This window comes from Proteus sp. MB838 (assembly GCF_054767435.1).
In genome coordinates, this window is the sequence record NZ_BAABMO010000003.1 from 57,672 (window position 1) to 115,342 (window position 57,671).

Sequence of the window (57,671 nt, forward strand, 5' to 3'; positions counted from 1 at the left end):
GAAACGTTTTACACCTAGACGTTTTGCTTCGGAATCGCGACCGTTACGAGTCGAGCCGCCAGCCTTTTTGTGTGCCATTAATCTGCTCTCCTAAACCTTAAGCGATACCAGTGATTTTAACATCAGTAAACCACTGACGGTGGCCCTGTTGTTTACGGCTGTGTTTACGACGACGGAACTTAACAATTTTAACTTTCTCGCCGCGACCGTGAGCAACCACTTCCGCTTTAACTTTAACGCCCTCAAGGATTGGAGCGCCAATTTGAATGTTGTCGCCATCAGCGACCATCATGACGGTGTCAAACTCAATAGTTTCGCCAGTTGCTACTTCAAGCTTTTCTAAGCGAATTGTTTGACCTTCGCTGACTCGGTGTTGTTTACCACCACTTTGGAAAACCGCGTACATATAAACTCCGCTTTCCGCACACTCCCAATATGTATAATTTGAGTGCACAATTAAAATATTCACATAGGGCGCGAATTCTACGCAAATTTAGTCGCGATGACAAGTATAGATCGCAAACAACCAGCAAAAAAAAGAGTTTTTTACACAATATTTATTTCAGCCATTTTTAAAGTACAATCTAAATTATAAGAGAGTAAAATCTATGGCATGATCATTTTTTATTAATTATAACGCGCTCATTGGCGAGCCAAAGTCGAAAAACATGAATTTAGAATCTATTATAAAACTCACATCCGCTGATATGGCTGCGGTAAATGACGCAATTCTTTACCAGCTTAATTCAGATGTTTCTTTGATAAACCAGCTTGGTTACTACATCATTAGCGGTGGTGGTAAAAGGATCCGCCCAATGATCGCTGTTCTGACCGGCCGAGCTTTGGATTATCAAGGGGACAAACATATCTCTGTCGCCGCTTTAATTGAATTTATTCATACCGCAACATTATTGCACGACGATGTTGTTGATGAATCCGATATGCGTAGAGGCAAACAAACAGCTAATGCTGTGTTTGGTAATGCTGCAAGCGTGCTGGTAGGTGACTTTATTTATACACGATCTTTTCAGATGATGACGGATCTTGATTCCATGCGCGTGCTAAAGCTGATGTCTAGCGCAACCAATGTGATCGCTGAAGGTGAAGTATTACAATTAATGAATTGTAACGATCCTGACATTACTGAAGATGACTATATGCAAGTTATCTACAGTAAAACCGCTCGTTTATTTGAAGCTGCCTCTCATGCGTCAGCCATCCTCTGCGGAGCCACTCCAGAGCAAGAGAAAGCTTTCCAAGATTATGGTCGTTATCTTGGTACCGCATTCCAGCTGATTGACGATTTACTGGATTATGATGCAGATAATACCCAATTAGGTAAAAATACCGGTGACGATCTGGATGAAGGTAAACCTACTTTGCCTTTACTTCATGCCATGCACCATGGTAACGAAACAGAATCACAACTCATTCGTCAAGCCATTGAAAAAGGTAACGGCCGTCATTTACTCGACACTGTGTTAAAAACGATGAAACAGTGTGGCTCACTGGAATATACCCGCCAAAAAGCGGAAGAAGAAGCCGATAAAGCCATTGAGGCGTTAGCGATTATTCCTGATTCATCTTACAAAGATGCATTAATTGGCCTTGCGCACGTTGCTGTGCAACGACAATCGTAATTTTCATACCTAAACCCCATAAAGTATGAGAAGCCCGTCAGAGCGACTATGTCGACTCTGGGGGGCTTTTTAATTTTTGAACCACTTCTTCATTTTCTCGTTCGATCTCTTCTTGATTGTCAGCATCAATATAGCTAATTAACTTAGCGAGACCTTCTCGTAAAACAAATTTTACGATTTTTTCACGCTCTGATTTTGTTAGCTGATAATAAGCTTCCACCCAGATAAGAAAGGCATCCTGACGCTTAGATAAATATTCTGCAGGAGGCTCATGCGCCGCTAACACACTCACCACCTCTTCAGGGAGGCTTTTAACCGAGTACTCAACGGCTTTACCTTGTACTCCACGCTTACGGCGATTTTCCCATCCTTCACGGCGTGCCATTAAATTGACCCCTTGTGGAGAATTAGGTAACCCTGCAAGCCCTACTAATTCTTTTGCTGTATACCATTCTTTTTTCATGATCTCATCTCACATTCAACTAAGAGGTTAGTCAGATATCGGTTGCGGATAACGCAATAGCGCGTTCTTTAAAGTCGCTTAATCTTTGACGATCTTTTCTAAAAAACTTCTAATACCATCCCGCAAGATCAGCTCTGTTACTGTTTTTTGTTCACCATCATTAAGTTGTTGGAATGCTTTCACCCAGATAACGAGTGGCTCCTCTTTATTTAGTTTGTAATGTGCTAATGGTTCATAAAGCTCCAGAGCAATTAAAGTTTCTTCTGGTAAACAAGAGTAATGATATTCAACGCCATTTCCTTGTTTATTAGTTCTCTCTTGTTTTAACCAAGATTCACGTTTAGCTTTTGCATTTACACCTTGTGGTGATTTAGGTAATCCACCTATACCCGTCAATTCCATTGCCGTATACCACTCTTTTTTCATTACGTTTCTCTAAAATTGTTATCAACTTCAAAAAAGAAATTATTAAGAATAAAATCAGAAATATTTTTAGAAAAATAATGTTATTTTATTTTCTAAATAATCAGTTTAATGCTTTTAAGCATTTCTAATAAACTGTTATTTATACCACTAACACAGCATTTAATTTTATAGAAAAAGGATTAAAAATGATTTCAAGGAAATCTGATTGGCATCCTGCCGATATTATTGCCGCACTCAGAAAATGAGGCACAACACTGGCAGCCATCTCTCGCCAAGCTGGTTTAAGCTCTTCAACACTGGCTAACGCACTGTCACGCCCTTGGCCAAAAGGTGAGAAAATCATTGCTGACTTTCTAGGTGTAGCGCCTTCGGAAATTTGGCCCAGTCGTTATTTTCATCCTGAAACAGGAGAATTACTTGAACGGAAGATACGCGACAAAACCAATAATTAACTAATAATTACATATATTATAATTAATAAAAAAAACCGCTGATACACTATCAGCGGTTTTTATTTAAATTTACATTATTTTAAAGCAAAAAGGTTATTTTTTATTTATTAATAAATTCTTCGCCAAGAATTATATCTTTTTTCAATACATCCAACATGCCATTAAGAGATTGTTTTTCAAAATCACTTAATTGACCGATTGGTAGATATTCTTCAACACCATTCTTACCTAAACGAACAGGTTGTGCAAAGAAACGGGCATGTTCACCATCGCCTTCGGTATAGGTGCACTCAATAACATCTTTTTCGCCATTTAAAGCACGGATCAATGAAAGACCAAAGCGCGCAGCTGCTTGTCCCATTGATAATGTGGCTGATCCGCCACCCGCTTTAGCTTCAACAACCTCAGTTCCCGCATTTTGAATACGTTTTGTTAATGCAGCAACTTCTTCATCAGTAAATGACACACCGGCTACTTGAGATAGCAAAGGAAGAATAGTGACACCTGAGTGTCCACCAATGACCGGAACATTCGTTGTTTGTGGATCTTTGCCTTTTAATTCAGCAACAAAAGTATTCGCACGGATAATATCCAGTGTTGTCACACCAAATAGGCGTTTTTTATCATAAACACCGGCTTTTTTCAGTACTTCAGCAGCGATAGCAACCGTAGTATTGACTGGATTAGTAATGATACCAATAAGCGCCTTAGGGCAGTTTTGTGCAACTTTTTCAATAAGATTACGCACGATCCCTGCATTTACATTGAAAAGATCAGAGCGATCCATACCCGGTTTACGGGCAACACCGGCAGAAATTAAAACAACATCTGCATCTTTTAATGCAGGAGAAGGATCTTCGCCAGCAAAACCTTTTACCCTTACTTGAGTAGGTATATGACTTAAGTCCGCTGCAACACCCGGTGTAACCGGAGCGATATCATATAAAGAGAGTTCACTACCAGCTGGAAGCTGATTTTTAAGAAGAAGTGCCAGTGCCTGACCAATACCACCCGCTACACCGAGAACTGCTACTTTCATTCTGATACTCCTTAGTTTACGAGATAGTGGAACGCCTTTGATATACTCACTATTACGCAACACACCTAGTAAAGAAAACAATTATTTAACAGCTATATTGCATAATAAGGCATTTGTAGTAAAAAATAATACTTCGGTTATTCTAAACAAATTGCTTATCTGTTAATGAGATAGCGGGCACTCTTTTGAGAAATAATTCCAATAAATATCGCTAAGTGCTAAACGAACTATCTCATATTGCATAATCATTTAAGATTATCATTTAGTTAACAAATTATTTACCTAATCAAGATTATCGCATTCAATATCGAGAAATAAAACTTTTTTGAGTTAACACACAAAAACACACATCAACCAAGAAGAGAAACAAGATTAACGGAGCTAATGTTGCATAAAAATTCACTTCTCTGCATAATGTGCGAGTTATTGATAACTCACTAAAGGTGAACTATGCGCACTCCTTCTAAGCAAGAAGACTTGGTTAAAGCATTTAAAGCCCTGCTGAAAGAAGAAAAATTCAGTTCACAAGGCGAGATTGTAACCGCATTACAAGAAGCTGGTTTTGATAATATTAACCAGTCTAAAATCTCTCGTATGCTAACAAAATTTGGCGCAGTAAGAACGCGTAATGCCAAAATGGAAATGGTTTACTGCCTGCCAACAGAACTTGGTGTACCAACAGCAAGTAGCCCATTGAAAAATTTGGTACTTGATATTGACCATAACCACTCAGTAGTGGTTATTAGAACCAGCCCCGGTGCCGCACAGCTTATTGCACGTTTATTAGATTCTTTAGGTAAAGCAGAAGGGATCCTCGGAAGTATCGCTGGTGATGACACTATTTTTTCTACACCCGCGCCAGGATTCTCAACAGAAGAACTACGAGATGCGATTTTAAACCTATTTGATCAGGAATTATAAATAGCGACTTCAGGAAAATAGGTCATAAACAGTAAGCCACTGAAATTTCAGTGGCTTACTTATTTAAATTAATATTGATCCACAGATGATTTTGGTGTGGCTAATTTCGCCAGGAGTTTTTCATGTATACCACCAAAGCCACCATTGCTCATGATCAAAATATGATCACCCGGTTTAGCTTCTTTAGCAACCATCTCCACTAATGTATCAATATCCGTGCTCCAACGAGCAGGCTGTACACACTTCTCGGCAATATCACTGACTAACCATTGAATGTTAGGTGGCTGAAATAAGAAAACTTCATCAGCACGTCCCAATGCCGGGGCGATATCATCTTTACTGATCCCCATCTTCATCGTATTAGAGCGAGGTTCTAATACCGCAATAATACGTGCTGTTCCGCCAACTTTACTACGTAACGCTTCAAGGGTTGCTAAAATCGCCGTAGGATGATGGGCAAAGTCATCATAAACACTCACTTGATTTACTTCACCCCGTAACTCTAAACGACGACGGGCGTTAATAAATTTATTGAGTGCTGCGCATGCATCTACCGGTAATACACCAACGTGGTGAGCTGCCACAATGGCCATTAAGCCATTTTGCATATTGTGTTCACCCGAAAGTCCCCAACAAACCTCACCGACTTGCTCACCTTTATGGAACACTGCAAAGTGGCTACTGTCATTACTGATCTTTTTCGCCTGCCAATCACCCGTCTCACCGGTGTACTCTTCCTCACTCCAACATCCCATACCAATGGTCTGTTTTAAGTTCAGATCGTTATCAGGCATGATAATTTTGCCACTGCCCGGCACAATACGGACTAAATGATGAAACTGTTTTTGAATCGCCGTTAAATCATCAAAAATATCCGCATGATCGAATTCCAGATTATTTAAGATAAGCGTACGTGGCGAGTAATGAACAAATTTAGAACGTTTATCAAAGAAAGCACTGTCATACTCATCAGCTTCAATAACAAAAAACGGGCTTTCCCCCAATTGTGCTGAAACTTGAAAGTTACCCGGCACACCACCAATTAAAAAACCAGGTTGATAACCACAATCTTCTAAAATCCAAGCCAGCATACCTGCCGTAGTCGTTTTACCATGGGTACCCGCAACGGCCAAAACCCAACGCTCAGGCAAAATATAGTCATGTAACCATTGTGGCCCTGATGTGTAAGGCAATCCTTTTTCAAGTACCGCTTCAACACAAGGATTCCCTCGAGTCATCGCATTGCCAATAATCACCATGTCAGGAGCAGGTTCCAATTGTTGTGGAGCATAACCTTCGATTAGCTCAATGCCTTGATTTTCCAATAATGTGCTCATTGGAGGATAAACATTTGCATCAGAGCCAGTTACTTTATGCCCTTTCGCTCGAGCTAAGATGGCAAGACTTCCCATAAAGGTGCCACAAATACCAAGAATATGAATGTGCATGAATTTCTTTCCAATAGCATGAAGTTGGTCACTATTCTAACCATCAAAAAGCAGATTAGAAACGGATTAACCTTTGAATCATGCGATTCTTTGGATAAACTTGCCACTAATAAGGAAACTTTTTTCCTTTTTATATTTTATCCATTCACATTCAGGACCCACGTCATGAAAACATTAGGCGAATTTATCGTCGAGAAACAACAAGATTTTCCCCATGCAACTGGCGAATTAACGGCATTGCTGTCAGCCATTAAGCTTGGGGCTAAAATTATTCACCGTGATATTAATAAAGCTGGGTTAGTCGATATTCTTGGCACTAACGGTGTTTCTAATGTTCAAGGTGAAGCCCAGATGAAACTGGATCTTTACGCGAATGAGAAACTAAAAGCAGCACTTAAAGCTCGTGGTGAAGTTGCGGGGATCGGTTCGGAAGAAGAAGACGATATCGTTATCTTTGAAGGTGATCGCGCGGAAAATGCCAAGTATGTGGTATTAATGGATCCATTGGATGGTTCTTCTAATATCGATGTAAACGTTTCCGTTGGTACTATTTTCTCTATTTACCACCGTATTACGCCTATTGGCCAACCAGTGACACTAGATGATTTCCTGCAACCCGGTAATCGCCAAGTTGCTGCGGGTTATGTCGTTTATGGCTCATCTACTATGTTGGTTTACACTACCGGTTGTGGTGTACATGCCTTTACTTACGATCCTTCTTTAGGGGTTTTCTGTTTATCTCACGAAAGTGTTCATTTTCCGCCTACCGGAAATATGTATTCAATCAATGAAGGTAACTACATTAAATTCCCATTAGGGGTAAAAAAATACATCAAGTATTGCCAAGAGCAGGATGCAGCAACTAACCGTCCTTATACAACTCGCTATATTGGCTCTTTGGTTGCGGATTTCCATCGTAACTTGCTCAAAGGGGGGATTTATATTTACCCAAGTACGGCAAGTCATCCAAATGGTAAATTACGCTTACTTTATGAATGCAACCCAATGGCATTCCTCGCGGAACAAGCGGGTGGTAAAGCCAGTAATGGTAAAGATCGTATTTTAGATATCAAACCAACAGAGTTGCACCAACGCATGCCATTCTTTGTGGGTACTAAAGCGATGGTCGAACAAGCAGAAGCATTTATGGCTCAATATCCAGACGAAGAATAAATTTTCTTTTTGTCAGGATATAGTTAAACCGGGCTTAATTAACGCGTCCGGTTTTTTCATCTCCCAAAATAGCTAATTCGTGTATTTGTTGCTTATTTTTACCTCAAAAGGCAACCTGTACGGCAAAAAACGGGTATTGTTAAAAACTTTTCGCTATACTACGAGCCACGTCAAATTAATTTTTCATAGGAAATTTTTTATGAGCCTGAATCATGTTCCTGCTGGTAAAGAACTACCAGAAGATATCTATGTTGTTATTGAAATTCCAGCCAATGCTGATCCAATCAAATACGAAGTTGATAAAGAAAGTGGTGCACTGTTCGTTGACCGTTTTATGTCAACAGCGATGTTCTACCCATGCAACTACGGTTACATCAACAACACATTATCTTTAGATGGTGATCCAGTAGACGTTCTGGTTCCAACTCCATACCCATTACAACCAGGTTCAGTCATTCGTTGCCGTCCTGTTGGCGTACTGAAAATGACTGATGAATCAGGTGAAGATGCAAAACTGGTTGCTGTACCACACACTAAACTAAGTAAAGAATACGATCACATTAAAGATGTGAACGATCTACCTGAATTATTAAAAGCTCAAATCAAACACTTCTTCGAACATTACAAAGATTTAGAATCTGGTAAATGGGTAAAAGTTGATGGTTGGGAAGGCGTAGAAGCGGCTAAAGCTGAAATTCTGTCTTCTTTTGAACGCGCAAAAAAATAATTCTGTGTCATTAGAATTAGCGTTGCTAAGTAATCCATTGGTTGCTTAGCAAAAATAAGCCCACTTCAAATGTGGGCTTATTTTATGATTATCTCTTTTTTATGGTTTAACCGCATAATAAGCATTACGCCACTCACCAAGGTGATCGCCATAGCGATTATCATCAATATATATACTGTCGAAATATTCCCTGTAGAGAAAAAGAGCAATCCCCCAACAATGGGCAAAATCAGTTGATTAAACAAAATAATCAGTGAGGAAATGCTAGCTAATTGTGTCACAGGAATAATTTCTATTCTTAACATCCGTAAAATATTCCCTGAAAAAACCTTACCAATAATGGATAGGGCATAAAAGAGAATAAAAGCCGTGATATCATGTTGAAAAATAACCAATAGAAAAGAACTTATTGTGATGATACAAATTGATAGAGACATTAATAATTTTCGATTTAAATAATGGGTTAGATAACCATATAAATAAGTTCCTATCACGCCACAGATCCCCGCAGAAATATCAATAAAGCCATAATATTTAATGGGTAAATTCATCGATTGGTCGATCAACGCCGCCCCACTCGACTCAATTAATCCATCAAACATATTATTGCCGATAGCAATTAAAATAGAAAAAACCAAAATAGGAGACGTAAAAATCACCACTATCCTTTTCGTCACCTGTAATGTCTCTGTTAGGCTATGTAACTGAGTGGCAGATTGGCGCTGTTTTGGCACTAAGTAAAAGAACAAAAAGAACACGGCGTTAATGAAATAAAATAGACAGGGAATAATCAGTAAATAATGGTAACCATAATCAATAAATAACATACCGATTAATGGGCCAATGATCATGCCCAAAAAATCCATTCGAGACATTATATTAATATGATGTTCTTTATGGCGACTCATCAAGGCAATAATTTTTTCATATGAAATCAGTGTCTGTGAATTACCAATAGAAATTAAGCTACCCACTAATCCAAAACTAATTGCAATAACTAAATCAGAGGAAAAATCTACTATTAATAAAAATAAACAACCGATAATTTTACAGCTATCGGAAATAACAGAAACAGGACGGACACCTAGACCATCAATATATTGACCAATAAGCGGTATTAAAAAAATACGTGGTAACCACCATAAAGCGTATGTCAATCCCGCATATTCAATGCTTGTTGTTAATTGATAAACAATAACAGGTGTCAAAAAAACCATTAGACCATCTGCACTTAATACCAAAAAAAGCATATAGAAAAAGACAATACGCATAATAGAGGTTACACCTTTTCTTTAATTAATACTTTAATAGGCTGATTATTTTCATCATAAACAATAATTGATTTTGGGGTATGATGGGTGGGCCTATGTTTCATTAACGCTTGTTGTTTAGAAACAAGAAATTGATAATAGGTTAAATCTGCTGCTATTTTATTAACACGATAAGCTTGATAATTTTTATTAGCGATTTTCCAATCAATCACGTCATGACCCGGAATATATTCTTTTTCTTCGTCCAAATAGATAACAGGTCGATTCACAGTAATGATATTCGCCATATTAAATAAGGCATGGGCAACACCACAGGGGATCACTAACTCAATATTGGGTGCCGGATCAAAAACCATTTCATCTTCATAAAATAGCGTAGGCGAATCTTCACGCATATCCACCAGCTTAATAGTGATTTTACCCGAGGTATTTCCTAAAAAAGTTAAATGATCTTCTTGCCCTAAATGTAATCCATAAGAGTCGAAATCATAAGCCTCCTGACCATGTTCAACTAGATACATAGGGGATTGTCGCGTTAATGGAACAATGCCACTCTCTTTGCCCGTATGCAGGGTCGCCATTTCACGAAATTCAACACCTAAAATAGTGGATGTAGGTAATGACTGTTTTTGAACATCGGCTATTTTCTCTCGCAACCTTACATTAATTTCATCGCCATTATCTAAGCGAATTTTACGAGTTTCAGAGTGTAAAAATCGATGTTGGCTTAACCACTGCTGTTGTATCTCAGCAACTCGATAGTAGACCAGCGCCGAAGCTTCTTCTGTCATCGGCTCATAGCCTTCAATCTCATTAATATCGATATCTTCCGGCAGATTTATCACATCATTATTAGGTGACCAATTTAATGTTTCACTTGCTAATTGCTCGATAGTAGGTAAAAAAAGAGAGTAGCTATTTAAGGTAAAAACATTTTCTAGATGGGAAAAAGTATGAGCAACTCCTGGGGGAATAATAAGTGTTCTTGCGGATGATGGGGTTATCTCCAAACTTAATTCTGATTTAAATGTCGGTGAGTTTTTACGACAATCAATAAATTTAGCCAGTATCTTTTGTTTTTTATCACCTAAAAAGGTGAGTGTATCTTGCTGGCCAAGATGAATGCCATACTGCCCATATTTAAATTCGCTTTTACCGTGATAAACAATATTAATAGGATAGGTTGTTGCGAAAGGAATAACATAAGACTGATGTTTTCCATTATTCACTCGCCAGCGTTCAATCCAATGTAATCCGACAATATTAATATCTTTATTAAGTTCATTAATATCCTTATTCACTATTGCCTCCTTTCATTTAAAAAGCAGCCTTACGGCTGCTTATTGATTAAAGACTGACGACTTCGATATCATAACCAAGTGACTTCGCACTTTTTAGTAACGCATCTAAGCTAGTGGTGTTTAATTTTAAATACTTATCATCAGCAGGTGCATTTTTAATACCTGCAAGATAAGCTAATTTATCTAATGCTTCTGTTGCAACAGTTTTAGTTTGTAGCATCATATCCGTAAAACGATGATTGACTATATTATGTTTTACATCTTTTGGTGGATTATTATAAAGTTGAGTAATATCGTTTAATTTGTCCATAAATTACCTTATTTCGCTATTTAATAATAAGTCGTTATCTCTTTCCTTCTTAAGCAAAACTGTTTTAACACTGAAGTTATTTTTCTGTCAATCAGCTCTACCATTAATTATTTTCATATCAATTTAGATAAAAAACGAAGTAATAATTATTTATTTAAATTTTAAAATATAAATACTACTTTTAGTAAAAATAAAAAAGCTCGATATATATCGAGCTTTTTTAATCATTATTGAGTCAGCTTTCGTAAGCCTATTACTCTTCTTCGTGGCGTTTTAGCCAATCTCCACTTTTGATTTCTCGCAACCCATCAACTGGCTTTTGATAAAGATAGATCCAAGCACTACCATAAGGTGTTGATATCAACTGGCGCTTGTAATCTTGATCATTTTTTTTCAGTTCATCAAGCTCCGTCAAAATGGAAGGCGTGATCCGATAAACTTCACATTCTATTTCACCATCACCTTCAACCACAGCAGGATAAAACCCTAAATCATAGAGTTTATACCCCGCTAATTTATACTCACCTAATAGCTGTGCGTAGGTCATCCAGTGATGGTTACCCTGATTTCGCCGTAAACTTCCATAAACAATAATTCGCATATAAATTAAAACTCAAATTGATAAAGCAGATCTATTGCCTGATTCATACCAGACACTGCTTGTAAATACAACCTGGGCATCAAGCGATAACGTAATGTTAACGTCGCTAGCGAATCAAATATACCCATCCCATACTTCACTTGTAAATCATCAGTTATCTTACCACTGACGACAACTTGTGAACTATCCCCTACACCTTGTGTATCTAACGCTAAATCAGAAATACCAAAGGTTTCGCCAATACGTCCTACGAGTTGTCCACTTTGTCCAACACCTAATCCTATTAGCATGGCTGTCATTTGTGCTGAATCAGAATCACCACTTGCTAATCCTTCCCCTCTTAACAAGTAGGATAATGCTTCTTGTTGTGTTTTGGCCGGCTCAGAGAATATTTCCACTTTCGGCTTATCCGCAAGCCCGGTAACTTTAACCCCAGCAATGACATTATCTGCCGTATTATCAGGGTTACGTATCGCTTCAATATTTAAGTATGGCTGATCAACCGGCCCTGAGAACAAGATTTGCCCTTTACGTACTTGTAAATCTTGTCCATAAGCTTTGAATTCCCCGCGAGGAATATCCACTTGACCATTTAATCCCAACCCTTGCTTACTTTGAGCAACTTTTAATGCCCCTGTTAATCTGGCTTTCAATCCAAAGGCATCTAATGTGACATCATCGCCAATATTAATCGCCAAATTACTTTGAATAGGTATAGAAGTCTGCTTTGGTGCTATAGGTTGTAATTCTTTATCCAACATCACTTCATCAGAGGAAGCCGACACCGCAGACTCGGGTAATTCCTGCACCACGATACGAGCCCAAGGGATATCAATACGACCATCTAATTTAAGCAAATGTGGATTAGCTTCAAAAACTAAGTCTGGGTTAACATCAATACGAACCATTGGTGGTAATGACACACGCAGTTTGTTGCCATTCGCAGCCACCACGGCACGCCACTCATCTAGTTTGCGCCAGTCCGCATTCCCCGTCAGATTTAAATAACCTTCCGGTGTTTCGATTCTACCGCTTAAATCAGAAGTCGCACCATTAAAGCGAATATCGACATTCCCTTTGGTGATGTCAAATGGGATCCAGTGACCAACTACTTTTAACTGGTTAATACCAAACTGCCCAAATAGCAATGGTGATTGTGCATTCCCCCCTAAACGTAGCTGTGCCCCTACACTACCTTGTGCTATTTCACCTTTACCCAAGAAAGGCTTAATCAGATCTAATGTCAGATTATCAATATCAACCGTACCTGATAATTGACGTGTTTTTTCTAGATCAGCAACATTGACATGGCCTTTAAAGTCACCATTACCGGCAATACTAATCAACCATTGCAAGGTCGCTTTACCATTATTGATACCCGCATTTAACGTAACTGCATCAAAATCAATAGGTAATACCGTACCATCGACATTTTGTTTTACACCAACGCCCTGACCTTTAAGGTTAACTGACGCTTTAGGTAATCCGCCTTTCGCATTCCAAGTTGCCGTAGCATCTCCCGTAAAGACACCGCGTAGCGCGGTTTCAGGAGGTAAGAATGGTTTTATCATGGCTAAATCAAAGCGTGTTAACGTGATTGCCGCACTACCACTCTCACCTACAGTGATCTCTTTAGGTACACACAGTTGTGCATTAGGATTTACCCAGCAATGTGAACCAATCGTCACTTGCTGTTTTTCCGCTAATAAATTTAGCGCCATCGCTTTATTTAAACGCCATTCGCCTACAGGCGTATCAAATGCGGTATTGTTAAGTGTGCCTTGCCACTGCTGTTTTTCTTTATCAAACGAGCCGGCTAATGTCAGGCCACCCGATATGGGTTCCCCATCCATTTTCAAGGTAAGCTTATGCTGTTTTTCTGTCCCTGCCGCATCTAGCGTTAATTGACGAATAATCAAATCAGCCTGTTTTAACTGACGTGCCGTAATTGCCAGTTTGCCACTGATCACGTCATCTGACTGAATGTCACCTTTAACGACAACTGACCCAACACTGAGCTGATCTTGCCATTTGATCCCTTGCGCATTGATATCAGCAATAATTTTCGGCTTATTAATATCACCGCGAACATTCACTTTCCCTTTAATAACGCCCGCTAACCCCGGCACTAAACCATTTAACCCCGGAGCATTGATGTTCGCATCAAGCGCCCACTGCTCACCTAAGTGCCCCGCAATATCGAGATTATTTTTTCCTAGAATTAAGGTTAATTGAGGAATATTCCATTGCCCCGAATCATTACCATAGGCGTTTCCTCGCGCCTTAATAAGATTATTTTTTAAATTACCATCTAAGGTAATTTCAGGCACTCGCAGTTGCCAACTTCCTCCATACAGGCTACCCGTTGTAGCAATACGTCCATCTAATTTCGCTGGCATATCGGGATATTGTTTAGCTGTATTAATACCAGAGATAGTCAATAATGCATTCCAGCTAATCGCCTTACTCCAATCTGCCACACCGGTAATATCCGCATGACCTTGTAATGCAGCTAAACGCAAACGAGTGAGTGCTATTTTCTCTTCATTCCCTTTAGCGTCTAGGGTCAATTTGGCTGGCGGGATCTCTTGTCCTTCAATATTAGAACGTAATGAAAGATCATAATTATCCGTCTGCCCATTAAGACGTAGTCGAGTATCATTAAGTTGATACTGCACATCTCCCGTTAAAGGCCAGCGCACTTTTTGGCTCTCTAAGGTTAATTTTAGTGGAAGATGTGCTTTAGCGAGCTCAGCTTGTGCATCAAGGCTTGCGGTAACAGTTCCTGTTAAAGAGAGTGCGAGTTTTAACTCATCAAGTATCGCACCTTGTAAGGACAGTGTCGCTTGCTGATCTTTAAACTCTTCCAATCCTGCCATCTCACGAAGCATCGCTTGCATATCTAGATTAACCGGCCACTGTTTATCCAGTGTAATTTGACCGTTTAAACTGACTTTGCCTTCTGGCGCATCAATACTGAGCCTAGTGAGATTAACCTGTTGACCTTGCGTATTGGCTTGAAAAGAGAGTTGATTAATAGTCACAGGCGTATCACCACTAACTTGTAACTGTTTACCTTCTATCCCCTCCACATTGATATCAACAGGAATAATAATTTCGGGTAACTGCGCTAATAAAGGCTTGGCGAAAATTGTCTTAATAGTGTCAGCTAGTGCCTGCTCTTGCTCTTGCGGTGTTTTAGGCTCCGCTTGAGGCGTCGTTGCTGCAACTTCTTTTACATCTTGCGCCATGGCGGCAACACTACCGTCTTCGGGGGTTTTCGGTAACGCCACCAACAAATCATTAATGACTGTCGGTTTTAAGGTAACTTGACGCCCTTCCCATTGTGCTGCCGTAGTAAACTCATTGAGTGATAGGGCCATATCATCAATTTGTACACGCGTATTGGCTAATGAGAGAGAGTTTAAATAGATAGGTAAAGGAGCATTAAGCTCAGTTAAAGGCTCAGAAGGTGGTGTTTCTTGTGCTGGAGGGAGTGCACTGGTATCTACATTGACGATAACATCACGTGTGCCTAAGGCCTCAACACACAGTTGTTTATCCTTCAAACAGCTTAAATTTAAGCCTAATGATAACTCCCCCACATTGACGTCTACACCCGGCATTTGATACTCAACACCCGTTAAACGTAAATCTTGCCAACCGCCATTAACACTATTAATGGTTAAACCTGGCACCCAACGAGCTGCACTATTAATGGCAAAATGTAGCCCTGATTGCGTCCCTAAAATCCATGCAAGAGCACCTAAAACCAGTAAAATGATGATAAGTAGCGTTAGTGTTATCCTTTTCAACCACTTCATCATAACTCAGCTCCTAACCCAATATAAAACTGTAATTTACGCTCTTCACCACTATTGACTGGAACGGCTAAATCAAACTTTACAGGCCCGACTGGAGATGCCCAACGAACCCCCGCACCCGCACCTGTTTTAAAATCACTTTTCGTAAAATCGTTAACGGCTTCACCACTATCAACAAATACGGCTCCCCACCAATTTCCAGTTACGTTATATTGGTATTCAACAGATCCCGTTAGCATTCTTGATGCCCCTGTTAATTTACCTTTGCTATCTTCCGGTGAAATACTTTGGTATTTATAACCCCTAATACTTCTATCGCCACCGGCAAAGAAACGTAATTCGGGTGGCACTTTCTCAAATTGATTCGTTTCAATCCAGCCAAACGTCCCTCTGACCACAAAACGGTGGCCTTCCCAAGGCGTGCGTATCCACACTTGCTGAGCTTGTAGGGCGAGAAATTCAACATCAGATCCCCATATTTTATTGGAATAATCGACTGAATAACGTTGGCTATCCCCCCAATAAGGCATCATGCCACCCCGTTGGCGTACGCGACTTGCATTCGCACCAGGATAAAGCAACATGGTTGTATTGGTCACATCACCTTGGGTAAAGTGGCTCAGACTCCAGCGGGTATTAATACTGTATTGCCATCCCGTTGACATATCCCAGTTACGAGAAACGTTCAGTGTGGTGGTATCCGAACGAGTATCATTTAAATCTGTACGTTTATAGCCACCTTGAATGCTATAATATTGTTCTAATGGGTTAACTTTTAATGGAATTTTATAATTAGCACCAATAGATTGCTCAGGCTTAGAAATACTCATATTCGATGTTAAGCTATGGCCCCTAGAATTTATCCAAGGTTTATCCCACTGCATATTTAATCGAGGTCCGACATCTGTGGCAAAACCGCCCCCTAGCTCCATATAGTTACGTGAACGAGGGGTAACAACGGCATCCATTGGTAGCAAATAATTGCCTTCACTACGTGCTTTAGCGATATTAGGTGTGACAACCGCCGAATTAAACCATCCTGTGGCAGCTAAGCGTCGATTAAACTCTGCCAAATCTTCAGAAGAGTAATATTCCCCTTCTTTAAAAGGCACAATATTTTGTAGGTAGTCTTCACGAATTTGTGAGCCAGTATAATTCACTTTACCAAAACGGTAACGTTCACCACTATTAAAGACAAAATCCCAATAAGAGGCGTGATTATCTAAAGAGACACCGAGCTGGCTTTTTTCCATATCTGCATCAAAGTAACCACGACGAATAGCAAGCCCTGTTAACGAACCTTTTAATTTTTCATATTCGGCATGATTTAACACACTATCAAGAGGGGGGTGTTTTCTTTAATCACTTTGGCATATTGCTCATCTGTTTTAGCTCCCCCTTCCAGTACAATATTGACCCCTTTTAATAGTACGGGAATACCAAGCTCAACCTTTGCTGTTAATACAGGGCGTGTCGGAGGGGTATTTTCTTGATAAGAGAAAGTGACCGTTGGCTGATAATAACCTAAAGGCCGTAGGCCCTCTTTAATTGCCTTTTCAACACGCGCACGAAAACGCCCGTCTGGTGCAACTTCTTCTGTTGTTATGTTTGATAGCTGGACTCGTACATTCTTTTCGAGTTGCCCTTCTAAACCTTCTACTTTTAAACGTAAATTTGCCCCATAAGCAAAAGACGTTATAGAAGACAGACAGAGAACGTAGATAACGGAGTATCTCGGCACGTTTTCTCCTCAATATTATTTATATCATTCGGTAATTGACGACAAATAGTTTTAAGCTTTATTGTAGATTTAGTTTATAACAATATTAAACCTTTACCATAGTACAGCGTTTACAAATATAAAATTTGGAGTTTACCTTGCAACATAAAGCTTATCATCCTGAGCATGCCGTAATCGGCAGCACAACGCCATTAGAAATTTCTGCTAATCATGCCGTCAATGGGCATTCTATCCGTGAGATCCCAGAAAATATGCAAATTGCTTATTTTGCCATGGGCTGCTTTTGGGGCGTTGAACGCCTATTTTGGCAACAACCCGGTGTTTATAGCACAAGTGCCGGTTATAGCGGTGGTGTAACAGAAAATCCCACCTATGAGCAAGTTTGCCAAGGCCGTACCGGTCATGCAGAGGTCGTTCGTGTGGTATTTGATCCGACCCTTATCAGCTATCAACAATTATTGGCTATTTTTTGGGAGAATCATGACCCTTCCCAAGGTATGCGCCAAGGTAATGATATTGGTAGCCAATATCGCTCGGCCATTTATACCCTAACCCCAGAGCAATATGCACAAGCTATTGAGTCAAAACAACGTTATCAACAAGCTATCAATAGTGAAGGGGCACATAAAGAGATCACCACTGAAATACAACCTGCCGGACCTTTCTATTTTGCTGAAGATTATCATCAGCAATACCTATTTAAAAACCCTCAAGGTTATTGTGGACTTGGTGGCATTGGTATCTGTTTTCCACCGGCAAACTAACACTAGCAGAAAATAGCAGGGCGATGATATAATTACGCCCTCTTATCTATCTTTGTGTCTATTTTTATAAAATAGTCTATCACAATATATTGATTTATCTTCGATTATTAACACTCAAGTATTACCCTCTGGATTTAATACTCTGGGTGATGTGAGCCTTATATGCTTAATAGTTTACTCATTGTGCTTTTGCTGTGTGCCATTAGCGCCTTTTTTTCGCTGTCTGAAATATCACTGGCGGCCTCCCGTCGTATTAAACTCAAACAGTTGGTTGACGAAGGAAATATCAACGCCGCTCGTGTATTAAAAATGCAAGAAACCCCCGGTATGTTTTTTACCGTGGTACAAATTGGTCTTAACGCCGTTGCCATTTTGGCGGGTATTGTCGGTGAATCTGCTTTTTCTCCCGCATTAAAAGATCTCTTTTCCCGCTTTTTAGAAGCACCTCTCGCGCAACAATTAGGATCGGTCTGTTCATTTATTATCGTCACATCGATGTTTATTCTGCTTGCCGATTTAACTCCTAAACGTATCGGCATGATCAAGCCAGAAGTCATTGCACTGAAAATTGTTAATCCTATGCGTTTTTGTCTCGCCTTATTCCGCCCTTTAGTTTGGTTGTTTAATGGCATGGCAGATCTTATCTTTAAACTATTTAAAATCCCGATGGTAAGAAATGAAGATATTACATCTGATGATATCTTTGCGATTGTCGAAGCCGGTGCAGTAGCGGGGGTATTACGTAAACAAGAGCACGAATTAATTGAAAATGTCTTTGAATTAGAATCACGTACCGTACCATCAGCCATGACACCACGTGAAGATGTTGTCTACTTTGATCGCGAAGAGACAGAAGAAGATATTAAGCATAAAATTGCCACTCAGCCCCACTCTAAATTCTTAGTTTGTGAAGGGGATATTGACCATATTATTGGTTATGTAGATTCAAAAGAGCTACTCAACCGTGTGATCAATGGGCAAAGTCTCAACCTCAAAGAAGGTGTGCATATCCGTAAAGCCCTTATTATTCCGGATACCTTAACTTTATCTGACATGCTAGAAAGCTTTAAAACCTCAGGGGAAGATTTTGCCATTATTCTCAATGAATATGCGATGGTGATGGGCGTTATCACCTTAAATGACGTGATGACCACTTTAATGGGCGATCTGATTGGCCCGGGTCAAGAAGAGCAAATCGTCAGTCGTGATGAGCATTCATGGTTGGTTGAAGGTGGAACACCTATTGATGATGTTATGCGTGCATTAGATATTGATGATTTCCCGGATTCTAGCAATTACGAAACCATTGCAGGGTTTATGATGTTCCGTTTGCGTAAGATCCCCAAACGTACTGACTATGTGAAGTTTGCAGGTTATAAATTTGAAGTGGTGGATATTGATAACTATAAAATTGATCAACTGCTTGTCACTAAAATTGATGATATTCCGCCAGTAAAACCGGTTTTGCAAGAAGCAATACCTGCTCCTCAAACAACGTCAGAAGTGCCTTTTGAGCACGAAGAGCATAAAGCCTAAATCAACTGGTAACAAACTGAAATTAATAACTGAGTCTTATCGTAAAAGCACAAGATATAGACTCAGTTATCTATCAGATAAAAGTTAGCCCATTTCAGCTTTGAGTAAAACCACCTGCTGGTTAACTTCACTCATCACATTAAAATGCAGCTTATCTTTTATTTTCGGCAATAAAATTTTACCGTAATCGAACTCAAATGCGCCCATTCCTTTGATATAAAACCGTCCACGAAATAACGTCTTAACGTAGAGAGCAATTTTTTCTGGGTTATAGCGATTGAAGATCTTCATCTTTCAGTTAGTCTCCCATGCTCAGTTGTGAATTTAATCAGTCATAAAGACCGATCTTTATATACCAAATTTAAAGACCTAATTATAAGTACTAGGTTCCATTTATTTAAATTTCTTATCTATTTTTACACTTATTGACAGTAAAGAAGATAAGTCGAGACTGTGAATACTTTATCTTACACCCTATATGTTAAAAAAATGTATCAACAATGAGGTATTATTCTTTTTTAGCCTCTATGCTTAAATAGCCGACAAAGTCGAATTGAATAATAGGACAATAACGATGCACAAAATAACCTTGGCTGCACTTTTGCTTAGCACATCTACATGGGTATTTGCCCATAATATTACTGAAGAAACTCTCCTACCGGCGATCTCTGTGAGTGACAAAGGGGAGCTTCTTTATGATGGTGCCAAAGATAAATTTAGCTATCAAAATTGGAATAGCGGACTACTTAGTGGCAAAGTACGCACAATTCAACATATCGCTGGGCGTAGTAAGGCTAAAGAGATGAATGCGCCACTGATTGAAGCCATCAAACAAGCCAAATTTCCACAAAATAGTTATCAGACAACCACTATCATCAATACTGATGATGCTATCTTTGGTACTGGGCCTTTTGTTCGCGGCAGTGTTGAAGACAGTAAAAAAGAGTTTCCTTGGTCACAATTTATTGTTGATGCTGATGGTGTAGCGCAAAAAGGTTGGGGACTAGAAAAAGAGAGTTCAGCAATTATTGTGCTGGATAAACAAGGAAAAGTTCGTTTTGTCAAAGAAGGTGTATTAAGTGGTGCAGAAATAACTTCCGCCATTAACCTTATCAATGACTTAATTAAAGAATAGTATTTAAATCATCTGTATCGGAGCCCTTTAAACTTAAGGGCTCTGCTCTCGTTAACATTAGAAAATAGAAACTCTAAAACCAGGATTTATCAGTGATTCTCTCGGTGAATAATCAAGTGTCACCCCTTTCCAATCTGTAACATGTGCCCCTGCGGCTATCGCAATAGCGTGTCCTGCTGCAGTATCCCATGTATGAGTAGGTCCAAAACGCGGATAAAGCTGAGCTTTTCCTTCTGCCACTAGACAAAATTTTAATGAAGATCCAACTGCCACCGTTTGGTGCTCACCCAATTGCGATAAATATTCTTTTAATTCATCATCTTGATGAGAACGACTAATAACAATCACGGGGGGTTCAGCACGGCTGACTTTTATTGGTAAACGCTGACCACAGGTTTCTTTCCATGCCTGTTTATTGGCTGCTGAGTAGAGAATATTTTGTACTGGTGCATACACAACGCCTAATACTGGCACACCCTGTTCAATCAACGCAATATTAACCGTAAACTCACCATTTTTATTGATAAACTCTTTAGTACCATCGAGGGGATCAATCAGCCAATAACGTTGCCAATGGCGACGTTCTTCCCACGCAGGAGGATCTTCTTCAGATAATTGAGGAATATCTGGCGCAATACTGGCAAGTCCTTGCTTAATAATTTGATGGGCGGCTAAATCTGCTGCAGTAACCGGTGAATGGTCACTCTTTTCCTGTACTTCAATTGGCGCTGATTGTTGATAAATTTGCATTATCGCCTGACCCGCTTGGCGGGCTAATTCGCTGACTTGTTCTAACATAATGCACCTCACTTATTTTTATCAGAATGGTACTCACTCTTATAAAAATCAATTATCTTGCACTCTCTTTACTCTAGTATAGAGACAAAAATAGCCGGAAAAAACCGGCTATAGTGTTATTTTTTGCAGAAGAAGAAATTATAAAATTTCTAATAGTTCTACTTCGAAAACTAATGTTGCAAAAGGAGGAATAGCCGCCCCCGCACCACGTTCACCATAAGCTAATTGGTAAGGAATATATAATTCCCATTTAGAACCTACTGGCATCAAAGTTAATGCTTCAATCCATCCTGCAATCACCCCATTAACAGGGAATTCTGCTGGCTGACCACGCTGTACTGAGCTATCAAATACCGTACCATCGATTAAACGACCAGTATAATGCACACGAACATGATCAGTACGAGCTGGAATAGCGCCATCTCCTGCTTTCAGTACTTTGTACTGTAAACCAGATTCAGTAACCTGCACGCCTTCTTTTTTTACATTTTCTGCTAAGAATACTTTACCTGCTTCTGCCAGTGCTGCTTGACGCTCTTGACGAACTGCTTCAGCACGCTCATGCATAGTACGTAAAGCATTGTGTAACGTTTCAACAGGTACAGAAGGAGTATTGCCTTCTAACGCGTCAGTCAAGCCGGCAAGCAGTGCTGCTGGCTCTAATCCTTGGAGACCTGATTCAGTCAGTTGTTGACCGACTTGCAGACCAATACCGTAACTTGCCTGCGATTCAATAGAATCAAATGATGGTTTTGACATGAAAAAATACCTGTTTTTATGAAAGTTAGTGCCAAGAATAACAGTGGTAAGCTAGAGCGTAAACCTCCCGTCTTGGCTAATCGCGATTATTCGTCGAAAACGCGATAAATTTGCGCTATTTGTCATGGATTTTGACCTTTCTTGACGATATTTTTCAGACTTTTTTTCACAAGCCCCTCACACAAGCATATAATTAAAGACAAGGTAGCTCTGTTAACCCAGCGCTCAATATCAATATATATGTTCAGAGAGGTACGAAGTGAAAATAACTGACAATCCCTATTTCCGTGAACAAGGATATATTGACGGTATTTGGTGTGATGCAAAAAGCAAAGACACGGTTGAAGTGATTGATCCTGCAACAAATCAGCCCATTGGTACTGTGCCAAATATGGCAACAGAAGAAGCCAAAGCGGCTGTTGATGCAGCCGCCAAAGCATTACCGACATGGCGTGCGTTAACCGCACATCAAAGAAGCACTTTACTGCAACGCTGGTTCCAACTGATACAGGATAACAAGCGTCAACTTGCAGAACTGATGACGTTTGAACAAGGTAAACCCGTGGCCGAAGCTGAAGGCGAAATCACCTACGCAGCCTCATTTATTGAGTGGTTTGCTGAGCAAGGTAAAAGAACCAACGGTGAAATTATCCCCTCCCCTTCATCAGATAAGCGGCTTATGGTGATCAAACAAGGGATTGGTGTTTGTGCGGCTATCACACCTTGGAACTTCCCTGCTGCCATGATCACCCGTAAAGCAGCCCCAGCATTAGCAGCTGGGTGTACTATGGTGATAAAACCTGCCAACGAAACCCCCTATACAGCCCTTGCGTTAGCTGAATTAGCCGCGCAAGCAGGAATACCTGCCGGTGTTATTAATATTGTCACCGGTGATGCAGTTAAAATCGGTGAAGTGTTCACATCAGACAACCGCGTGCGTAAATTGAGTTTTACTGGCTCTACAGGGGTTGGCCGTTTATTAATGCGCCAATGTGCTGACAGTGTGAAAAAAGTCTCACTGGAGCTAGGGGGAAATGCGCCATTTATTGTCTTTAATGACGCCGATATTGAGAAAGCGGTTGCAGGTGCTATGGGGGCGAAATTCCGTAACGCCGGACAGACTTGCGTGTGTGCAAATCGTTTTTATATCCATAAAGATGTATATCAACAATTTAGTGAACGCTTTGTTGCTGAGGTTAAAAAACTAAAAGTCGGTAATGGCTTTACCGAAGGCGTGACTATTGGGCCTCTTATTAATCATAAGGCGGTAGAAAAATCACAATCACTCCTTGCTGATACCTTACAACGCGGTGCGACACTGCTATGTGGTGGTGAAAGAGATAAAGCAGGTGAAAATTTCTTTCAGCCTACCGTGGTCGGTAATGTGCCTGCTGATAGTCATATTCTTGAAGAAGAGATCTTTGGCCCCGTGGCACCTTTAGTCATTTTTGACAATGAAGAAGAAGTAGTACATCTAGCCAATAATACCATCTATGGCTTAGCCGCTTATTTCTACAGTGAAGATCCACAACGTATTTGGCGTGTGGCTGAAAATCTAGAATATGGCATGGTCGGTATTAACACGGGTCTAATTTCCAATGAAGTGGCTCCTTTCGGTGGTATAAAGCAGTCTGGCTTAGGTCGTGAAGGCTCTGAGCATGGTATTGAGGACTATATGGAAATGAAATACCTCTGCCAAGGCCTGTAAACGAGGCCACTGATTAACAGTAAAAGTCATCGCAAGGACGCGATTGCTTTTTGCAACCATTATCTTTTATTAAATAAACAATACCCTCGATAATTATCAAGGGTATTGATGTCAGCCCAATAGGTTATTTCTTCACTTTAATTAGTGATAAAGCATTTCATGAACAATATCTTCCCCTTTCATTGAATAAGGGTAATAGGTTGGCCAATTAGTTAGCTCTTTAAGTAATTCATCTTGTGAACTATTTCCCATATATAGATGAAAATGCTGTGCTTTTTCTGGTGCAATAATATGATCGCTAAACTGAATAAACCGTGGAGTTTGGCTGTTGGCATCGTCACATCTAAACAGATAGCGAACACCTTTTTTACCCGATTGATAATGTAGAATACGATAACCATCATAGTGATATTCACAGCTATCGACTTTATCACCACGATGAAACTCTACGATATTATTCTCAATACCAATCATATCAACATCGGTTTTATAGCCTTGTGTATAGTAAGCTCGATATTGTTCTACTGTTTTATCTTGCTTCGTCTCCGCTTTCTTTTGCAAAACGATATCTAATTCGCCACTACGCAGATAGGGTTCAACAGATTGCCATACGCCATCCCAATCGCTTAATGAGCGATTGAGAACGTCCTTGTCCTCAAAAATCCCATTCGCAGCATCTATTTGTGCTTGTGTGCGTACTTTTTCATGATGATGTCCATGTGCCAAAACAGACATAGCACTACCTAAAAAACCCATAATCAAAAGACAAGAAAGGATTGGTTTTTGCATAGGTTACCCCTGAACGGCTTTAAAACGTGGATTTGATTTGCAAATTACATACAGACGTCCACGACGGCGTACCACTTTACAATCAGGGTGGCGCAGCTTCGCACTCTTTAATGAACTTAATACTTGCATTTTTTTCTTCCCTAATTAACAAATCGGCCAAAACGCTTATTAAAGCGTGCCACATTACCTTCTTGAGAATGTGTTTTTTGTTTACCGGTATAAAATGGATGAGACTGAGAAGAGACATCTAAAGTGACATAAGGATAGCGTTGCCCCTCATACTCAATAGTTTTATCAGTTTGAATGGTTGATCCCACTTTAAAATAAGCATCTACGCTAGTGTCATGGAAAATGACAGTACGATATTGTGGATGAATATTTTCTTTCATACTCGCCTCTTTATGTAATGTTATAATATAACAATATTGAGTTGCAATAATGTAGCGCCTTTTTATTTTAATGGCTAGTTTTTTTGATCATTTTTTTTATATACCTATTAGTGATAGTGGCATCTCTACATGTTGCAAGGGGTGAGGCAACATAGAACATTTGATTAAGCAGAGTAAGTCTATTAAACAAATAAATGCTAAACATTCGCCACATAATGCCGTTGAATAGATAACACTCAGTATTCTTCTGTCTCGCTTAATCGCACAACTATAGGTGATTAAGCATCGGGTGCTTTTGGTAACACCTTCAAGGACGTAATCAAATTAAAGAGATAATTCTGAAAAGAATTCAGGGAGCAGGTAAGGATCATGGTTCGTGCTAGTATGGCAACAAGAAATAAAAAAGAGGTTACAATTAGTGATAGTGATTCACAGTTCAATCATGAGGTGAATATGGGCAAATTCCCAGGCTTACATCGTCGAGCAATCGTTGTTATTGCCATTATTTTGTTAGTCGTTTTTTTCTGGCCAACAAGTGAAAATACCACCCCACCTCAACCCTCATCTTCGACACAAGATCTTCCTGTGCCTGTAGCACCTTCTGTCTCAAATGAAACACAAAATGTCCCTAATACACTACCACCAGCACAAGATAGTCTAAATGCTGAGCAAGAGACAGAAGACTTACCAGAAGAAGGTGAAGCCAATAATACCAATGACAATACGCCAGTAAACACAATGCCTCAAACACCGTCAACCGCGACTGAAAATTGGCAAACTTATACCATTAAAGAGGGGCAAACCCTTGCACAACTATTTAGAGATAATCAGTTGCTTGTCAATGATGCGTTTACTATGGCGAAATCAGAAGGCCCACAAAAGCCGTTAAGCCAGTTACGCGCCGGACAAACCATTCGTTTACAACGAGGTTCACAAGGTGAAGTGAGTATGCTTGAAGTGACTGACAATACCGGTACTGTTATTACCTTCACTCGGCTAAGTGATGGTAGTTATTATCGTACGCCATAGTGTCAACAAGCGGTGTGGAGAAATAGAGCAAATAACCTATATAAAAAACGCCAGCTAAGCTGGCGTTTTTCTATCAACATAACTGTTTAATCTAATGATTATTCAGCAACGATGATTACATTCAGTTCAGCGAATACGTCACTGTGAACTTGGAAGTGAACTTCGTGGTCACCAGTTGTACGCAGAACGCCGTTTGGCAGGCGAACTTCGCTCTTACAAATTTCAACGCCAGCTGCAGTTACTGCATCAGCGATGTCACGTGTACCGATTGAACCAAACAGTTTACCTTCGTCACCCGCTTTAGAGCTGATAGTGACAGAACCCAGCGCAGTGATTTTCGCTGCACGAGCTTCAGCTGCTGCTAAAGTTTCAGCTAATTTAGCTTCTAACTCAGCACGACGCGCTTCGAAAAACTCGATGTTTTTCTTAGTCGCAGAAACAGCTTTACCCTGTGGGATTAAATAGTTACGAGCATAGCCCGATTTTACGTTAACCTGATCACCCAGGCTACCCAGATTCGCTACTTTATCAAGCAGAATAATTTGCATTACCTTATCCTCTACAAGTCATTAATGGACTATATAATACCTATTACTGATGACGATCAGTATAAGGTAATAAAGACAGGTAGCGCGCGCGCTTGATAGCACGAGCCAGCTGACGCTGGTATTTTGCACGAGCACCGGTGATACGGCTTGGTACAATTTTACCACTTTCAGTGATATAGTTTTTCAGCGTAGCGATGTCTTTATAATCAATCTCTTGTACGCCTTCCGCTGTGAAACGGCAGAACTTACGACGACGGAAATAACGTGCCATATGGCTAGTCTCCAGAATCTATCAATTCAATCTGTTCGGCATGCAATACCAGTTTAAACAATCCATTTCTCGCCTGATGGCTACTAATGAATCCTGAAACGGTAACTTTGCTACCGACCGTTATACTGTGAGTATCAGTTTGTAACGCTTTCCCACTGGCAATAATGGGCATTCTGCACCATGATTGTCTTTTTAATCCCGCTTCTTCTTGTGTTGAACGATGTTCAATCACAAATTGGCAATGCGGGATCCCAGCAGGGCTAACTTTTCGTATCAATGCTTTGCACACAGTGCCTGTTAGCACTAATCGATTAGCCGTCACAACACTAATTACTCTTCAGAATCCTCTGCTACATCATCAACTTCTTCTTCATCAAGATCTTCAGCAACATCGCGACGACGTTCGTCTTTTGCTTTAACCATTGGTGAAGCTTCAGTCACTGCGTGTTTAGTACGCATGATCATGTTGCGGAGCACGGCATCATTGAAGCGGAAAGTAGTTTCCAGTTCATCAATCACTTCTTGCGGAGCTTCAACGTTCATCAGAACGTAGTGTGCTTTGTGCAGTTTGTTGATTGGATAAGCCAGTTGACGACGACCCCAGTCTTCGAGACGGTGGATCTGACCATTAGCATTAGTGATAGCGGTTTTATAACGTTCGATCATACCAGGAACTTGTTCGCTCTGGTCTGGGTGAACCATAAAAACGATTTCGTAATGACGCATTTGATATTGCTCCTTACGGATTTATCAGCCTCCTGTCAGGGTCAGTCACCACCCATGGAGGCAAGGAACTTGTTTAAGTGTGACTGAAAAAATTGACGCGTAACTATACCCCCCCACGCAATAAAACTCAAGGGAGGAAGAGAATAAAATACGCGCAGTGTTATTTTACAGAAATACGCTGACGCATTGCTTCAAATAAACAAACTCCGGTTGCCACGGAAACATTTAATGAAGAGACTGAGCCTGCCATAGGAATACTGATTAACTCATCACAATGTTCGCGGGTTAAACGGCGCATTCCTTCACCTTCAGCCCCCATAACCAAAGCTAAAGGCCCTGTGAGTTTGCTTTGATATAATGTATGATCCGCTTCCCCCGCGGTGCCAACAATCCAGATGTTCTCTTCTTGTAATAAGCGTAAAGTACGTGCCAGATTGGTTACACGGATCAAAGGTACGCTTTCTGCAGCACCACAAGCGACTTTTTTCGCCGTGGCATTTAATTGAGCTGAGCGATCTTTTGGTACAATGACTGCGTGAACACCAGCCGCATCAGCACTACGTAAGCATGCCCCTAAGTTGTGTGGATCAGTCACACCATCTAACACTAATAGAAAAGGTGTACCTACTTCAGCTAATAAGTCCGGTAAATCTTGTTCTTGGTACTGACGACTAGGTTTTACCTTAGCAATTATCCCTTGGTGAACCGCACCTTCAGTTTGATTATCTAACCATTGGCGATTAGCAACTTGAACTAAAATCCCTTGTTCTTCCAACGCATGGATCACCGGCATTAAACGACGATCTTCGCGTCCTTTTAACACATAAACTTCTTTAAAACGTGTCGGATCACGCTCAAGCAGTGCTTTTACTGCGTGAATACCATAAATAATATCTTCGCTCATAGCGGTTGTTACTCGTTAAAAAATAAAAGGCACAATAACAGATAAAAGGCGGAAAATCCGCCTTTTTAATAGGAGTCAAACAGTGAATGACTTCGTTGTATAACTACGCTTTAGTGCGTTTCGCCGCACGTTTGGCTTTTAATTTCGCCTCTATCTTTTTGGTTTGTGCAGAGGCTTTTTTGCGTTTAGTACTCGCCTTGTCCTTCGCAATTTTCTCTTTAATGACTTTATCTTTACTCTGTTTTTCTTTACTTGATTTACCTTTTCTAAAGGCACTATCAGGTTCAAAGTTTTTGTCTTTGCTGGCATCACGACGACGAGACTTACTACTGCTCGCATTTTTCTTGTCTTTTCCCCCTTTTAACGCACGAACACGTGCTGTTTTCCCGGGGTTACGTGCTTTACGTGTTGTTGAAATCAATGAGAAGTCAATAGTACGTTCATCCATACTGACCGCTTCAACTTTCACTTCAACTTCATCACCCAGACGATACACCTGACCGGATGACTCACCAATTAAACGCTGTCCAACATTATCAAATTGATAGTAATCATTATTTAATGTGGATACATGAACAAGACCATCAATAAATAGATCGTTTAAGCGCACAAAGAAACCGAAACCAGTGACACTGGTAATAATACCGGTAAATTGCTGACCAATTTGATCAAGCATGAAATCACATTTCAGCCAATCAGCCACATCACGGGTTGCTTCATCCGCCCGACGTTCAGTTAAAGAGCAGTGCTCCCCTAATTGAAGCATGGTATCCATATCACTATGATAGCCCCCCGTTGGGGTCCAGCGTTGTGAGCCATGGCCTTGCTGTTTCGCTATCTGGTATTTAATAGCACGATGTAATGCTAAGTCAGGATAACGACGGATGGGGGAAGTGAAGTGAGCATAAGATTTTAATGCTAAACCAAAGTGACCTCGATTTTCAGGATCGTAAATTGCCTGTTTCATGGAGCGCAATACCATGGTTTGTAGCATTTCGTGATCTGGACGCTCTTCGACTTCTTTCATGACCCGCGCATAATCGCCTGGCTCCGGTGTTAATCCTCCCGGTAATGTTAAACCCAGTTCATTAAATACCGAACGTAAATTCATTACGCTCTCTTCTTTGGGTTTATCATGCACACGATATAACGCAGGCTCTTCATTTTTCTCAACAAAACGCGCCGCCGCAATATTGGCTAAAATCATGCACTCTTCAATTAATTTATGTGCATCATTACGTACAACCGGTTCGATACGATCGATACGACGTTCTGCATTGAAAATAAATTTCGCTTCTTCCGATTCAAAACCAATGGCACCACGCTGTTCACGCGCCTTATCGAGGGCTTGGTATAGCTCATAAAGGTGCTCAATATCTTTTACGATCGGTTGGTAGTGCTCACGTAACTCTTCATCACCTTGAATGATTTTCCATACTTTGGTGTAAGTCATTCGCGCGTGAGAGCTCATTACGGCTTCATAGAATTTATAAGATGAAAGGCGCCCCTGCTCAGAAACGGTCATTTCACAAACCATACATAAACGGTCGACTTGTGGATTTAATGAACATAATCCATTCGACAGTACTTCTGGCAGCATAGGGACAACTTGAGATGGGAAATAGACCGAATTGCCTCGGCTACGCGCTTCTGTGTCTAATGCAGTTTGAGGGCGTACATAATAGCTCACATCTGCAATTGCTACCCATAAACGCCAGCCCCCGCCTTTTTTACGCTGGCAATAAACGGCATCATCAAAGTCTCGCGCATCTTCACCATCAATGGTAATTAAAGGGAGATCACGCAAATCAACGCGGCCTTGTTTCGCTGACTCTGGCACATCCTCTTTTAAATCAGCGATTTCTTTTTCTACTTTAGGTGGCCAAGTATGAGGAATTTCATGGGTGCGTAGTGCAATTTCTACCGCAATTCCCGTCCCCATAGTTTCACCTAAAATTTCAACAATGCGTCCTACCGCTTGAGTACGCCGTGTTGGTCTTGTGGTAACTTCAACCACCACCACATTCCCCATACGTGCGCCCATGATATCTTCTTTAGGGATAAGAATATCAAAACTTAAACGGCTATCGTCAGGTACCACAAATCCCATACCTGACTCAATAAAATAGCGCCCAACAATTTGGCTGTTTCTGGGTTCAAGAACACGAACGACGCGACCTTCTCGACGCCCTTTTCTATCCATGCCTAGGGGTTGCGCTAAAATCACATCACCATGCATGGTTTTTTTCATTTCATCTTGTGAAAGATAGAGATCATCCTTTTGGCCTTCCGCACGTAAAAAACCATAGCCGTCACGGTGACCGATAACTTTACCTTTCCAAAGATCGAGGCGTTCAGGTAAGGCATAACACTGACGTCGAGTAAAAACTAACTGACCATCTCGTTCCATAGCCCGTAAACGACGACGTAATGCTTCCAGATTTTCTTCACCTGAAATTTTCAATGCCTGCGCGATATCTTCACGGCTCATCGAGGCCGGACGTTTCTTCATTTCTTCTAAAATAAATTCACGACTAGCAATTGGAGAGGCGTATTTTTCGGCTTCTCTATCCTGAAAAGGATCTTTGGACATTATGACCTCCAAGCTATCAGAATGATGAAATTGTCGACTCAAACATCTTCTAATAACAATTTATATAAGGGGCTGTTGTTTTCTACCAATTCAGCCAGTGTATGACGGTCTAGCTCTTTCAAAAACTGTTCTATCGCTTGATTTAATACAAGTTTTAATCGACAAGCTGGGGTGATATGACAAAACTCAGCACTACAGTTAACCAGTGAAAGCGGCTCTAAAGCACGAACGACCTCGCCGACAATAATATCAGCGGCAGGTTTACCTAAGCGTATACCACCATTTTTTCCACGTATCGCTTCGACAAATCCCATATGACTTAGCTGATTAATAATCTTAACCATATGATTACGTGACACACCATAGACCTGCGTCACTTCGGTGATGCTCGTCATTTTGCCTTCTGGCAATGAAGCCATATATATCAACGCCCGCAATCCATAATCTGTAAAACTGGTTAATTGCACAATGACCTCTGAAAAGTAAAACTCCCAGTTAAAGAAGTTAAAGGATAAATAATGAGTAATGAGAATATCATTTTATTAAGCAATATTATGTTTAATTTTTGGACATTTAGCAAAGATATACTCAAAAGTCCGCGCTTTTAGGCTTACTCACCACAACCATTAAAATAATAGCGATATCACAGGCAAAGAAAAAGCGATCCTGTCGCTTTTCAACAGATCGCTTCTCTTAGTTGACAACAAAATAACGTTATCTTATTTCACTTCTGACCATAGCCCTAAAACAAAAACGCAACCGAGCGGGAAACTGTTTCTCGTTTTATTGCTAATCAACATAGTGACTCAGTTCGGCTTTGTTACAGATACGAAAAAATCGCCCCTGTCATTTTCAGGGACGATTTTCACATCAAACCAATTAATACAATAAATTATGCATCAAATGGATGACGGAGAATAATCGTTTCTGAACGATCTGGACCTGTAGAAACAATATCAACAGGCACACCAGTTAACTCTTCAACGCGTTTAATATAATTTAACGCAGCTTGTGGTAACTGTGCTTTATCTTTAACGCCGAAAGTGCTTTCGTTCCAGCCAGGCATAGATTCATAAATAGGCTCAATACCTTCCCAATCATCTGCTGCTAATGGTGTAGTTTCAATCACTTCGCCATTTGGTAAGCGATAACCTACACACACTTTAACTTCTTTCAGACCATCTAAGACATCAAGTTTGGTCATGCAGAAGCCTGACAATGAGTTGATTTGAACAGCACGGCGGATAGCAATAATATCTAACCAACCAGTACGGCGACTACGACCTGTTGTTGCACCGAACTCTTGGCCTTTTTCACGCAGGAAATCGCCGGTTTCGTCAAATAATTCTGTAGGGAATGGACCTGCACCAACACGGGTAGAATAGGCTTTAATGATACCTAATACATAACCAACATAACGAGGACCTAAGCCTGAACCTGTTGCAACACCACCTGCGGTGGTATTTGAAGAGGTGACATACGGATAAGTACCGTGATCGATATCTAATAGAGTACCTTGCGCCCCTTCAAACATCACTAACTCACCTTTTTGTGTTGCTTTGTAAAGTAAGTCAGAAACATCAACAACCATCCCAGTTAAGATATCAGCGATCGCCATGATATCGTCTAAGGTTTTTTGGTAATCAACAGGCTCAACTTTGTAATAATTAACCAGTTGGAAATTATGGTATTCGATGATCTCTTTAAGCTTCTGAGCGAATGCTTTTTTATCAAATAGATCACCAACACGTAAACCACGGCGTGCGACTTTATCTTCATAAGCAGGACCAATACCACGACCCGTAGTACCAATCGCTTTCTCACCACGCGCCTTTTCACGGGCGTTATCTAATGCAATGTGATAAGGCAGAATTAATGGGCAAGCTTCTGACAGCAGTAGACGTGAACGAACAGGAATACCACGCTCTTCGAGCTGTGTCATTTCTTTCATCAGTGCTTCTGGCGATAATACGACACCGTTTGCGATGATGCTGACAACATTTTCACGAAGAATGCCTGATGGGATTAAGTGGAGAACGGTTTTTTCACCGTCAATGACTAGGGTGTGACCTGCGTTATGTCCGCCTTGGTAACGAACAACATACTTAGCGCGTTCTGTCAGCAAGTCGACGATCTTGCCTTTGCCTTCGTCACCCCATTGGGTGCCTAATACGACAACGTTATTACTCATTTCAAAATACACTCGGTTGCTTAAAAAAGGATTCTACCATCTCAATTCAAGAGTTACAGTAGATTTTATCTAATTATGCCATCCCCGCTTTTAAGCAATAGATTATCTTGCCATTGTCAATATTTTTGCCCGAAAAAACCACATCACAAGATATTTGTGATTTTTATCAACAGTTTTGATCGCAAAAACAGGAAGCAGAGTGACATAAAAGTGAAAATGGCTAAGAAGACGCCTCGGGATTGCCGAAGGTTTATCTTGAAATGCAATTTTCACTTTATACTATCTCAGCTAAAGGCAATTTGGAAATGGTTGCGAGCGATTTTTCGTTTCATTCAATAATAAAAAACGATTTTCTTTATTTGTTTTAATTCTATCTGCTTGATTAAAAGCTAAAAAAATCCCCTAAGTTTTATCTTAGGGGATGATTATTTATTTTGTTGAACGATGACGATTACTCTTCAATCGCTCTCGCTTTAGTTGGTGCTTTCATATAGCGTAAGAAATCGCTATCTGGACTTAACACCATGACGTCATTACCGTCTTTATTAAAGCTATTCTCATAAGCACGTAAGCTACGGATAAACGCATAGAAGTCAGGATCTTGACTGAATGCATCAGCAAATAGTTTAGTTGCTTGCGCATCCCCTTCACCTCGAATACGTAACGATTCACGCTCCGATTCAGCTAAGGTTTCTGTCACTGTTTTATCTGCCGCAGCACGGATTTTCACCGCTTCTTCTTGACCTTGTGAACGGTGACGACGAGCAACCGCTTCACGCTCTGCACGCATACGTTGATAAATGGCTTCAGAAACTTCCATTGGTAAGTTGATTTGTTTGATACGAACATCAATCACTTCAATACCTAATGCCGCCATACTGTTCATATTGATAGCAGGGGCTTTACCTTTGGTCTCTTCTGCCACTTTCTTCGCAGCAATAGCAATAGCATCATCTGCATCGCTTTTATCGCGAGAAGGTGTACCTTCATTCAACGCATTACGTACATCAATGGTTAAACGACCACGTGAATCAGTGATAATTTGGTTTACACTCATACGACCAATTTCAGAGCGTAAACGGTCACTAAATTTACGACGCAATAAGGTTTCTGCTTGCATCGTATTACCACCACCAGTAGCTAGGTAGTAAGTACTAAAATCACTGATACGCCATTTCAGATAAGAGTCAACTAACAAGTCTTTGTTCTCACCTGATAAGAAGCGATCTTGCTGGATATTCATCGTTTGGATACGCGCATCCAGTTTTTTCACATTCTCAATAAATGGAATTTTAAAGTGAATACCCGGTTCATAAACGACCGGTTTATTTTCACCATCACGTACCACTTTCGAGAAACGTAAAATAATACCGCGTTCATATTGTTGCACGACAAATACTGAGGAGTACAACAACGCTAAAATAATAACTGCAACAACAGCGATAACTTTACGCATGATTATTGTCCTCCTTGATTAGAGCCATAAGGCTGACCATAACCACCACTATTATTGCTACCATATCCACCGTTACCATAAGTTGTTGCTGGTTTCTGAGTAGGTGTTGTGTTGGTACTTGGCGTAGGGGTTGAAATACGCGCAGGTGCCTCTGTGACACTATTAAATGACGTTGGCGCTTTTGGTTGCTGGCGTAACATTTGCTCTAAAGGCAGAACCAACATACTGTTACCTTTGTCATTGGCAATGACTTTACGTGTTTTCGACAACACTTTTTCCATTGTTTCAATATACAGACGCTCACGAGTAATTTCCGGTGCTGCGCGATATTCAGGTAAGATTTTGGCGAAACTCGCCACCTCACCTTCTGCTTTCATCACCACACTCGTTTTATAAGCGGTTGCTTCTTCAATCATACGTTGTGCGTTACCTTTCGCTAATGGTAACACTTCGTTTTTATAAGCCTCAGCCTGACGAATGGTTTTCTGCTCTTCTTCTCGTGCCGCAATTACGTCATCGAATGCCGCTTTTACCGCTTCTGGTGGGCGAGCAACTTGGAAGTTGACGTCCACAATGGAGATCCCCATTTTATAAGGGCGGATCGTCTCTTCTAATTCTTGACGGGTTTGATCACGAATTTCTGAACGGTTCGATGTCAGGATCTTTTCCATTTCTGAACGACCAATTACACCACGGACGGCACTGTCTGTCGCTTGTCCTAGGCTATTCATTGGCGTTGTGACATTAAAGAGAAATGCTTCTGGATCTGAGACAACATATTGAACGTTTATCTCAACTTGAACCATGTTTTCATCTGATGTCAACATCATGCCACCCGTAGTTAAATCACGGATGGTTTTTACGTTGACAGGCTGAACTTCATCAATGAAAGTCGGTTTCCAGTTTAAACCAGGCTCGACGATTTGGTAAAATTTACCGAAACGAGTCACAACACCTTGTTCGGCTTCTTTAATGGTATAAAAACCACTGGCAGCCCAAACGACAACCACAGCACCTAATGCAAGAGAAACTAATACGTTTCCAGTATTACCACGAGGTCCGCCATTTTGCCCAGAAGAGGAGTTTCCTCCTTTTTTACCACCGAAACCGCCAAGTTTTGCACTCAGTTTCCGGAACAAATCATCGAGATCTGATGCTTTACGATCCCGACCTCCTTGATTACCGTTAGAGTTCCCGTCGCCGTTATTATTACCGCCGTTTCGGTTCCCCCACGGGTCGCGGTCTTGTCCGTTGTTACCGGGCTGATTCCACGCCATGTTCTAGCTCCATTATTATGATTAGATTTATCAGGCTTAAGAGCCGATTTCATCGCCAGCTCTCAGTTAATGTTCTTTAGTATGGCCAATTATCAGACCGCGTAATCCAATAAAGTAGGCTCCTGCTTGCAAAGTCGATGCCAGTCTACCATAGGCATTCGGGTGATTAGCCCAACTTTACCGTCTTTTTCAATCCATTCACGCTCAATAGCCTGTAATTGATAAAAACGGCTACGTAATCGCCCTGCTTCTTCTGGCGGTAAACGCAATTCAACGTGTGCGATCTCACCTGAAAGGCGCTCTGTCAACGCCTGATATAACAGAGGAATACCTTCACCTGTTTGTGCAGAAACCCAAACCCTAACAGGTAAATTATCTTCATTTCGATCAATTCTTGGGGTGAAGTCCTCAAGAAGATCAATTTTATTCATCACATACAGTGTCGGTATCTCGTGAGCATCAATCTCTTCTAATACATTTTCAACTGCATGAATGTTCTCTTCAAAACGGCTATCAGCGGCATCAATAACATGAAGAAGCAATGTCGCTTCACGTGTTTCTTGTAGCGTTGCCTTAAATGCCGCCACCAGATCATGAGGTAGATGTCGGATAAAACCAACCGTATCAGCTAACACCACGGTACCAACATCATCGACCTGAATTCGTCTTAAGGTAGGATCCAGTGTCGCAAACAACTGATCAGCAGCATATACATCAGCACAGGTTATACGATTGAATAAACTCGACTTACCCGCATTGGTGTAACCCACCAGAGATAACGTTGGAATATCAGCTTTACTTCGCGCTTGTCGTCCTTGTTCACGCTGACGTTCAACTTTGCCTAGACGCATTAGAATTTGACTAATTTTGCCTCTGAGCAAACGTCGGTCCGTTTCAAGCTGTGTTTCGCCAGGGCCACGTAATCCAATCCCCCCTTTTTGTCGTTCTAAGTGTGTCCACCCTCGAACTAAACGGGTTGATAAATGACGTAACTGAGCGAGTTCTACCTGTAGCTTTCCTTCGTGAGTTCTTGCTCGTTGAGCAAAAATATCGAGGATAACTCCCGTGCGATCAACTACACGACATTCACAAAGTCTTTCCAGATTTCGTTCTTGTGCCGGTGAGAGTGCGTGATTAAATAACACCACATCTGCACCACTCGCTTTTACTGCTTCTGCGATTTCTTCCGCTTTACCTTCTCCCACATAATATTTGGAGTGAGGCGCTCTACGGCTCCCTGTAATAATTTGAACTGGTTTTACACCGGCAGATGTCACCAAAGATTCAAACTCTTGCAAGTCATCAATATCCTTTTCTTGCGAAAAGAAAACGTGCACTAAAACGGCTAATTCGCCACCTTCATAACGATCAAACAAAGGCGAAACCTCATGGACTTTATAAAAACAGGAAAAACATAGGTAAAGTCTCCCTACCTATGTTTTTATTATATTAAGAATAATATTTGATAATTATTCTGCAACATCATCCTGCTGAGTCGCGTTACCGCCACTGTAATTTGTACCCGCTTGGTTGGTACCTGTATTGCTATGATGAGAAACAGGACGAGAAGGTACTACGGTAGAGATAGCATGTTTGTATACCATCTGACTAACAGTGTTTTTCAGCAGAATAACAAATTGGTCAAAAGATTCGATCTGACCCTGTAATTTAATGCCGTTTACCAAATAGATTGAAACAGGGACCCTTTCACGACGTAATGCGTTCAGAAAAGGATCTTGCAAAGATTGCCCCTTAGCCATTCTATGTTTTCCTTATTTTGTTGTTTTATACTAGAACCTAATGGTTCGAAAAAATGAACTACTCAAAAATTGCACTTTAGCAACTATCAATTTTACACAAACCTACCATCTATGCACTAACTACCTGCAAAACAGTGTTAAGAGACTGTTCAAAATCTTCACTATCTAACCAATGAACATCATGCCAACCTCTTAACCAAGTGATTTGTCGCTTCGCTAATTGCCGGGTAGCGCAGATCCCTCGATAAACCATCTCATCATAGTCGATTTCGCCGGATAAATATGACCACATCTGGCGATAGCCGACACAACGTATAGAAGGTAAATCTTCATGCAGATCGCCCCGTTGGTATAATGATTTTACTTCATCTTCAAAGCCACACGTTAACATCTGTTTAAAACGTGCATCAATGCGTTGATGAAGTACATTTCTATCTTTCGGAGCAATCGCAAACTGATAAACATCATAAGGCAATGCTTCGCCTGATATTTGAGTTAATTCTGTCATCGATTTACCTGAAATCAGGTAAACTTCCAGTGCACGAGAAAGGCGTTGAGGATCATTAGGATGGATCCGTTTGGCCGCAACTGGATCGACGGATGCTAGCTCTTGATGAATTGCCTCCCACCCTTGTTCGGCTGCTTTTTTTTCGATTTCAGCACGAATTTCTGGATTAGCACTGGGCAAAGGCGATAAGCCTTCTAATAACGCTTTAAAATATAGCATAGTCCCGCCCACTAATAGTGGAATTCGTCCTGCAGCCGTAATTTCTTCCATTGCTTTTAACGCATCTTTACGAAAGTCTGCGGCAGAATAAGGTAATGCGGGATCTAGAATATCAATTAAACGATGTGGTGCAAGCGACTGCTCTGTCTCATCCGGTTTTGCAGTACCAATATCCATACCACGATAAATAAGAGCAGAATCAACACTAATAAGATCAACGGGTAGTTTTTGTCTTAGCGCAATGGCTAATGCGGTTTTACCAGAGGCTGTTGGCCCCATCAGAAAGATTGCTTTAGGTTTTATTTGCGTTTTTACTTCGCTCATTATTCAGTGCCGCTACCACAGGTTGTAATTCTATTAATTGTAATAAGTTTTTGGACGGCTGTCTGACATATTGTGGACATAATCGTTCAATATCAGCCAATAATCCTACTGCCTGAGCCTGTGACCAAACACCCGACTCATGACTTAACTGTTTTGCTAACCAATGCCCAATTTGTTGTTTAGAGCATAATTTTTCTGTTGCCAAATAAGCTAATAGCTTTGTCAGTAATACAGGTAAATTTTGCTGTCGCAACGGCAACGAGACCGCATGGATCGTCGCTTTACCATGAGAGATGTCAATAACAATCCCAAAATCACTGATTAACGCCTGAAACTGCTTAAATGTATTAATTTCATCTTTACTGAGTGTGACTTTTAAAGGCACTAGCAAAGGTTGGGGTTTCAGATTTTCATTTTCTGGCAATAACTGGGCACATTTTAACAGAAAATCAGCTTCTTCCAATGCTAACAGCCCTAGACCTTGCGAAGATTCAATTAACGCATATTTCTGCTGATAAATCGCCAATACCCGGCCAAAAGTATAATCTGTTTGCGCTGCGCTGGCATTAACAGAACGAGGCACCACTGAAATTACATTTGTTTCATTGTTATTAGTTGTATGACCAACATCAACTAAATTCAATGGGGGACGAGGGGGAAATAGGGGTATTTTTTCTTTATTTTCAACATCGCTCGCACTTTCTTGCATCATTTTTTGATAAAGCATGCCTTGCGTACGTTGATAACTCTCACCAAACTGACGTGTATCTAGCGTTTTTTGGGGACTCTTTTGCGTATCTGTTAACCCTTTTCCTGCACTTCCTTGGTAAGCTCCCGTGCTCTTTTTTTGCGTAGATGAGGTTACTGGTGCTTGATAAGGCTGCGAAAAAACATTTTCTCCCGCAACTTGGCGATTTTCAGGAAATGTTGTGGCAGTTAAAGCCCCATTATCCTCTTCATCTAAAGATAACGTATCTTCTGTAACCTGCCTTAACACACTCAGGACAGCTTGATAGATAAAATCGTGTACTAAGCGCGATTCGTGAAAACGCACTTCATGTTTGGCAGGATGCACATTGACATCCACTTGATGAGGGTCGACGGTTAAATAAAGCACATAAGAGGGTTGCTGTTCACCTTGCAAATAACCTTCATATGCTTGACGAATAGCATGGTTAATCAATCTATCGCGCATCATGCGCCCATTGACATAACAGTACTGTATTTCACTGCTTTGCACTGGAGCTAAAGGATGCTCTACCCAGCCTTTTATTGCCAGATCACCATGCTCCCACGTCAGTTGCATTGCTTGATCAACAAAATGATTACCACAGATAGCACTTAAACGACGATGATGCTGATGAGTTTCTTTCGCAGCGCGATATTGACGCACCCGCTTACCGTTGTGGGTTAAATTAATTGACACATCAAAGCGGGATAAGGCTATACGACGTACTACTTCATCTATATGACCAAACTCTGTTTTTTCGGTACGTAAAAATTTACGTCTTGCAGGAGTGTTATAAAAAAGATCGAGCACTTCAACTGTGCTCCCCACCGGATGTGCTGCTGGCTTGACTGCCACTGTCATATCACGCCCTTCGGCGTAGGCTTGCCAAGCCTCCTCTTGAGATGCGGTACGAGATGTTAAGGTTAAACGTGATACAGAGCTGATACTGGCTAAGGCTTCACCACGAAACCCCATGCTCATAATGGCTTCAAGATCATCCAGTGTCGATATTTTGCTTGTTGCATGGCGAGCAAGTGCTAACTTCAAATCATCACGGGAAATGCCGCATCCATTATCGCGGATACGAATTAGCTTAGCGCCACCTTTATCGATATCGATATCAATTGTTGTCGCACCCGCATCTAAGCTGTTTTCAAGTAACTCTTTAACAACAGAAGCGGGTCTTTCAACGACTTCCCCTGCTGCAATCTGATTTGCTAACTGAGGAGGTAATAAATTAATCGCCATTACCTTATCCCACGTTTATCTTTATTTTGGCCCATTCTGTAAGGGATGAGCGAGAAAGTAATTTTTTAATCCGGCATAGATTGAAGCGGCTAATTTCTCTTGGTAAGCATCTGAAATCAGCAATTGTTCCTCAGCGGCATGACTAATAAAACCTGTTTCGACCAAAATAGACGGAATATCAGGTGAACGTAAAACCCCTAAGCTGGCGTGCTCTGGTGTTTTTTTATGTAATGATCCTACTTTTCTAAGTTCAGATAACACCGCTACCGCAACGTCATAGCCTACACGCTGTGAATTACCAAATTGTAAATCTAATACCGCTTGGCTTAAATAGGGATCAACCCCTTCTGCGAGTGCATCACCGGCGCCACCGAGAAGCTCTGATTGTTTTTCGCTTTGTTCAAGCCATTTACCTAATTCACTATTCGCGCGACGATTTGACAATACCCAAACAGATGCCCCGCGCGCACTGCGATTAGGTGCAGAATCGGCATGAATAGACACTAACATATTGGCACCTTGCTTACGGGCCACTTCAGAGCGTCCAGCAACAGAAATAAAATAGTCGCCATTGCGGGTTAAAACGGGTTTGAACATAGGATCATTACGCAAAATCGCTTCTAATTTTTTTGCCACTCTTAAGGTAACATCTTTTTCACGATTACCTTTTTGCCCAATAGCGCCGGGATCTTGACCCCCATGCCCTGCGTCAATCGCAATAATTATTTGCCGATCGCTCGACGCGGGCTTATTCGAGGTTGTGCGAGGCTTTACCGGTACTACAGGTGCAACGGGTTGCTTAGGCGTAGTCACCAAAGGCGCCATCTGTTGATTAGCCACCGTATTTGTGGCTTTGTTTGCTGATAACGCCACTACACTGACCGTCGTTGATGTATTGTTATTTTGTCGAGCATTAATAGGTTTGATAGTAAGTACTAACTTATATTCACCATTGCTATTTAATAAGCGCTCCGTCACCACCACTGGTTTGGCAAGCTCTACCACCATACTTTGATATTGGCTATCTTTTGATTGTGTCGTGCGAATTTTTTGTGCTAATTGCTGACGATTTAATGTCACAGGTAAACCCGTTATTTGGCTACCTTGCTTAAAATCCATCACTAACCTATCTGGATTTTTCAGTGAATAATATCTATAGCTTGGTTTCCCACCACTAAACGAAAATGTAAGTGTTGTAGCCACATCCCCATTTTCGGCCTTCACTTCTGTTACCGTAGCGGCTTGTGCTATTTGCACCACAAAAAGTGACAGAACAACCAACAAAAAGGTGGCAATATAACGCTGACATTGGCTCACAATAGTGATGAGACTCGACATAATCAATATTCCTTTATGCAGACTGAATACGGGATAAAACAGCATTCCCTCTCTGTGAAAGGGCAATAAAATGGGCTTTACGACCTTCATTTTCATAGCTTAAATGAAGCTCTAAATCCGCATTAGGTATAAACCCTTCCCCTTGAGAAGGCCATTCAATGAGACACAGTGGATCTTGTGCAAAATAGTCACGTATCCCCATAAATTCTAACTCTTCCGCTGAAGCTAAGCGATAAAGATCGAAATGATAGACTGGGCGTGGTGTCAGCATATAAGGCTCTACCAAGGTATATGTCGGACTTTTAACATGACCTTGATGACCTAAAGCTTGTAAAAATCCGCGGCTAAAGGTGGTTTTCCCGGCCCCTAGATCACCAAATAAATAAATAATAAGCCCTTGGTTATTTGTCGCCATTGCGACTGAATGCCCTAGTTTTACTGTTGCAGCTTCATTTTCTAATGTAACAACCCATTCTTTCATATTCATACAATCTATTGTTAGGTAATAACGACTTAGTTAATAGCATGTTAGAGCACATGCAAACAGACCATTTTTATATTCACTTAAAGTAAATTATTATCAGAATCAATTTCAAATAACCATACCATAAATCTATTTCTTACGAGGATTTTTCCTATCGTTGCACTATGATACACTGCGCACTCTTAGGACTCACCTATTAGCTATTATTTCGGTTGCTCATGTCATCACTCGATCTTCATCACCTTGCTCAAAATATAAAACGTTGGGGAACTGAACTAGGATTCCAACAAACAGGAATTTGCGATACTGATTTATCGCTCGAAGAGCCTCGTTTACAAGCTTGGTTAGATAAACAGTATCATGGTGAAATGGCATGGATGGCTAAATATGGCATGACTCGAGCAAGACCCCATGAATTGGTGCCGGGCACATTGCGTGTGATCAGCGTCAGAATGAACTATTTGCCAACAGATGCCGCTTTTGCTCGTACCCTTAATAATCCAGAGCAAGGCTATATTAGCCGTTATGCATTGGGTAGAGATTATCACAAAGTATTAAGACAACGCCTTAAAAAATTAGGTGAAAAAATTACGCAATATTGCCAACAGTTTGAATATCAAGGTATTGTTAATTTTCGCCCTTTTGTTGATTCAGCGCCGATAATGGAACGACCATTGGCCGTGAAAGCTGGCCTTGGGTGGGTTGGTAAACACTCACTTGTTATCAATAATCAGGCCGGCTCTTGGTTTTTTCTCGGTGAATTATTAATTAATTTACCTTTGCCTATTGATTCTCCCGTTGAAGAGCAATGCGGTAAATGTGTAGCTTGCATGACCACTTGCCCAACAGGCGCCATCGTAGAGCCTTACACCATTGATGCTCGTCGCTGTATTTCTTACCTAACGATTGAACTTGAAGGCGCTATTCCTGAAGAATTTCGCCCTTTGATGGGCAATCGTATCTATGGTTGTGATGATTGCCAATTAATTTGCCCATGGAATCGTTTTTCTTCGCTCACAGAGGAAGATGATTTTTCTCCGCGCCGTGCCTTACATACACCAGAATTGCTGGATCTATTCCAATGGAGTGAAGAAAAATTTCTGCGTATTACAGAAGGTTCACCGATCCGACGAATTGGCTATTTACGTTGGCTAAGAAATATTAGTGTTGCGTTAGGCAATGCCCCTTATCAGGACAAAATTGTACTGGCCTTGCAAGAGCGCTTTGGTTTAGGGGAGGTTTTAGATGAACATTTGCACTGGGCTATCGCCCAACAGAAAGCCAAAAGAGAAGAAAAAACACTAAAAATACAGACTTCACAACAAAAACGTCTAGTAAGGGCAATAACTAAGGGCCTACCTCGTGATGCTTAGTTTTTAACATGATACGCATACTCATAAGATGAGATAATTTCACCTGTGAATAAAATAAAAACTCTTTGTCTATCAATATGAAGAAAAAATTCAAGCGAAGTGTGGCACAAATTAAAAAAAAATAAAAATAAACTTACTTATCAATTGGATAGATAAAAGCAATATTTAACTCACTAGCATAATATGCTAATGACTCAATGATAGCAGCCTGTGGATAACTCTGTGCAGTAAAAAAATAAATTAGTGCTAGATGCAAGGATTATGAGCATCTTATTGTGGATAATTTATTTCGATAAGAATATTAAGATAAGTAGAACTCGGGCTCTTTTTTCCAAAGAAAAGTCATAAAAACACTTTTCTTCATAAAAAATACTCTTCAAAGTATATTTAACAGAATAAAAACCTAAACAACAAAAATTGATCTGAGGTTTAGCTCCCCCCTAAACGAGGAAAGGCGCACATTCTAGTGCTGGCTAAATAGAAATGCAAGCAAAGATCAAAGATAGATCACAAAAAAATAGCTTGATCTTTCTTGCTGTTATCGATTTCCCTTTTTCTGCACTGCAATGGGTCACTCGCTTTAAGTGTATTAGCTACAATCGCTGATCTGCACCTACCACAGTGTAGACTCATTTTTAAAAAGTGAGAGAGAAAATAAAGATTTTTTGGTTATATTTTATACAAGCATTGCTATTTCCTGTCCATAGTTATGTCCTTGTGACTTTTAGAATGCAATAGCTTTATTTGGGTGTTATTAAACAAAATAACGCTTTGTATTGTTGCTTATGCGTGACTGCTCCCCGCCCTGTTGAAGTGACCTCATAGAGTTGGACTGTTCATTAAGCGGTTTTCGCTAAAGGTTTTCTATATTGCATTTTAGCTTTTATCTCTTCACACTCAGATTAGACTTTTTTTAGACTTAATTTAGTCTTATTGATTAAGGTAGATATGCGTTACTCAGAACAAATCAAACCAATTAGTTATTTAAAAGCTAATGCCGCCGAAGTGATGACTAAACTCACTGAATCTGGTGCACCGATGATTATTACTCAAAATGGCGAAGCAAAAGCGGTTATTCAGGATATTACCTTTTATGAAGAGACACAGGAAACATTAGCCTTACTTAAAATATTGGCGTTAGGTCAGCAACAAGTTGAAGCAGGTGAAGTAAAAGATATAAAAAGCGTTGTTCAGCGTTTAAAAAGTAAAAGGAAATAATCGCAATGGCGTCCTATAAAGTGGTAATGACGAAAGATGCCGAAACAGACTTAGAGGACATCAATAACTATATTGCCGACCACGACAGCATAGATAATGTAGATTATGTATTAGATGAGCTGCTTAAGGTCACTAATACACTGGCTAACTTTCCTATGAAAGGCTGTATTCCAAAGGAATTACAAAGTTTAGGTATTCGTGAATATCGGCAAATCTTTTTTAAACCTTATCGTGTCATCTATCACACAATAGCAAAACAAGTGGTTATCTTTATTATTGCGGATGGCAGACGAGACATGCAAGCCCTGCTTACTCGGCGACTTTTAGGGTAAAAATATCTTACTGTATATTCTTATCATAGAGAGACAGGCCGACTTCTAAAAACAACTTAGCTAATGCTATTACGACAAACGCTTTGATTTATAAGAATTTACTGAGTTTATTGAAGTCTTTGGAAGAAGATTTGGAGCGGGAAACGAGACTCGAACTCGCGACCCCAACCTTGGCAAGGTTGTGCTCTACCAACTGAGCTATTCCCGCATTTGGTAAGTTTTGTGCTGATAATTATCGAAGAAAGATTTGGAGCGGGAAACGAGACTCGAACTCGCGACCCCAACCTTGGCAAGGTTGTGCTCTACCAACTGAGCTATTCCCGCGTCGCTAATACTGATAACTATCGAAGAAAGATTGGAGCGGGAAACGAGACTCGAACTCGCGACCCCAACCTTGGCAAGGTTGTGCTCTACCAACTAAGCTATTCCCGCGTCTTTCTTACACCCGTACAAACGAAATTCTTCATCGGTACGGGAAGCGCATTATACGAGAAAAATGCTTAACCGCAAGCCCTTATCAGTAAAAAAATGCGTTTTTTTGATTGCATGACGATAAAATCGTCACAATGGTGCAATATCAGCCATCAATCCGCTAATTTCTACTCTTTAATAAAGGTTTGGCGATAATAGGCTAATTCAGCAATAGATTCTCGAATATCATCCAACGCTTGATGAGTATTTTTTTTCTTAAATCCTTCAAGGATTTCAGGTTTCCAACGACGAGCTAACTCTTTTAGTGTACTGACATCGAGATAACGATAATGAAAATATTTTTCTAATTCAGGCATATAGCGAAATAGAAAACGTCTATCTTGCCCCACACTATTACCACAGATCGGTGATGCACCCTGTGGCACCCATTTTTCAAGGAATTCGATAGTGGCTTGTTGTGCAGCCGCATCATCATACTGACTCTCTTTAACCCGCTGAACTAAACCACTTGCCGTATGTGTTGTAGTATTCCATTCATCCATCGAGGCGAGTAATTTATCCGATTGATGTACGGCAATAACGGGACCTTCAGCTAAAATATTAAGTTGGGGATCGGTGACGATAGTGGCAATTTCAATAATACGATCGCGTTCAGGATCAAGGCCAGTCATTTCCAGATCTATCCAGATAAGATTGTTCTCGCTTTTTGACATAATATATCCTAGCTGTTTCTTAGAGTGAGACATGATATTTTAACCTTTATCATAGCGCGTTTACTCAATAAGCACGACAAAAGAACATCTAACCGAATAACACAAGTGAGGATCGGTGACAAAACGTAAATTATCTAAAGGCCAGCAACGCCGAGTACAAGAAAATCATAAAAAGCGTTTGCAAAGCAAAGAGAAAAAAAATCACGTTGAATTAGACGATACACAATTAGGCGAAGCGACCGAAGGCCTCGTTATCAGTCGCTTTGGGCAACATGCAGATATTGAAGCTGCAGATGGCTCTATTACCCGTTGTAATATTCGCCGTACTATTTCATCCCTAGTCACAGGCGATAGAGTGGTGTGGCGCCCTGCATTACAAACCCAAGAAAATGTGCGCGTCAATGGCATTGTAGAAGCTGTTCATGAGCGTACTTCTGTACTCACTCGCCCAGATTATTATGATGGTATTAAGCCTATTGCCGCTAATATTGATCAAATTATTATTGTTTCAGCCATTTTACCTGAGCTTTCACTTAATATTATCGACCGCTACTTAGTGGCTTGTGAAACCTTAAATATCGAACCCCTTATTGTATTGAATAAAGTCGATATGTTAGATGCAGAAAGCCGAGCGATGGTAAGTGAGTGGATGCAAATTTATAAAGATATTGGTTATCGAGTGCTTGAAGTCTCAAGCTATACCAAAGAGGGATTAGAAGCATTAACTCAAGCATTAATTGGCCGCATCTCTATTTTTGCTGGCCAGTCAGGTGTGGGTAAATCGAGCCTTCTCAATACTCTCTTACCACCAATGGAAGAAAGTATTCTGGTCAATCAAGTCTCTGACAACTCAGGGCTTGGACAACATACCACCACCGCATCGCGTCTTTACCATTTTCCTCTAGGAGGCGATGTTATTGATTCACCGGGGGTACGTGAATTTGGTTTGTGGCATTTAACACCTGAGCAAGTGACCAAAGGTTTTATTGAGTTTCGACCTTTCTTAGGGGGCTGTAAATTCCGTGATTGTAAGCATAATGACGATCCGGGTTGCTTGATCACCGAAGCCGTAGATAAAGGTGAAATCGCACCAACCCGATTTGAAAACTATCATCGTATTTTAGAAAGTATGAGTCAGGTGAAAGTGCGTAAAAATATTAATTTAGACTCTTAAGCATAGATTCACTGACAACCCTATTAAGGGTGGGTACAATAGACCCCTTTTGTCGATTTTTTATCGTTCGATCCCAGAGGTTGCCATTTTGGACAAGCTAAAAATTAAACTACAGTATCTATTGCCTAAATTATGGCTAACACAGCTAGCTGGTTGGTTTGCCAATAAAAAAGCAGGTAGCGTTACTCAATTTGCTATCAAAATGTTTGCTCGCGCATATAAAGTTGATATGAATGAAGCGAAAGAGAGCCAATTTCAGGCTTATGCAACATTTAATGAGTTTTTTATTCGTGCATTAAAAGATGGCGCTCGCCCTATTGTTGAAGGAGATAACCAACTGGCTCTCCCCGCAGATGGCGCTGTCAGTCAGCTTGGTCAGATCCAAGACGATCAAATTTTACAAGCCAAAGGGCACTCTTACACCCTTGAAGCGTTGCTAGCAGGTAATTTTACCTTGGCCGACCAGTTCCGCCATGGACAATTTATTACAACCTATCTTTCACCACGGGATTACCACCGTGTTCATATGCCTTGCGATGGGTTATTAAAAGAGATGATTTATGTCCCCGGCGATCTCTTTTCTGTTAATCCTTTAACTGCGGCAAATGTTCCTAACTTATTTGCTCGTAATGAACGTATTATTTGCCTTTTTGACACCCAATTTGGTCCCATGATACAAATTCTTGTTGGAGCGACCATTGTAGGGAGTATTGAAACGGTCTGGTGTGGCATGGTAACACCACCACGTGAAGGTATTATTAAACGTTGGACTTATCCTCAAGCGGATAAAGTTGGCGCTATATTTCTGAAAAAAGGTGAAGAGATGGGACGCTTTAAATTAGGCTCGACCGTTATTAACCTCTTCCCTGAAAATAGTGTTCAATTAAATAAAGATCTGATGAACGGCTCTGTAACATTAATGGGAGAACTACTAGGCTCTATCATTAATGCCACAGGCACTGATCATAAGGCCTGCGATAATAATACCATTAATGAATAATTCGTAATTCGGAGTAAACCTTGTGCGCCTGATAATCAGTCTACTTTTTAGCTTTTTTCTGACTATCTCATTCAATACTTCGGTGTTTGCTGCGGATGTTGATAAATTACGTCAAGATATCAAACAACTTGAAGGCAGTACTAATCCTCAAGATATTGAAACTGTTCAGGCGCTACAAGGCACCATCAATTGGATAAATGATGGTGAAAAAGCTCAAGTTAATGCGGATAATTATCAAAAGACTATTGATGAATATCCGCAGATCACTCAAGAGCTAAGGGCTAAATTACTCGAAGAGAGTCACTCAGTTCCAACAATTCCAGAAAAAATTACTATTCCTGAGCTTGAGCAAAAAATCATTCAAGTGAGTAGCCAACTGATGGAACAAGCTCGGCTACAACAACAAGAGCAAGATAAAAGCCGTGAAATCAGCGAATCACTCAATTTACTCCCTCAGCAACTTTCAGAAGCTCGTCGTTTACTAAGTGATGCAACGGCGCGTTTAGCGGCAATAGGGGCATCAAACACCCCACTAGCAGAAGCACAAAATAAATTAACCCAAGCTGAAGTCACAGCACGAAAAGCGATGGTTAATGAGCTGGAAATGGCGCAACTTTCTGCTAATAATCGTCAAGAAATTACTCGATTGCGCTTGGAGCTATTTAAAAAACGTTATCAACGACTTGATGTACAACTGCAACAATTGCGTAGTTTACTGAATATTAAGCGCCAAGAAGTGGCAGATCTCGCTTTAGAAAAGACAGAGATGCTCGCCGAGCAAGGGGGCGAACTCCCCGAGTTTCTGACTAAGCAAATCGAGACTAACCGTCAACTTTCTCAGATCCTCAATAAACAGACGCAAGAAATGAGTGAGTTAACCGAAAAACAGCGTCTAACAACACAACAAACCCAACAAGTAAGACAGACACTCACAACCATTCGAGAGCAAGCCCAATGGTTAAGTGGCTCTACGGCATTAGGTGAAGCATTAAGAACACAATTGGCTCGCTTACCTGAAATGCCCCGCTCTCAAGAGCTGGATAGAGATATCGTTCAGTTACGTGTTGAGCGATTAGGCTATGAAGAGATGCTAGAAAACCTAGGCAAAATCCAGCCTCCTGAAACTGCCGATGGCTCAAAGCTACCAGAAGCTCAGCAATATATTTTTGACTCTCTCATTCAAGCGCGCCAAGAGTTACTCAATTCTCTTTTATCCGGTTATGACTCCCAAATCTTAGAGTTAACCAAACTCAAAGTAGCCACAACACAACTTGCGGATGCCTTAAAAGAGACAAAAGATGCCACAAACCGCTATATGTTCTGGGTGGCCGATATCAGCCCAATAAAACTCAATTATCCGGTTTTATTAATTAAAGATATTACTCGCCTACTCTCATTAGATACTTTCTCACAATTAGGGCATGCTGCGGTTAACATGCTCAAAAACCAAGATACCTTTATCTATCTACTGGTCACCCTATCTATTGTCGGTTTTAGTCTTCGTACCCGTAAGCATTACAATGCGTTTCTTGAAAGAGTCAGTAATCGCATTGGTAAAGTCACTCAAGATCATTTCTCATTAACGGTGCGTACCGTATTTTGGTCAATATTAATCGCCTTACCACTACCGCTATTATGGTCTGCCGTAGGATATGGTTTACAAAGTGTCGAATGGCGTTATCCCATGGCGGGAGCGATTGGTTATGGTGTAACTGCCGCAGCCCCTGTGCTATGGCTATTTATGATAAGTGCTACCTTTGCTCGCCCTAATGGGTTATTTATCGCGCAATTTAAATGGAAAGAGAGTCGTGTGAAAAAAGCGATGCGCTTTTATCAACTGTCGATTTTCGTCATTGTGCCGTTAATGATGTCGCTTATCACCTTTGAATACTATAGTGACAGAGAATTTGCGCCAACGGTTGGGCGTTTTTGCTTTTTATTATTGTGCATTGCTTTAAGTTTTATTACCTCAAGCCTAAAAAAGGCACATGTGCCGCTTTACTTAGATAAACATGGCTCTGGTGATAATGTGATAAATACCATTTTATGGTGGTTCTTACTTGTTGCCCCTGTTCTTGCAGCCCTCGCGGCTATCTTAGGCTATCTCTCAACCTCCATCGTATTACTGGGTCGCTTAGAGATGTCTGTGGCGATTTGGTTTGCCTTGCTGATTATTTATCATATTATTCAACGATGGATGCTGATCCAACGTCGTAAGCTTGCCTTTGAACGAGCCAAACAAAAACGGGCAGAAATTTTAGCTCAACGAGCCAAAGGGGAAGATGAGAATACCATTGTTGGCAGCAGTGGTGAGAGTACCGCTAACTTAGAGTTGGAAGATCAAGCCATTGACCTTGATGCGATTAGTGCACAATCTATTGGTCTAGTACGTTCTATTCTGACCATGATTGCACTCGTGTCCATGATTTTACTCTGGTCAGAGCTCAATACAGCCTTCTCTTTTGTCGATAATATCCGACTATGGGATGTGACTTCCTCCGTTAATGGCGTCAATACTATCCAGCCCATTACCATGGGGTCTATCTTAGTCGCTATATTAGTGATTATTATCACGGCACAATTGGTAAGAAACCTGCCAGCACTGCTTGAACTGGCAATTTTACAACACTTAGATCTAACACCTGGTACAGGTTATGCCATTACCACTTTAACGAAATACAGCATCACCCTAATAGGCAGTATTGTTGGTTTCTCATTATTAGGTATTGAGTGGTCAAAACTACAATGGTTAATTGCCGCTATGGGGGTAGGTCTTGGTTTTGGCTTACAAGAAATTTTTGCCAACATTATCTCAGGGTTAATGATCTTGTTTGAAAAGCCAATTCGTATTGGTGATACCGTTACTATCCGTAACTTGACTGGGAATATTTCTAAAATCAATACGCGAGCCACCACGCTCACCGATTGGGATAGAAAAGAGATCATTGTGCCTAATAAAGCATTTATTACAGAGCAATTTATTAACTGGTCATTATCAGACTCTATTACACGTATCGTAATGACCATCCCTGCGCCAGCTGATTGCAATAGTGAACAAGTGACCAATGTTTTATTAGAAGCCTCTAAACGCTCTACCATGATTTTAGACAACCCCGCTCCTGAGGTTTACTTGGTTGACCTACAACAAGGGATCCAAATCTTCGAGTTACGTGTTTATGCCGCAGAAATGGGACATAGAATGCCAGCCAGACATGAGATCCATCAAAATATTCTGCTAGCCTTTGCAGAGCATGGCATTCCATTACCATTCCCGCCGTTCCAAGCACGGGTAGATATGGTGGGTAATACCATTAGTACTTCAATGCGTGCAACACCAAGAGAAGTAGGCGGATTGTAGTCAATTACATCTATTACTTTGAATAAAAATGCCACTAATTTAAATGAAAAAACCAAAATAGTGGCATTTTTGCTTCTTGTTACCACTCTTCTTACCACTGTTATGCGCCTAGCATTCAATACAAACAGCCAGTTATAAACAGCTATTCTGTTGGTGTGACGCATGTCACACCACAATAGGTATGCACACTCCGTTTACCTATCACTATTAATAACTTTTTTTTTCACTTTTTTGTTTAATAAAATTGATGATTAATAACACAATGAAACTATTTTATCGATATATAATTATACAATATTGGAATATGAACATCATAAAATGTTACTTAGTTTTCTATTTACTTATAGAGATCTCTTTTATTACCAAAGATCCTTCTTACTAAGTAAAGAATTAAGAAATAATAGCGACCATCTTAGTTGCTTACTGTTTTCTCTTATTTTAATTTTTATCAATTTTTGCAATATAAAAAGCCATATTTGTTCTGTATTCTTCAAAAATTTGTGCAAACACGCCTATCTTTTTTTATTGCTAAAGATCACAAAAATACGTTTTTATACTTAAATTTACTCAATAAATGAGTATTAAAATACTATTTTCGATATTTTATTTTACTTATTTTTATCATATTTAATTTTTGTTTAACTTAAGTCAAATAATTTTAGTTTATTTTTTAACCTATCATTATCCTCTCCTTTTCCTTGCTGCATCAGCGTGACGTAGCAAAAATCATTCAAATTGCTATATGAAACACCAACAAGTAGTCTAAAAAAGATAAGTGTATTAATTTATTATATACGCAGGTTTGTTTTCTCTTCACACGAGGTGAACACTAACTTGGCCAATTTCTTTTTTATCTTTATTTTTAAATATAATAGATAAACATATTTATTAAAAAATAAGTAATTAAGAAATTAATTAATATTTATATTTAATAAAAACAAAATAAAAAAATAAAATGAAAAAAGAAAAATAAAAAACACAAATAAGAAATATAAATCATCAATTAACAATTTATATTAAAAAAATACTAAAACTTAAGTGGAGTATTAATGAAAATAAAAACAATAGTTATAAAAATTACATATAAAAAAATAAAAATTTAAGTGTTATATTCAAAGATAACAATAAAAAATAACTATAAATATTCTTCTCTAATTAAAAAGTAGCATTACAACTTATAATGTTAATATTTTTTTAACTCACAAAAAAAATGCGTATTATTACCTATTAACAATGCTAAGATATATTGCTAGCTTCGTTTAAAATGCATTATTAATAAACAATAATAAGAAGGACTCCATTATGGAAAAATCCCGCACAACATTAGACCAATGGATCACCTTACAAGCTGTTGTTGATTACGGTGGCTTTGCTCAAGCCGCTGATGTGTTACATAGGACTCAATCATCAATTAGCTATACTATCAATAAGTTAGAACAAACCTTGGGTATAGAAATACTTTCTTTAGAAAAAAGACGCGCAGTATTAACTACTGAGGGAGAACTATTGCTAACACTTTCTCGAGAAGTGACAGAAAAAGCATTATCTCTAGAAAAAAAGGCAAAAAACATCAAGATTAACAATAAGTTAAAAATTAACGTACTAATTGACCCAATGTATGTCGCTGATCTTTTTTTAAATAAAATCTCACAATTTATTAAGCAGAATAAACAGTATGATATTAATATTTATAGGAATTCTCTCAGCAAATCAGAAATTTTAGCGCAAAAAGAATATGATTTAATTGTGTCACCTTATTATATTAAATCACTGCAACCTATTGTTTTAGAAAGCATTACAACTACCTTAGTATCACATCCAGATAGCCCATTACAGAAACTACAAGATGAGGAATTATTACAGGAATTACAAAGGCATAGCTGTATTTCTCTTTCTCCTGATTCACCCGATACTGATAATCAGGCCCAAGTCATTCAAGTTGGCTCTGTAGAGACAGCAATTAGCTTAATTCAGCATGGTTTAGGTTATGCACGTCTCCCCCTTATTTTTATTCAAGATGAATTGAATAAAAAAACAATAAAACAATTAATAACGCATAAAAAAGAGAAGGAATATAAATTCTATTTATATTTGAATAAAAATTCATTTATTAATGAAAACTTGCAAAGTTTATTATCAACAATTAGCTATTCAACAAATATCTAAAAACTTTTAATAAAAAATCATTTTAATTAAATTACGACATATTAAATAATTTGATGTAAGAACAAAAAAACTCATGTAAATGTTTATTAACTTAAAAAATTAGCAGTGTTATATTTTATCGGCATACTGTCTATGCAAATAAATTTATACACATATATACTTATAAATAGATTAAAAAGTAAGTTCGCTTACTTTTTATATAGGACCGATCATGAGCAAATTAAATAAATCACTCTGTGCATTAGGAGTGACTCTTTCTATATTCTCAGCACCTGCTGCTTTAGCATCAGGCACAATTAACTTTACGGGAGAAATAACCGATCAAGCATGTACTGTTGATGGCTCTTCTAAAAACTTAACCGTCGACTTAGGCAAAGTTTCTTCTAAAAGCTTAGCAACCAAAGGGGAAGTTGCTGGCCTGAAAGATTTTACCATTAAATTAATCGACTGCCCTGTTGATACCACGGTAGCCGTACGTTTTGGCGGTACTCGTGATGCAAGCGACAGAGATATCTTAGCTATAGATCAAGTTTCTGGTGGCGCAACTAACGTAGGTATCGCGTTATTTGAGAAAGATGCTGTTTCCCAAATCAAACTGTATGACGATTCACAAGATGTACAGATCACAGGTACGGAAATTAACCTAGACTACATTGCTCGTTATAAAGCAACTGATGCGGCAACACCAGGCCCTGCCAATGGCTCTGCTGTATATAGCATCCAATATAAATAATAAATGATAAATATGAGGGTAATCACCATTACCCTCTCACCTCTCCTCAAACTTATGGCCACTTATGAAAAAGAATATTTTCCTAATATTATTTTTACTATTTTCCCTCATAACGGCTAGCCAAGCTGCTGGAATAAGTGTGGGAGGAACACGTTTTGTCTATGACGATAATCTACGTGAAATCAGTATTCCAATTATGAATACGGATAAGGAAAAACCCTATTTAATTCAAAGTTGGGTTTCAGCTTATCAAGGTGATGAAAAAACACCTTTTATTGCAACACCTCCACTATTTCGTATTGAGCCAGATAGTTCAGGCACGGCGCGAATTTCATATACCGGAGCACCTTTGGCATCAAACCAAGAAGTGGTTTATTGGCTCAATATCAAATCCATTCCACCGATGGAAAAAAGTCCAGAGAATCAACTCCAATTAGTGATTAACTCTCAATTTAAATTGTTTCTCCGTGCCCATGATATTGAACCACTTGATTTTGATAAGGTGAAATTATCTAAACAAAATAAAGGGTTAGTAATAAATAACGATACGCCGTATCACCTGACAATTAAACATATCTTAGTGGGTGATAAACGCTACCCATTTAATGATTTTGTTAATCCTCACCAAGAAGTGGTCTTGCTAAAAGAAAATCATATTCCGCAGAAAGTTACCGTTCAATTTATCAATGATTACGGTGCGACTGTAGATAAAGTATTAAATTAAGAGTATACGGCGATGACTTTTTCTATGATAGCAGTATCTACAAAACGATTACCCATCAACATGGCAGATAATCTTTATCGTCGTGGAGTGTTAGCTATTGCTATCACGACTGTTTTATTCCCTTATACTGTTCTTGCTGAAGATATTTTTAATCCTGAAGCACTTAATTTAGGTATCGAAAATCACGTTGCAGATATTAACAGTCTGAATTACCTGTCCTATGCAGGAGGACAACTTCCAGGTGTCTATTCTGTCGATATTTATCTTAACGATAAACTTATCGATAATCGTCAAATTCGTTTTATTTTTGATGACGATAAAAAAGTGCTGGCGCCTGAAATCAGTAAACAGGATTTACTCAATTGGGGAGTCAAAGGGTCCGTTACAGACGCGTTTAGCCAACAACCTGATAGTAGTAAAATAACGGATATTGCTCGTGTTATTCCTAATGCTACATATAAATATGATTTTTCACGTGCGCGATTATCATTTTCGATCCCACAAATTGCATTATATAACTATGGGCAAGGTTATATATCTCCCACAGAATGGAATGATGGGATTAATGCAGCCTTTATTAATTACACCTATCGTCAGAATAAATATTGGTATCGAGACCAAAAAGACAGTGACAATATCTTTTTAGGATTACGCAGTGGTATTAATCTAGGCGCTTGGCGTGTACGTAATCACAGCACTTACAACAAAAATAGTGATAACGCCGCAGAATGGAACAGTCTACAAACTTACGTTGAACGCGATATCCGCCGTTTAAAAAGTCGATTAACACTAGGTGAAACCGCATCAAGTAATGATGTGTTAGAAAGTGTTCCTTATCGTGGTATTAAATTAGCCTCAGATGAAAGCATGTTGCCACAAAGTCAGCGTGGCTTTGCTCCTGTTGTAAGAGGAATTGCACAAAGCAACGCAATGGTGACTATTCGCCAAAATAATAGTGTTATTTATCAAACCTCTGTTCCTCCCGGTGAATTTGAAATATCAGATCTCTATCCCACCTCTTATAGTGGTGATTTACAAGTGACTGTTGAAGAAGCTGATGGGAGCAAACGTACATTTTCCCAACCCTTCTCTGCAGTCCCCATGATGCAACGAGCTGGGAACTTAAAATATAGTCTCGACTTGGGGAAATATAATGCTGATAGCGCAGAGCGAAAACCGACCTTTTTACAAGCTTCTGCCATTTACGGCTTACCTTATAATTTTTCCCTTTATGGAGGTACGCTACTTTCAGCAGATTATCAAGCTTATGCGATAGGTGCCGGCGTAAATATGGGTTATTTAGGGGCGATTTCAGCCGATATAACTCATGCAAATACCACGCTTATCGATAACCATAAAGCACAAGGGCAATCTTATCGTGTCCAGTATTCAAAATATTTACCGGATACCAAAACAGGATTTTCATTAGCGTCTTATCGCTACTCAACTAAAGATTATTATGATTTTTCAACCACGAATGAACGCTTTTCACAGCTTTATCGTAAGAAAAAACAGTTTCAGATCTCAGTATCGCAAGCATTAGGAGAGCTTGGTTACCTCTCTTTAAATGGTTATCAGCAATACTATTGGTATCAAGATAGAGTCGATCGCAATATCAACCTAAGCT

At 39.9% G+C, this 57,671-nt stretch carries 54 protein-coding genes, 3 tRNA genes and 2 pseudogenes (2 of these 59 cut by a window edge); 21 read left to right on the plus strand and 38 right to left on the minus strand.

Annotated features, from left to right (window positions below; genetic code table 11):
* Both rpmA and rplU read right to left on the minus strand, forming a co-directional pair.
* A protein-coding gene (gene rpmA / locus ACYUCW_RS02010; RefSeq protein ID WP_004246250.1) for a 50S ribosomal protein L27 crosses the window boundary here: on the minus strand, positions 1-78 show its beginning. Its footprint begins 180 nt before the window's first position; only the first 78 of its 258 coding nucleotides appear in the window; it begins with the start codon at positions 76-78; the stop codon falls past the left edge of the window.
* Positions 79-97: 19 nt separating this feature from the next.
* Complete coding sequence (rplU, locus tag ACYUCW_RS02015; RefSeq protein WP_004246251.1) at positions 98-406, minus strand: 50S ribosomal protein L21; 309 nt, start codon at positions 404-406, stop codon at positions 98-100.
* Between the two features lie 262 nt (positions 407-668).
* On the opposite strand from rplU, the gene ispB reads away from it, so the two are divergent.
* Positions 669-1,640 carry an octaprenyl diphosphate synthase gene (ispB, locus tag ACYUCW_RS02020; RefSeq protein ID WP_004246252.1) on the plus strand — a complete coding sequence of 324 codons (972 nt, stop codon included), beginning with the start codon at positions 669-671 and terminating at the stop codon, positions 1,638-1,640.
* A 46-nt stretch (positions 1,641-1,686) separates the two neighbouring features.
* Here ispB and ACYUCW_RS02025 read toward each other — a convergent pair whose 3' ends face one another.
* Together ACYUCW_RS02025 and ACYUCW_RS02030 are read right to left on the minus strand one after the other, a co-directional pair.
* Positions 1,687-2,103 carry a DNA-binding protein gene (locus ACYUCW_RS02025; protein ID WP_004246253.1) on the minus strand — a complete coding sequence of 139 codons (417 nt, stop codon included), beginning with the start codon at positions 2,101-2,103 and terminating at the stop codon, positions 1,687-1,689.
* A 78-nt stretch (positions 2,104-2,181) separates the two neighbouring features.
* Complete coding sequence (locus ACYUCW_RS02030; protein WP_163748498.1) at positions 2,182-2,529, minus strand: DNA-binding protein; 348 nt, start codon at positions 2,527-2,529, stop codon at positions 2,182-2,184.
* A 185-nt stretch (positions 2,530-2,714) separates the two neighbouring features.
* On the opposite strand from ACYUCW_RS02030, the pseudogene ACYUCW_RS02035 reads away from it, so the two are divergent.
* A pseudogene (locus ACYUCW_RS02035) lies at positions 2,715-2,981 on the plus strand (helix-turn-helix domain-containing protein).
* A 100-nt stretch (positions 2,982-3,081) separates the two neighbouring features.
* Here the strand turns inward: ACYUCW_RS02035 and mdh are convergent.
* A complete protein-coding gene (gene mdh / locus ACYUCW_RS02040; protein ID WP_460408168.1) occupies positions 3,082-4,020 on the minus strand; it encodes a malate dehydrogenase in 939 nt (312 codons plus the stop codon).
* Positions 4,021-4,470: 450 nt separating this feature from the next.
* Between mdh and argR the strand changes: the two genes are divergently transcribed.
* Complete coding sequence (gene argR / locus ACYUCW_RS02045) at positions 4,471-4,941, plus strand: transcriptional regulator ArgR (RefSeq protein WP_004246257.1); 471 nt, start codon at positions 4,471-4,473, stop codon at positions 4,939-4,941.
* Between the two features lie 68 nt (positions 4,942-5,009).
* Here argR and mpl read toward each other — a convergent pair whose 3' ends face one another.
* Positions 5,010-6,389, minus strand: a complete 1,380-nt coding sequence (gene mpl, locus ACYUCW_RS02050; protein ID WP_460408170.1) for a UDP-N-acetylmuramate:L-alanyl-gamma-D-glutamyl-meso-diaminopimelate ligase — start codon at positions 6,387-6,389, stop codon at positions 5,010-5,012.
* Between the two features lie 165 nt (positions 6,390-6,554).
* On the opposite strand from mpl, the gene fbp reads away from it, so the two are divergent.
* Complete coding sequence (gene fbp / locus ACYUCW_RS02055; protein WP_004249610.1) at positions 6,555-7,562, plus strand: class 1 fructose-bisphosphatase; 1,008 nt, start codon at positions 6,555-6,557, stop codon at positions 7,560-7,562.
* A gap of 199 nt (positions 7,563-7,761) precedes the next feature.
* A complete protein-coding gene (gene ppa, locus ACYUCW_RS02060; RefSeq protein ID WP_004246260.1) occupies positions 7,762-8,289 on the plus strand; it encodes an inorganic diphosphatase in 528 nt (175 codons plus the stop codon).
* Between the two features lie 77 nt (positions 8,290-8,366).
* Here the strand turns inward: ppa and ACYUCW_RS02065 are convergent, their stop codons facing one another.
* From ACYUCW_RS02065 to tamA, 6 genes and pseudogenes are all read right to left on the minus strand, one after another.
* Positions 8,367-9,560, minus strand: coding sequence for an MFS transporter (locus tag ACYUCW_RS02065; protein ID WP_004253020.1), 1,194 nt, complete (start codon positions 9,558-9,560; stop codon positions 8,367-8,369).
* An 8-nt stretch (positions 9,561-9,568) separates the two neighbouring features.
* A complete protein-coding gene (locus tag ACYUCW_RS02070; protein ID WP_460408171.1) occupies positions 9,569-10,861 on the minus strand; it encodes a dTDP-4-dehydrorhamnose 3,5-epimerase family protein in 1,293 nt (430 codons plus the stop codon).
* A gap of 46 nt (positions 10,862-10,907) precedes the next feature.
* Positions 10,908-11,171: a hypothetical protein gene (locus tag ACYUCW_RS02075; protein WP_004246263.1), complete on the minus strand. Its 264-nt coding sequence runs from the start codon at positions 11,169-11,171 to the stop codon at positions 10,908-10,910.
* Between the two features lie 253 nt (positions 11,172-11,424).
* Positions 11,425-11,772, minus strand: a complete 348-nt coding sequence (locus tag ACYUCW_RS02080) for a gamma-glutamylcyclotransferase family protein (RefSeq protein ID WP_004246264.1) — start codon at positions 11,770-11,772, stop codon at positions 11,425-11,427.
* Positions 11,773-11,777: 5 nt separating this feature from the next.
* Positions 11,778-15,599 carry an autotransporter assembly complex protein TamB gene (tamB, locus tag ACYUCW_RS02085; protein ID WP_163748541.1) on the minus strand — a complete coding sequence of 1,274 codons (3,822 nt, stop codon included), beginning with the start codon at positions 15,597-15,599 and terminating at the stop codon, positions 11,778-11,780.
* Positions 15,596-17,337 (minus strand): annotated as a pseudogene (gene tamA, locus ACYUCW_RS02090) (autotransporter assembly complex protein TamA). Before tamA ends, tamB begins: the two are co-directional and overlap by 4 nt.
* A 137-nt stretch (positions 17,338-17,474) precedes the next feature.
* Between tamA and msrA the strand changes: the two are divergent.
* On the plus strand, positions 17,475-18,101 hold the full coding sequence (gene msrA, locus ACYUCW_RS02095) for a peptide-methionine (S)-S-oxide reductase MsrA (RefSeq protein ID WP_004249614.1): 627 nt from the start codon (positions 17,475-17,477) through the stop codon (positions 18,099-18,101).
* 162 nt (positions 18,102-18,263) lie between these two features.
* The gene (paeA, locus tag ACYUCW_RS02100) at positions 18,264-19,637 is read left to right on the plus strand and encodes a polyamine export protein PaeA (RefSeq protein ID WP_036919614.1); all 1,374 of its coding nucleotides are present in this window, start codon (positions 18,264-18,266) and stop codon (positions 19,635-19,637) included.
* Between the two features lie 84 nt (positions 19,638-19,721).
* Here paeA and ACYUCW_RS02105 read toward each other — a convergent pair whose 3' ends face one another.
* Complete coding sequence (locus ACYUCW_RS02105; protein ID WP_004246270.1) at positions 19,722-19,928, minus strand: DUF1107 domain-containing protein; 207 nt, start codon at positions 19,926-19,928, stop codon at positions 19,722-19,724.
* A 283-nt stretch (positions 19,929-20,211) separates the two neighbouring features.
* Between ACYUCW_RS02105 and ACYUCW_RS02110 the strand changes: the two genes are divergently transcribed.
* A complete protein-coding gene (locus tag ACYUCW_RS02110; protein WP_004246271.1) occupies positions 20,212-20,772 on the plus strand; it encodes a YtfJ family protein in 561 nt (186 codons plus the stop codon).
* A gap of 57 nt (positions 20,773-20,829) precedes the next feature.
* Here the strand turns inward: ACYUCW_RS02110 and cysQ are convergent, their stop codons facing one another.
* Positions 20,830-21,570 (minus strand): 3'(2'),5'-bisphosphate nucleotidase CysQ, encoded by a 741-nt coding sequence (gene cysQ / locus ACYUCW_RS02115; protein ID WP_004246272.1) that lies wholly within the window; start codon positions 21,568-21,570, stop codon positions 20,830-20,832.
* Between the two features lie 138 nt (positions 21,571-21,708).
* Positions 21,709-22,329 (minus strand): peptidylprolyl isomerase, encoded by a 621-nt coding sequence (locus tag ACYUCW_RS02120; protein ID WP_004246273.1) that lies wholly within the window; start codon positions 22,327-22,329, stop codon positions 21,709-21,711.
* A 259-nt stretch (positions 22,330-22,588) separates the two neighbouring features.
* On the opposite strand from ACYUCW_RS02120, the gene ACYUCW_RS02125 reads away from it, so the two are divergent.
* Entirely contained in the window at positions 22,589-24,037 is a 1,449-nt protein-coding gene (locus ACYUCW_RS02125; RefSeq protein WP_004249619.1) for an NAD-dependent succinate-semialdehyde dehydrogenase, read from the plus strand.
* A gap of 141 nt (positions 24,038-24,178) precedes the next feature.
* Here the strand turns inward: ACYUCW_RS02125 and zinT are convergent, their stop codons facing one another.
* From zinT to ACYUCW_RS02140, 3 genes are read right to left on the minus strand one after another with little or no spacing between them, the layout of a single operon-like run.
* Positions 24,179-24,826: a metal-binding protein ZinT gene (zinT, locus tag ACYUCW_RS02130; protein WP_460408172.1), complete on the minus strand. Its 648-nt coding sequence runs from the start codon at positions 24,824-24,826 to the stop codon at positions 24,179-24,181.
* 3 nt (positions 24,827-24,829) lie between these two features.
* On the minus strand, positions 24,830-24,955 hold the full coding sequence (ykgO, locus tag ACYUCW_RS02135; protein WP_004246277.1) for a type B 50S ribosomal protein L36: 126 nt from the start codon (positions 24,953-24,955) through the stop codon (positions 24,830-24,832).
* Between the two features lie 11 nt (positions 24,956-24,966).
* Positions 24,967-25,215 (minus strand): type B 50S ribosomal protein L31, encoded by a 249-nt coding sequence (locus tag ACYUCW_RS02140; RefSeq protein ID WP_004246279.1) that lies wholly within the window; start codon positions 25,213-25,215, stop codon positions 24,967-24,969.
* A gap of 369 nt (positions 25,216-25,584) precedes the next feature.
* Here ACYUCW_RS02140 and ACYUCW_RS02145 point away from each other — a divergent pair, with 369 nt between their 5' ends.
* Complete coding sequence (locus tag ACYUCW_RS02145; protein ID WP_049211979.1) at positions 25,585-26,244, plus strand: OapA family protein; 660 nt, start codon at positions 25,585-25,587, stop codon at positions 26,242-26,244.
* A gap of 98 nt (positions 26,245-26,342) precedes the next feature.
* On the opposite strand, the gene rplI is transcribed toward ACYUCW_RS02145, so the two are convergent.
* The 16 genes from rplI to tsaE form a co-directional block, all read right to left on the minus strand.
* On the minus strand, positions 26,343-26,792 hold the full coding sequence (gene rplI / locus ACYUCW_RS02150; RefSeq protein WP_004246281.1) for a 50S ribosomal protein L9: 450 nt from the start codon (positions 26,790-26,792) through the stop codon (positions 26,343-26,345).
* A gap of 43 nt (positions 26,793-26,835) precedes the next feature.
* Entirely contained in the window at positions 26,836-27,063 is a 228-nt protein-coding gene (gene rpsR, locus ACYUCW_RS02155) for a 30S ribosomal protein S18 (RefSeq protein WP_460408174.1), read from the minus strand.
* Between the two features lie 4 nt (positions 27,064-27,067).
* The gene (gene priB, locus ACYUCW_RS02160) at positions 27,068-27,385 is read right to left on the minus strand and encodes a primosomal replication protein N (protein ID WP_004246282.1); all 318 of its coding nucleotides are present in this window, start codon (positions 27,383-27,385) and stop codon (positions 27,068-27,070) included.
* A gap of 8 nt (positions 27,386-27,393) precedes the next feature.
* A complete protein-coding gene (gene rpsF, locus ACYUCW_RS02165; RefSeq protein ID WP_004246283.1) occupies positions 27,394-27,789 on the minus strand; it encodes a 30S ribosomal protein S6 in 396 nt (131 codons plus the stop codon).
* Positions 27,790-27,949: 160 nt separating this feature from the next.
* The gene (gene rlmB / locus ACYUCW_RS02170) at positions 27,950-28,681 is read right to left on the minus strand and encodes a 23S rRNA (guanosine(2251)-2'-O)-methyltransferase RlmB (protein WP_170827695.1); all 732 of its coding nucleotides are present in this window, start codon (positions 28,679-28,681) and stop codon (positions 27,950-27,952) included.
* A gap of 115 nt (positions 28,682-28,796) precedes the next feature.
* On the minus strand, positions 28,797-31,286 hold the full coding sequence (gene rnr, locus ACYUCW_RS02175; protein WP_460408175.1) for a ribonuclease R: 2,490 nt from the start codon (positions 31,284-31,286) through the stop codon (positions 28,797-28,799).
* 38 nt (positions 31,287-31,324) lie between these two features.
* Positions 31,325-31,753: a nitric oxide-sensing transcriptional repressor NsrR gene (gene nsrR / locus ACYUCW_RS02180; protein WP_004249627.1), complete on the minus strand. Its 429-nt coding sequence runs from the start codon at positions 31,751-31,753 to the stop codon at positions 31,325-31,327.
* A 425-nt stretch (positions 31,754-32,178) separates the two neighbouring features.
* Positions 32,179-33,477, minus strand: coding sequence for an adenylosuccinate synthase (locus tag ACYUCW_RS02185; protein ID WP_004249629.1), 1,299 nt, complete (start codon positions 33,475-33,477; stop codon positions 32,179-32,181).
* Positions 33,478-33,928: 451 nt separating this feature from the next.
* A complete protein-coding gene (gene hflC, locus ACYUCW_RS02190; protein ID WP_004246288.1) occupies positions 33,929-34,933 on the minus strand; it encodes a protease modulator HflC in 1,005 nt (334 codons plus the stop codon).
* Between the two features lie 2 nt (positions 34,934-34,935).
* On the minus strand, positions 34,936-36,210 hold the full coding sequence (hflK, locus tag ACYUCW_RS02195) for an FtsH protease activity modulator HflK (RefSeq protein ID WP_460408176.1): 1,275 nt from the start codon (positions 36,208-36,210) through the stop codon (positions 34,936-34,938).
* Between the two features lie 92 nt (positions 36,211-36,302).
* A complete protein-coding gene (gene hflX, locus ACYUCW_RS02200) occupies positions 36,303-37,586 on the minus strand; it encodes a ribosome rescue GTPase HflX (RefSeq protein ID WP_460408177.1) in 1,284 nt (427 codons plus the stop codon).
* Positions 37,587-37,679: 93 nt separating this feature from the next.
* Positions 37,680-37,970, minus strand: a complete 291-nt coding sequence (gene hfq / locus ACYUCW_RS02205; protein WP_004246291.1) for an RNA chaperone Hfq — start codon at positions 37,968-37,970, stop codon at positions 37,680-37,682.
* 109 nt (positions 37,971-38,079) lie between these two features.
* Positions 38,080-39,021 (minus strand): tRNA (adenosine(37)-N6)-dimethylallyltransferase MiaA, encoded by a 942-nt coding sequence (miaA, locus tag ACYUCW_RS02210; RefSeq protein ID WP_460408178.1) that lies wholly within the window; start codon positions 39,019-39,021, stop codon positions 38,080-38,082.
* Entirely contained in the window at positions 38,990-40,999 is a 2,010-nt protein-coding gene (gene mutL, locus ACYUCW_RS02215; RefSeq protein ID WP_004253034.1) for a DNA mismatch repair endonuclease MutL, read from the minus strand. Before mutL ends, miaA begins: the two co-directional genes overlap by 32 nt.
* A gap of 21 nt (positions 41,000-41,020) precedes the next feature.
* A complete protein-coding gene (locus ACYUCW_RS02220; RefSeq protein WP_135091591.1) occupies positions 41,021-42,337 on the minus strand; it encodes an N-acetylmuramoyl-L-alanine amidase in 1,317 nt (438 codons plus the stop codon).
* 13 nt (positions 42,338-42,350) lie between these two features.
* On the minus strand, positions 42,351-42,818 hold the full coding sequence (gene tsaE, locus ACYUCW_RS02225) for a tRNA (adenosine(37)-N6)-threonylcarbamoyltransferase complex ATPase subunit type 1 TsaE (RefSeq protein WP_036894015.1): 468 nt from the start codon (positions 42,816-42,818) through the stop codon (positions 42,351-42,353).
* 221 nt (positions 42,819-43,039) lie between these two features.
* Between tsaE and queG the strand changes: the two genes are divergently transcribed.
* The 4 genes from queG (at position 43,040) to ACYUCW_RS02245 (ending at position 45,744) form a co-directional block, all read left to right on the plus strand.
* Positions 43,040-44,194, plus strand: coding sequence for a tRNA epoxyqueuosine(34) reductase QueG (queG, locus tag ACYUCW_RS02230; RefSeq protein WP_004246297.1), 1,155 nt, complete (start codon positions 43,040-43,042; stop codon positions 44,192-44,194).
* 483 nt (positions 44,195-44,677) lie between these two features.
* The gene (locus ACYUCW_RS02235) at positions 44,678-44,800 is read left to right on the plus strand and encodes a hypothetical protein (RefSeq protein ID WP_257719946.1); all 123 of its coding nucleotides are present in this window, start codon (positions 44,678-44,680) and stop codon (positions 44,798-44,800) included.
* 342 nt (positions 44,801-45,142) lie between these two features.
* Complete coding sequence (locus ACYUCW_RS02240; protein ID WP_017628768.1) at positions 45,143-45,412, plus strand: type II toxin-antitoxin system Phd/YefM family antitoxin; 270 nt, start codon at positions 45,143-45,145, stop codon at positions 45,410-45,412.
* A 5-nt stretch (positions 45,413-45,417) separates the two neighbouring features.
* Complete coding sequence (locus tag ACYUCW_RS02245; protein ID WP_004249639.1) at positions 45,418-45,744, plus strand: type II toxin-antitoxin system RelE/ParE family toxin; 327 nt, start codon at positions 45,418-45,420, stop codon at positions 45,742-45,744.
* 132 nt (positions 45,745-45,876) lie between these two features.
* Here the strand turns inward: ACYUCW_RS02245 and ACYUCW_RS02250 are convergent.
* The 4 genes from ACYUCW_RS02250 to orn all read right to left on the minus strand — a co-directional run bounded on the left by ACYUCW_RS02250 (position 45,877) and on the right by orn (position 46,889).
* A tRNA-Gly gene (locus ACYUCW_RS02250) sits at positions 45,877-45,952 on the minus strand.
* Positions 45,953-45,992: 40 nt separating this feature from the next.
* Positions 45,993-46,068: transfer RNA gene (locus ACYUCW_RS02255), tRNA-Gly, on the minus strand.
* Positions 46,069-46,100: 32 nt separating this feature from the next.
* Positions 46,101-46,176: transfer RNA gene (locus ACYUCW_RS02260), tRNA-Gly, on the minus strand.
* Positions 46,177-46,343: 167 nt separating this feature from the next.
* The gene (orn, locus tag ACYUCW_RS02265; RefSeq protein ID WP_004253041.1) at positions 46,344-46,889 is read right to left on the minus strand and encodes an oligoribonuclease; all 546 of its coding nucleotides are present in this window, start codon (positions 46,887-46,889) and stop codon (positions 46,344-46,346) included.
* Positions 46,890-47,004: 115 nt separating this feature from the next.
* Here orn and rsgA point away from each other — a divergent pair, with 115 nt between their 5' ends.
* The 7 genes from rsgA to ACYUCW_RS02300 form a co-directional block, all read left to right on the plus strand.
* On the plus strand, positions 47,005-48,063 hold the full coding sequence (gene rsgA, locus ACYUCW_RS02270) for a small ribosomal subunit biogenesis GTPase RsgA (RefSeq protein ID WP_004246308.1): 1,059 nt from the start codon (positions 47,005-47,007) through the stop codon (positions 48,061-48,063).
* 88 nt (positions 48,064-48,151) lie between these two features.
* A complete protein-coding gene (asd, locus tag ACYUCW_RS02275) occupies positions 48,152-49,063 on the plus strand; it encodes an archaetidylserine decarboxylase (protein ID WP_004246309.1) in 912 nt (303 codons plus the stop codon).
* A gap of 22 nt (positions 49,064-49,085) precedes the next feature.
* Positions 49,086-52,421: a miniconductance mechanosensitive channel MscM gene (gene mscM / locus ACYUCW_RS02280; RefSeq protein ID WP_004249643.1), complete on the plus strand. Its 3,336-nt coding sequence runs from the start codon at positions 49,086-49,088 to the stop codon at positions 52,419-52,421.
* A gap of 1,302 nt (positions 52,422-53,723) precedes the next feature.
* Positions 53,724-54,587, plus strand: a complete 864-nt coding sequence (locus ACYUCW_RS02285; protein WP_004249644.1) for a LysR family transcriptional regulator — start codon at positions 53,724-53,726, stop codon at positions 54,585-54,587.
* 211 nt (positions 54,588-54,798) lie between these two features.
* Positions 54,799-55,320, plus strand: a complete 522-nt coding sequence (locus tag ACYUCW_RS02290) for a fimbrial protein (protein WP_460408179.1) — start codon at positions 54,799-54,801, stop codon at positions 55,318-55,320.
* Positions 55,321-55,384: 64 nt separating this feature from the next.
* Entirely contained in the window at positions 55,385-56,044 is a 660-nt protein-coding gene (locus ACYUCW_RS02295) for a fimbrial biogenesis chaperone (protein ID WP_004249645.1), read from the plus strand.
* A gap of 12 nt (positions 56,045-56,056) precedes the next feature.
* Positions 56,057-57,671, plus strand: the 5' portion of a protein-coding gene (locus ACYUCW_RS02300) for a fimbria/pilus outer membrane usher protein (RefSeq protein ID WP_004249646.1). 911 nt of this gene lie beyond the right edge of the window; only the first 1,615 of its 2,526 coding nucleotides appear in the window; its start codon is at positions 56,057-56,059; its stop codon lies off the right edge, out of view.

Bases quoted from the DNA above. Each gene is read 5' to 3' on its own strand.
- rplU (WP_004246251.1), bottom strand. From the start codon at position 406: ATGTACGCGGTTTTCCAAAGTGGTGGTAAACAACACCGAGTCAGCGAA.
- ispB (WP_004246252.1), top strand. From the start codon at position 669: ATGAATTTAGAATCTATTATAAAACTCACATCCGCTGATATGGCTGCG.
- ACYUCW_RS02025 (WP_004246253.1), bottom strand. From the start codon at position 2,103: ATGAAAAAAGAATGGTATACAGCAAAAGAATTAGTAGGGCTTGCAGGG.
- ACYUCW_RS02030 (WP_163748498.1), bottom strand. From the start codon at position 2,529: ATGAAAAAAGAGTGGTATACGGCAATGGAATTGACGGGTATAGGTGGA.
- mdh (WP_460408168.1), bottom strand. From the start codon at position 4,020: ATGAAAGTAGCAGTTCTCGGTGTAGCGGGTGGTATTGGTCAGGCACTG.
- argR (WP_004246257.1), top strand. From the start codon at position 4,471: ATGCGCACTCCTTCTAAGCAAGAAGACTTGGTTAAAGCATTTAAAGCC.
- mpl (WP_460408170.1), bottom strand. From the start codon at position 6,389: ATGCACATTCATATTCTTGGTATTTGTGGCACCTTTATGGGAAGTCTT.
- fbp (WP_004249610.1), top strand. From the start codon at position 6,555: ATGAAAACATTAGGCGAATTTATCGTCGAGAAACAACAAGATTTTCCC.
- ppa (WP_004246260.1), top strand. From the start codon at position 7,762: ATGAGCCTGAATCATGTTCCTGCTGGTAAAGAACTACCAGAAGATATC.
- ACYUCW_RS02065 (WP_004253020.1), bottom strand. From the start codon at position 9,560: ATGCGTATTGTCTTTTTCTATATGCTTTTTTTGGTATTAAGTGCAGAT.
- ACYUCW_RS02075 (WP_004246263.1), bottom strand. From the start codon at position 11,171: ATGGACAAATTAAACGATATTACTCAACTTTATAATAATCCACCAAAA.
- ACYUCW_RS02080 (WP_004246264.1), bottom strand. From the start codon at position 11,772: ATGCGAATTATTGTTTATGGAAGTTTACGGCGAAATCAGGGTAACCAT.
- tamB (WP_163748541.1), bottom strand. From the start codon at position 15,599: ATGATGAAGTGGTTGAAAAGGATAACACTAACGCTACTTATCATCATT.
- paeA (WP_036919614.1), top strand. From the start codon at position 18,264: ATGCTTAATAGTTTACTCATTGTGCTTTTGCTGTGTGCCATTAGCGCC.
- ACYUCW_RS02105 (WP_004246270.1), bottom strand. From the start codon at position 19,928: ATGAAGATCTTCAATCGCTATAACCCAGAAAAAATTGCTCTCTACGTT.
- ACYUCW_RS02110 (WP_004246271.1), top strand. From the start codon at position 20,212: ATGCACAAAATAACCTTGGCTGCACTTTTGCTTAGCACATCTACATGG.
- cysQ (WP_004246272.1), bottom strand. From the start codon at position 21,570: ATGTTAGAACAAGTCAGCGAATTAGCCCGCCAAGCGGGTCAGGCGATA.
- ACYUCW_RS02120 (WP_004246273.1), bottom strand. From the start codon at position 22,329: ATGTCAAAACCATCATTTGATTCTATTGAATCGCAGGCAAGTTACGGT.
- zinT (WP_460408172.1), bottom strand. From the start codon at position 24,826: ATGCAAAAACCAATCCTTTCTTGTCTTTTGATTATGGGTTTTTTAGGT.
- ykgO (WP_004246277.1), bottom strand. From the start codon at position 24,955: ATGCAAGTATTAAGTTCATTAAAGAGTGCGAAGCTGCGCCACCCTGAT.
- ACYUCW_RS02140 (WP_004246279.1), bottom strand. From the start codon at position 25,215: ATGAAAGAAAATATTCATCCACAATATCGTACTGTCATTTTCCATGAC.
- ACYUCW_RS02145 (WP_049211979.1), top strand. From the start codon at position 25,585: ATGGTTCGTGCTAGTATGGCAACAAGAAATAAAAAAGAGGTTACAATT.
- rplI (WP_004246281.1), bottom strand. From the start codon at position 26,792: ATGCAAATTATTCTGCTTGATAAAGTAGCGAATCTGGGTAGCCTGGGT.
- rpsR (WP_460408174.1), bottom strand. From the start codon at position 27,063: ATGGCACGTTATTTCCGTCGTCGTAAGTTCTGCCGTTTCACAGCGGAA.
- rpsF (WP_004246283.1), bottom strand. From the start codon at position 27,789: ATGCGTCATTACGAAATCGTTTTTATGGTTCACCCAGACCAGAGCGAA.
- rnr (WP_460408175.1), bottom strand. From the start codon at position 31,286: ATGTCCAAAGATCCTTTTCAGGATAGAGAAGCCGAAAAATACGCCTCT.
- ACYUCW_RS02185 (WP_004249629.1), bottom strand. From the start codon at position 33,477: ATGAGTAATAACGTTGTCGTATTAGGCACCCAATGGGGTGACGAAGGC.
- hflC (WP_004246288.1), bottom strand. From the start codon at position 34,933: ATGCGTAAAGTTATCGCTGTTGTTGCAGTTATTATTTTAGCGTTGTTG.
- hflK (WP_460408176.1), bottom strand. From the start codon at position 36,210: ATGGCGTGGAATCAGCCCGGTAACAACGGACAAGACCGCGACCCGTGG.
- hfq (WP_004246291.1), bottom strand. From the start codon at position 37,970: ATGGCTAAGGGGCAATCTTTGCAAGATCCTTTTCTGAACGCATTACGT.
- miaA (WP_460408178.1), bottom strand. From the start codon at position 39,021: ATGAGCGAAGTAAAAACGCAAATAAAACCTAAAGCAATCTTTCTGATG.
- mutL (WP_004253034.1), bottom strand. From the start codon at position 40,999: ATGGCGATTAATTTATTACCTCCTCAGTTAGCAAATCAGATTGCAGCA.
- ACYUCW_RS02220 (WP_135091591.1), bottom strand. From the start codon at position 42,337: ATGTCGAGTCTCATCACTATTGTGAGCCAATGTCAGCGTTATATTGCC.
- tsaE (WP_036894015.1), bottom strand. From the start codon at position 42,818: ATGAAAGAATGGGTTGTTACATTAGAAAATGAAGCTGCAACAGTAAAA.
- queG (WP_004246297.1), top strand. From the start codon at position 43,040: ATGTCATCACTCGATCTTCATCACCTTGCTCAAAATATAAAACGTTGG.
- ACYUCW_RS02235 (WP_257719946.1), top strand. From the start codon at position 44,678: ATGCAAGCAAAGATCAAAGATAGATCACAAAAAAATAGCTTGATCTTT.
- ACYUCW_RS02240 (WP_017628768.1), top strand. From the start codon at position 45,143: ATGCGTTACTCAGAACAAATCAAACCAATTAGTTATTTAAAAGCTAAT.
- ACYUCW_RS02245 (WP_004249639.1), top strand. From the start codon at position 45,418: ATGGCGTCCTATAAAGTGGTAATGACGAAAGATGCCGAAACAGACTTA.
- orn (WP_004253041.1), bottom strand. From the start codon at position 46,889: ATGTCAAAAAGCGAGAACAATCTTATCTGGATAGATCTGGAAATGACT.
- ACYUCW_RS02285 (WP_004249644.1), top strand. From the start codon at position 53,724: ATGGAAAAATCCCGCACAACATTAGACCAATGGATCACCTTACAAGCT.
- ACYUCW_RS02290 (WP_460408179.1), top strand. From the start codon at position 54,799: ATGAGCAAATTAAATAAATCACTCTGTGCATTAGGAGTGACTCTTTCT.
- ACYUCW_RS02295 (WP_004249645.1), top strand. From the start codon at position 55,385: ATGAAAAAGAATATTTTCCTAATATTATTTTTACTATTTTCCCTCATA.